The organism is Gracilibacillus boraciitolerans JCM 21714, from assembly GCF_000521485.1.
Taxonomy (GTDB): Bacteria; Bacillota; Bacilli; order Bacillales; family Amphibacillaceae; genus Gracilibacillus; species Gracilibacillus boraciitolerans.
Genome location: NZ_BAVS01000002.1, coordinates 57,672 through 115,342, shown reverse-complemented (window position 1 = coordinate 115,342; position 57,671 = coordinate 57,672). Strand labels below are relative to the sequence as shown.

Annotated in this window: 46 protein-coding genes and 12 pseudogenes (2 of these 58 cut by a window edge); 13 read left to right on the top strand and 45 right to left on the bottom strand. The window is 35.4% G+C overall.

Features of this window, described 5'->3' with window-relative positions; genetic code table 11:
- From JCM21714_RS19040 to JCM21714_RS03665, 12 genes and pseudogenes are all read right to left on the bottom strand, one after another.
- A protein-coding gene (locus tag JCM21714_RS19040; protein ID WP_052000362.1) for a Nif3-like dinuclear metal center hexameric protein crosses the window boundary here: on the bottom strand, window positions 1-408 show its 5' portion. The gene continues 51 nt to the left of window position 1, outside the view; the window shows 408 of its 459 coding nt (coding positions 1-408); the start codon lies at window positions 406-408; its stop codon lies beyond the left edge, outside the window.
- Window positions 396-626: a Nif3-like dinuclear metal center hexameric protein gene (locus tag JCM21714_RS22710; RefSeq protein ID WP_052000361.1), complete on the bottom strand. Its 231-nt coding sequence runs from the start codon at window positions 624-626 to the stop codon at window positions 396-398. The genes JCM21714_RS19040 and JCM21714_RS22710 overlap by 13 nt, the downstream gene beginning before the upstream one ends.
- Before the next feature lie 338 nt (window positions 627-964).
- The gene (locus JCM21714_RS03700) at window positions 965-1,612 is read right to left on the bottom strand and encodes a type 2 periplasmic-binding domain-containing protein (protein ID WP_052000360.1); all 648 of its coding nucleotides are present in this window, start codon (window positions 1,610-1,612) and stop codon (window positions 965-967) included.
- Window positions 1,605-1,709, bottom strand: coding sequence for an endo-1,4-beta-xylanase (locus JCM21714_RS19035; RefSeq protein ID WP_084040566.1), 105 nt, complete (start codon window positions 1,707-1,709; stop codon window positions 1,605-1,607). Before JCM21714_RS19035 ends, JCM21714_RS03700 begins: the two co-directional genes overlap by 8 nt.
- 150 nt (window positions 1,710-1,859) lie before the next feature.
- Window positions 1,860-2,777 (bottom strand): annotated as a pseudogene (locus JCM21714_RS03695) (carbohydrate ABC transporter permease).
- 12 nt (window positions 2,778-2,789) lie between these two features.
- Window positions 2,790-3,764, bottom strand: coding sequence for an ABC transporter permease (locus JCM21714_RS03690; protein ID WP_035721944.1), 975 nt, complete (start codon window positions 3,762-3,764; stop codon window positions 2,790-2,792).
- 139 nt (window positions 3,765-3,903) lie between these two features.
- A complete protein-coding gene (locus JCM21714_RS03685; protein ID WP_235182584.1) occupies window positions 3,904-5,205 on the bottom strand; it encodes an extracellular solute-binding protein in 1,302 nt (433 codons plus the stop codon).
- Window positions 5,206-5,237: 32 nt separating this feature from the next.
- Complete coding sequence (locus JCM21714_RS20840; RefSeq protein ID WP_235182583.1) at window positions 5,238-5,630, bottom strand: hypothetical protein; 393 nt, start codon at window positions 5,628-5,630, stop codon at window positions 5,238-5,240.
- A 187-nt stretch (window positions 5,631-5,817) separates the two neighbouring features.
- Window positions 5,818-7,572: a sensor histidine kinase gene (locus JCM21714_RS03680; RefSeq protein ID WP_035721942.1), complete on the bottom strand. Its 1,755-nt coding sequence runs from the start codon at window positions 7,570-7,572 to the stop codon at window positions 5,818-5,820.
- Between the two features lie 10 nt (window positions 7,573-7,582).
- A complete protein-coding gene (locus JCM21714_RS03675) occupies window positions 7,583-8,599 on the bottom strand; it encodes a helix-turn-helix transcriptional regulator (protein ID WP_052000359.1) in 1,017 nt (338 codons plus the stop codon).
- Window positions 8,600-8,637: 38 nt separating this feature from the next.
- Window positions 8,638-9,096: a response regulator gene (locus JCM21714_RS03670; RefSeq protein WP_235182582.1), complete on the bottom strand. Its 459-nt coding sequence runs from the start codon at window positions 9,094-9,096 to the stop codon at window positions 8,638-8,640.
- Window positions 9,097-9,111: 15 nt separating this feature from the next.
- Window positions 9,112-9,792 carry a YesL family protein gene (locus JCM21714_RS03665; RefSeq protein ID WP_052000358.1) on the bottom strand — a complete coding sequence of 227 codons (681 nt, stop codon included), beginning with the start codon at window positions 9,790-9,792 and terminating at the stop codon, window positions 9,112-9,114.
- 213 nt (window positions 9,793-10,005) lie between these two features.
- On the opposite strand from JCM21714_RS03665, the gene JCM21714_RS03660 reads away from it, so the two are divergent.
- Window positions 10,006-11,151 (top strand): family 8 glycosyl hydrolase, encoded by a 1,146-nt coding sequence (locus JCM21714_RS03660; protein ID WP_035721938.1) that lies wholly within the window; start codon window positions 10,006-10,008, stop codon window positions 11,149-11,151.
- A gap of 273 nt (window positions 11,152-11,424) precedes the next feature.
- Here JCM21714_RS03660 and JCM21714_RS03655 read toward each other — a convergent pair.
- From JCM21714_RS03655 to xylA, 3 genes and pseudogenes are all read right to left on the bottom strand, one after another.
- Window positions 11,425-12,574 (bottom strand): annotated as a pseudogene (locus JCM21714_RS03655) (Gfo/Idh/MocA family protein).
- Between the two features lie 126 nt (window positions 12,575-12,700).
- Window positions 12,701-14,200: pseudogene (gene xylB / locus JCM21714_RS03650) on the bottom strand (xylulokinase).
- 74 nt (window positions 14,201-14,274) lie between these two features.
- On the bottom strand, window positions 14,275-15,603 hold the full coding sequence (gene xylA, locus JCM21714_RS03645; protein WP_035721937.1) for a xylose isomerase: 1,329 nt from the start codon (window positions 15,601-15,603) through the stop codon (window positions 14,275-14,277).
- A gap of 168 nt (window positions 15,604-15,771) precedes the next feature.
- Here xylA and JCM21714_RS03640 point away from each other — a divergent pair, with 168 nt between their 5' ends.
- Window positions 15,772-16,956, top strand: coding sequence for an ROK family protein (locus JCM21714_RS03640; protein ID WP_035721935.1), 1,185 nt, complete (start codon window positions 15,772-15,774; stop codon window positions 16,954-16,956).
- 106 nt (window positions 16,957-17,062) lie between these two features.
- On the top strand, window positions 17,063-17,935 hold the full coding sequence (locus JCM21714_RS03635; RefSeq protein ID WP_035721933.1) for a superoxide dismutase: 873 nt from the start codon (window positions 17,063-17,065) through the stop codon (window positions 17,933-17,935).
- Between the two features lie 190 nt (window positions 17,936-18,125).
- Here JCM21714_RS03635 and JCM21714_RS03630 read toward each other — a convergent pair whose 3' ends face one another.
- The 10 genes and pseudogenes from JCM21714_RS03630 to JCM21714_RS03590 form a co-directional block, all read right to left on the bottom strand.
- Entirely contained in the window at window positions 18,126-18,461 is a 336-nt protein-coding gene (locus JCM21714_RS03630; protein WP_052000357.1) for a YrhK family protein, read from the bottom strand.
- A gap of 584 nt (window positions 18,462-19,045) precedes the next feature.
- Window positions 19,046-19,174, bottom strand: coding sequence for a hypothetical protein (locus tag JCM21714_RS22705; RefSeq protein WP_268748278.1), 129 nt, complete (start codon window positions 19,172-19,174; stop codon window positions 19,046-19,048).
- Window positions 19,164-19,889: a hypothetical protein gene (locus JCM21714_RS03625; RefSeq protein ID WP_035721932.1), complete on the bottom strand. Its 726-nt coding sequence runs from the start codon at window positions 19,887-19,889 to the stop codon at window positions 19,164-19,166. The genes JCM21714_RS22705 and JCM21714_RS03625 overlap by 11 nt, the downstream gene beginning before the upstream one ends.
- Window positions 19,890-20,465: 576 nt before the next feature.
- Complete coding sequence (locus tag JCM21714_RS03620) at window positions 20,466-21,980, bottom strand: GH39 family glycosyl hydrolase (protein WP_035721930.1); 1,515 nt, start codon at window positions 21,978-21,980, stop codon at window positions 20,466-20,468.
- A gap of 82 nt (window positions 21,981-22,062) precedes the next feature.
- Complete coding sequence (locus JCM21714_RS03615; RefSeq protein ID WP_035721993.1) at window positions 22,063-22,911, bottom strand: SDR family oxidoreductase; 849 nt, start codon at window positions 22,909-22,911, stop codon at window positions 22,063-22,065.
- Window positions 22,880-23,987 (bottom strand): annotated as a pseudogene (uxuA, locus tag JCM21714_RS03610) (mannonate dehydratase). Before uxuA ends, JCM21714_RS03615 begins: the two are co-directional and overlap by 32 nt.
- Before the next feature lie 18 nt (window positions 23,988-24,005).
- The gene (locus JCM21714_RS03605; RefSeq protein ID WP_235182581.1) at window positions 24,006-26,057 is read right to left on the bottom strand and encodes an alpha-glucuronidase family glycosyl hydrolase; all 2,052 of its coding nucleotides are present in this window, start codon (window positions 26,055-26,057) and stop codon (window positions 24,006-24,008) included.
- Window positions 26,058-26,074: 17 nt separating this feature from the next.
- Window positions 26,075-26,683: a GntR family transcriptional regulator gene (locus JCM21714_RS03600; RefSeq protein ID WP_084040565.1), complete on the bottom strand. Its 609-nt coding sequence runs from the start codon at window positions 26,681-26,683 to the stop codon at window positions 26,075-26,077.
- Between the two features lie 147 nt (window positions 26,684-26,830).
- Entirely contained in the window at window positions 26,831-27,175 is a 345-nt protein-coding gene (locus tag JCM21714_RS03595; RefSeq protein ID WP_235182580.1) for a hypothetical protein, read from the bottom strand.
- A gap of 786 nt (window positions 27,176-27,961) precedes the next feature.
- Window positions 27,962-28,477, bottom strand: a complete 516-nt coding sequence (locus JCM21714_RS03590; protein ID WP_035721926.1) for a DoxX family protein — start codon at window positions 28,475-28,477, stop codon at window positions 27,962-27,964.
- Window positions 28,478-28,729: 252 nt separating this feature from the next.
- Between JCM21714_RS03590 and JCM21714_RS03585 the strand changes: the two genes are divergently transcribed.
- Window positions 28,730-29,650: an aldo/keto reductase gene (locus JCM21714_RS03585; RefSeq protein ID WP_035721924.1), complete on the top strand. Its 921-nt coding sequence runs from the start codon at window positions 28,730-28,732 to the stop codon at window positions 29,648-29,650.
- A 277-nt stretch (window positions 29,651-29,927) separates the two neighbouring features.
- Here JCM21714_RS03585 and JCM21714_RS20835 read toward each other — a convergent pair whose 3' ends face one another.
- The 5 genes and pseudogenes from JCM21714_RS20835 to JCM21714_RS03560 form a co-directional block, all read right to left on the bottom strand.
- Window positions 29,928-30,113: a hypothetical protein gene (locus tag JCM21714_RS20835; protein ID WP_035721923.1), complete on the bottom strand. Its 186-nt coding sequence runs from the start codon at window positions 30,111-30,113 to the stop codon at window positions 29,928-29,930.
- A 458-nt stretch (window positions 30,114-30,571) separates the two neighbouring features.
- Window positions 30,572-31,393, bottom strand: coding sequence for a sugar phosphate isomerase/epimerase family protein (locus JCM21714_RS03575; protein ID WP_035721921.1), 822 nt, complete (start codon window positions 31,391-31,393; stop codon window positions 30,572-30,574).
- Window positions 31,393-32,570 (bottom strand): annotated as a pseudogene (locus JCM21714_RS03570) (dihydrodipicolinate synthase family protein). The gene JCM21714_RS03575 and the pseudogene JCM21714_RS03570 overlap by 1 nt, the downstream one beginning before the upstream one ends.
- Before the next feature lie 12 nt (window positions 32,571-32,582).
- The gene (locus JCM21714_RS03565; RefSeq protein ID WP_035721919.1) at window positions 32,583-33,737 is read right to left on the bottom strand and encodes a Gfo/Idh/MocA family protein; all 1,155 of its coding nucleotides are present in this window, start codon (window positions 33,735-33,737) and stop codon (window positions 32,583-32,585) included.
- A 120-nt stretch (window positions 33,738-33,857) separates the two neighbouring features.
- Window positions 33,858-34,676, bottom strand: a complete 819-nt coding sequence (locus tag JCM21714_RS03560) for an AraC family transcriptional regulator (protein WP_035721917.1) — start codon at window positions 34,674-34,676, stop codon at window positions 33,858-33,860.
- Between the two features lie 143 nt (window positions 34,677-34,819).
- On the opposite strand from JCM21714_RS03560, the gene JCM21714_RS03555 reads away from it, so the two are divergent.
- Together JCM21714_RS03555 and JCM21714_RS20830 are read left to right on the top strand one after the other, a co-directional pair.
- Window positions 34,820-35,626: a Gfo/Idh/MocA family protein gene (locus tag JCM21714_RS03555; RefSeq protein ID WP_235182579.1), complete on the top strand. Its 807-nt coding sequence runs from the start codon at window positions 34,820-34,822 to the stop codon at window positions 35,624-35,626.
- Window positions 35,593-35,889 carry a hypothetical protein gene (locus tag JCM21714_RS20830; protein WP_235182578.1) on the top strand — a complete coding sequence of 99 codons (297 nt, stop codon included), beginning with the start codon at window positions 35,593-35,595 and terminating at the stop codon, window positions 35,887-35,889. Before JCM21714_RS03555 ends, JCM21714_RS20830 begins: the two co-directional genes overlap by 34 nt.
- Before the next feature lie 300 nt (window positions 35,890-36,189).
- Here JCM21714_RS20830 and dhaM read toward each other — a convergent pair whose 3' ends face one another.
- The 7 genes and pseudogenes from dhaM to JCM21714_RS03520 form a co-directional block, all read right to left on the bottom strand.
- Window positions 36,190-36,579 carry a dihydroxyacetone kinase phosphoryl donor subunit DhaM gene (dhaM, locus tag JCM21714_RS03550; protein WP_035721915.1) on the bottom strand — a complete coding sequence of 130 codons (390 nt, stop codon included), beginning with the start codon at window positions 36,577-36,579 and terminating at the stop codon, window positions 36,190-36,192.
- 2 nt (window positions 36,580-36,581) lie between these two features.
- Window positions 36,582-37,202: a dihydroxyacetone kinase subunit DhaL gene (gene dhaL, locus JCM21714_RS03545; RefSeq protein ID WP_084040564.1), complete on the bottom strand. Its 621-nt coding sequence runs from the start codon at window positions 37,200-37,202 to the stop codon at window positions 36,582-36,584.
- Between the two features lie 32 nt (window positions 37,203-37,234).
- Window positions 37,235-38,223: pseudogene (gene dhaK, locus JCM21714_RS03540) on the bottom strand (dihydroxyacetone kinase subunit DhaK).
- A gap of 218 nt (window positions 38,224-38,441) precedes the next feature.
- Complete coding sequence (locus tag JCM21714_RS03535; protein WP_035721912.1) at window positions 38,442-40,094, bottom strand: glycerol-3-phosphate dehydrogenase/oxidase; 1,653 nt, start codon at window positions 40,092-40,094, stop codon at window positions 38,442-38,444.
- A 71-nt stretch (window positions 40,095-40,165) separates the two neighbouring features.
- Window positions 40,166-41,657, bottom strand: a pseudogene (gene glpK / locus JCM21714_RS03530) (glycerol kinase GlpK).
- Between the two features lie 18 nt (window positions 41,658-41,675).
- Window positions 41,676-42,524 carry an MIP/aquaporin family protein gene (locus JCM21714_RS03525; RefSeq protein WP_035721911.1) on the bottom strand — a complete coding sequence of 283 codons (849 nt, stop codon included), beginning with the start codon at window positions 42,522-42,524 and terminating at the stop codon, window positions 41,676-41,678.
- Window positions 42,525-42,749: 225 nt separating this feature from the next.
- Window positions 42,750-43,295: a glycerol-3-phosphate responsive antiterminator gene (locus JCM21714_RS03520; RefSeq protein ID WP_035721910.1), complete on the bottom strand. Its 546-nt coding sequence runs from the start codon at window positions 43,293-43,295 to the stop codon at window positions 42,750-42,752.
- Window positions 43,296-43,672: 377 nt separating this feature from the next.
- Here JCM21714_RS03520 and ppc point away from each other — a divergent pair.
- The 7 genes and pseudogenes from ppc (at window position 43,673) to JCM21714_RS03485 (ending at window position 52,115) form a co-directional block, all read left to right on the top strand.
- Window positions 43,673-46,434: pseudogene (ppc, locus tag JCM21714_RS03515) on the top strand (phosphoenolpyruvate carboxylase).
- Between the two features lie 169 nt (window positions 46,435-46,603).
- Window positions 46,604-46,846 carry a spore morphogenesis/germination protein YwcE gene (locus JCM21714_RS03510; RefSeq protein ID WP_235182577.1) on the top strand — a complete coding sequence of 81 codons (243 nt, stop codon included), beginning with the start codon at window positions 46,604-46,606 and terminating at the stop codon, window positions 46,844-46,846.
- A 179-nt stretch (window positions 46,847-47,025) separates the two neighbouring features.
- Complete coding sequence (locus JCM21714_RS03505) at window positions 47,026-48,156, top strand: glycerate kinase (protein ID WP_035721909.1); 1,131 nt, start codon at window positions 47,026-47,028, stop codon at window positions 48,154-48,156.
- 64 nt (window positions 48,157-48,220) lie between these two features.
- Complete coding sequence (locus JCM21714_RS03500; RefSeq protein ID WP_035721908.1) at window positions 48,221-49,171, top strand: ribose-phosphate diphosphokinase; 951 nt, start codon at window positions 48,221-48,223, stop codon at window positions 49,169-49,171.
- Between the two features lie 287 nt (window positions 49,172-49,458).
- Window positions 49,459-50,224, top strand: a pseudogene (locus JCM21714_RS03495) (ABC transporter permease).
- Between the two features lie 21 nt (window positions 50,225-50,245).
- Window positions 50,246-51,031: an ABC transporter ATP-binding protein gene (locus JCM21714_RS03490; RefSeq protein WP_084040563.1), complete on the top strand. Its 786-nt coding sequence runs from the start codon at window positions 50,246-50,248 to the stop codon at window positions 51,029-51,031.
- 13 nt (window positions 51,032-51,044) lie between these two features.
- Window positions 51,045-52,115, top strand: a pseudogene (locus JCM21714_RS03485) (ABC transporter substrate-binding protein).
- Between the two features lie 301 nt (window positions 52,116-52,416).
- Here JCM21714_RS03485 and JCM21714_RS03480 read toward each other — a convergent pair.
- From JCM21714_RS03480 to JCM21714_RS20810, 8 genes and pseudogenes are all read right to left on the bottom strand, one after another.
- Window positions 52,417-53,762: pseudogene (locus tag JCM21714_RS03480) on the bottom strand (GH1 family beta-glucosidase).
- A 437-nt stretch (window positions 53,763-54,199) separates the two neighbouring features.
- Window positions 54,200-54,766 (bottom strand): SGNH/GDSL hydrolase family protein, encoded by a 567-nt coding sequence (locus JCM21714_RS03475; RefSeq protein ID WP_369403431.1) that lies wholly within the window; start codon window positions 54,764-54,766, stop codon window positions 54,200-54,202.
- Between the two features lie 145 nt (window positions 54,767-54,911).
- Window positions 54,912-55,256: a PTS sugar transporter subunit IIA gene (locus JCM21714_RS03470; RefSeq protein WP_268748277.1), complete on the bottom strand. Its 345-nt coding sequence runs from the start codon at window positions 55,254-55,256 to the stop codon at window positions 54,912-54,914.
- Complete coding sequence (locus JCM21714_RS22700; RefSeq protein ID WP_268748276.1) at window positions 55,240-55,410, bottom strand: PTS glucose transporter subunit IIA; 171 nt, start codon at window positions 55,408-55,410, stop codon at window positions 55,240-55,242. Before JCM21714_RS22700 ends, JCM21714_RS03470 begins: the two co-directional genes overlap by 17 nt.
- Window positions 55,411-55,538: 128 nt before the next feature.
- Window positions 55,539-56,735: a glycoside hydrolase family 2 protein gene (locus tag JCM21714_RS20825; protein ID WP_235182576.1), complete on the bottom strand. Its 1,197-nt coding sequence runs from the start codon at window positions 56,733-56,735 to the stop codon at window positions 55,539-55,541.
- Window positions 56,656-56,967, bottom strand: coding sequence for a hypothetical protein (locus JCM21714_RS20820; RefSeq protein ID WP_235182575.1), 312 nt, complete (start codon window positions 56,965-56,967; stop codon window positions 56,656-56,658). The genes JCM21714_RS20825 and JCM21714_RS20820 overlap by 80 nt, the downstream gene beginning before the upstream one ends.
- On the bottom strand, window positions 56,942-57,418 hold the full coding sequence (locus JCM21714_RS20815; RefSeq protein WP_439644444.1) for a glycoside hydrolase family 2 protein: 477 nt from the start codon (window positions 57,416-57,418) through the stop codon (window positions 56,942-56,944). Before JCM21714_RS20815 ends, JCM21714_RS20820 begins: the two co-directional genes overlap by 26 nt.
- A 135-nt stretch (window positions 57,419-57,553) precedes the next feature.
- Window positions 57,554-57,671, bottom strand: a pseudogene (locus tag JCM21714_RS20810) (glycosyl hydrolase 2 galactose-binding domain-containing protein) (its annotated part continues 390 nt past the right edge of the window); the annotation flags it as partial.

Here is a 57,671-nt window from a genome sequence, read left to right as displayed (position 1 = left end):
AGGATATATCTTTGAAATATAATCAGATAGATATGCCATCCCTGGTTCTTCACTTTCTAAATGTCCAAGTATAATGGCTGCTTTGTTTCGTTTCATTGCCATAGCATCTCTGATAAATTCAGGTGTTTCCCATTCTGGTCCTTCTCCATAAATAACGAGATCTGCATCTTCTTCCGTGAATATTGGTATAGTTATGGTTCCACTACCTCTATAACCTACACAAATTCCAACTTTAGAAATATTTGTAGATAAATTTCCAACATAACGTATACTTTTTAGATGTAATTGTCGTTTTATACTCTGAACAACTTGTAGTAAAGTTTGCTCAGGTATTTCGAAAATGGAGTAAGATGAAAAATTTTCTTTTACAAAAGATGACCAACCTAATGCACTTATCATTCCTTGCATAATGCCATCAGGCTGATAACGGTGAATATAATCATGTATCTACAGATAACGATACCCGAATCTTTAATAAGCTTTTCTTTTTCCTTAAATATTGCAGATGATTTGATTTCACTATCATGATGACTATAGAAGGCACCTTCATGACAAATTAGCAGATTAGCTCCTATGTCTATCGCTTTTTTTACGACATGATAGGTTGGCATAAAAGTGACAGCCACTTTTTCAACTTCCTGAGAAGGGTCGCCAAATTTTTGCTGTATCTACAGTTTCTTCCAAAGGTGAAATACCTTCTTTTAATCTCTCCATTAATTGCTGTACTGTGACCATTACAATTTCCACCTTTGTCTTCCATATAATAATTTCTGACTACTTTAAAGATAGTAGTACTTTCTTGTCTATAGATTTTCTGAGATTTCGTTCCTATGCACACAAAACAATTGTCAATTAATAACTCATCATGACTTTAAAACCATGATTATTAATGTTTAATTTTTTTCACTTGTAAGAAATATAACACGGAGAAAGTTATTTCCCCGTGTTATATTTACTTCCTATATCATTTAGTATTTTGATAAACTTCATTAGCAAGATCTAAGTAGCCTTGGACGTTCTGCGCTTCTAATTCTTGAACATATGTGTCCCATTCATTCATACTCCTATCGCCAATAATGAATTTTAATGTGTTTGATTCAACTGTATCTTTAATAGGTGTACTCAATAATGTAGACTGCTCTAACTGTGTAGCATCATAGCGAATTGGTGGATCAGGAAGAATTAATTCTTTTGTTTCGTGCATTGCATTTTGAAATTCAATTTCTTCTTCACTGAACATAGAATATAATAAATCTGTAGTTCCACCATAAGACCAGTTACCACCAGAGAAACCATGATCTATTTGAAGATCTTCTTCACCATCTGGGTTCATACCACGGAAGGTAATATTTTCTGCGAGTTGACGGTTACCATCTTCTTTAGTAAATGTTTCGCCTTCAACACCCCATTTAGCAAATTCAGTTCCTTCATCACTGTACAATAACCAATCTACAAATTGTAACATTGCTTCAAAATTTGGATCCTCCGCTGCAGCCTTCGTAAACATCATACCATTTTCCAATTTACTTCCTTCCATTAATTGACCGGCAGGACCACCTGGTACGACAATCTTTTTAATAGAATAATTATCTTTGCCTAAAGTGTCATCCATGCATAGCTTTATCATGCTTCTCAGCAAAGTCTACCATTTCATCACTAATTTTAAACATGTATTTCTCCTCAGCAGGGTGGAGGTTCTCAAATTTCATTTCATTCTCAGCTGTTAGACTATTAAAATGTTTATGTATAGCTTTTCAGCTGAATACATTGTTTTATAATTGATAGCTGCACCTATTTTAAAGTCTTTTTCGTACTTTTTATATAGACTAGTATTGTCTATCATATTGTATTTCCCTTTTCTATTTCACCGCTCCAAGTGTCATCCCTTTTACAAAATAGCGTTGTAAGAATGGATAAACCATAATAATTGGTAAACTAGCTACAATTGTCATGGTAGCTTGAATCGATTTCGGTGTGACCATATTGCTCCCGCTATCTGCAGAGTTGGCAAAAGCTGAAGCCATATCACCACTTGAAGTAGTGCTTGAATTTTGCAAAATTTTCATCAATTCATATTGTAGTGTCGTTAAATGCTCTTGACTTGAATTGTATAAAAACACATCAAACCATTGGTTCCATTGAAATACTGCTACAAACAAAGCTACTGTAGCTAATACTGGCAATGATAAAGGTAAAACGATTTTGAAAAATATTCTAAAATCACCTGCTCCGTCGATTCGAGCAGATTCAAAGATACTAGTTGGTAATCCCTCGATAAATGACCTCATAATAATTAAATTAAAAGCACTAATTAATGTTGGCAAAATATATACCCAAAAAGAACCGATTAGCTGCAGGTCTCTCATTAATAAAAAAGTAGGAATTAATCCACCATTAAAATACATGGTCATAATGAAGATAATCGTTATCGATCGTTTGAACATAAAATTGGGTTGCGCAATTGCATATGCAACCATTGCTGTACAAAAAAGTCCTACACCCGCACCAATTATTGTCCGTAACACAGAAATGAAAATAGCCTGATAAATCGCCGCTTTATCAAATACATGCTCATAGTTACCCCCAAGTAAACTCTCTGGGCCATAAATAAATGGATCCTTTCACCGAATCTGTCGCTTCATTTAACGATATTGCTAACTGATTTAAAAAAGGATACAGCATAAATATACATAATATAATCATAAAAAAATATTACATGTATCAAAAACAATATCTTCCTTTGTTCTTAAGAATCCTGCACTTTTACGTTTAAACATTTTACATACCCCCTAGTAAAGTCCGCCTTGGCCCATTTTCTTAGATAATGAATTCGCCGCAATTAAGAATATGAAGCTTATTACGGTTTTAAACATTCCTGCTGCTGTTGCTAATGAGAAATTAAACATTGAAATACCATATTTAATTACAAAAACGTCAATATTTTCTGAGTATTCAACGTTTTGCCCATTCCCAAGTAAATACTGTGGTTCAAAACCAGCTTCTAATATATAGCCAATATTCATAATTAATAAAACAATTATTACTGACTTCATTCCTGGTATAGTGATATGTAAAATCCGTTGTATCCTTGAAGCACCATCGATTTTAGCTGCTTCGTACTGTTCTTGATCAATCATTGAAATAGCTGCTAAATAAATAATGGCGTTCCATCCAACATTTTTCCACGTTTCAGCAACACCTAATATACCCCCCCAAAAATATTCCCCCCCAACACCTAACCATAATATTTCTTTATCAATTAAGCCTAAACTAGTTAATGTATCATTTACTATACCTTCTATTGAAAGCACAGATGATACTAAGGCAGCAGCAACAACCCATGATAGAAAATGAGGTAAGTAACTGATGGTTTGTACTACTCTTTTAAATTTCATATTAGATAGTTCATTAATCAAAACTGCTAGAGTTATCGCTGTCACAAAACCCAACACTAAGTTTATTAAACTTTGTGCCAAAGTGTTACGAAGTACTCCTAAAAATCGATCATCTGTAAATAAAAATATAAAGTGCTTAAATCCCACCCATTCCTGCTCTGTAAAACTTAGGGCTGGTTTATATTGCTGAAAGGCCATTGACCAACCCCAAACCGGCAAATATTTAAAAATAAATACCCAGATAACAAATGGGACTGTCATCCACAATAAAGCTTGTTGCTGCTTACATCTTTTCAAAAAACCTTTTATTCCTTTTGGTTCAGCATCTGTTAAGGAAGTTGATTTTAATGCATTAGTTTGGCCTGCCATAGATATTCCCCCCTTATCTGTATTATCTTTATTGTCTCGGACCATTAGGCAAAATGAAGCTTACCTAATGGTCCGAAAACAACAAATCTGTAATTTGTTTAAAAAGCGGAAGGCTTTGGAATCAGCCTTCCTCTATTTATTATTCAGCAGCCTCAGCGGACTTTTCTGCAATTTCTACTTTACGTTCTACTGATTCCTGAATAACTTGTTCGTATTCTTCATATGGAAGACCTTCAAATTCACCTAAATAAGCTTCCCATAGCGTGTCGAACTCACCAGGATCAGCAAAAATAATCTCTGGATATTTACGTTTCATTAAATCATCAAGTTGCTGTTCATATAATTGTGCAGGTGTACCCGTTTCAATAGGTGTGTCCCATGCAGGGAACCATGGTCTTTCATCCGGCTCTGAGAATAATTCTGTAAAGGTTTCTATTCCATATGCTTCTAAGAATTCCTTATCTCCTTCGTCATACATCATTGTTGCTACTTCAGGTTGCTTTGGCGGTTCAACTGCATTTCCATCTGCATATAAACCATTCATTCTTGGCCATCCCCACTCAAAGTAACTAAATCCAAATTCATCTCTGAATTCAGTATTTCTAGTTTCGACTATTTGTTCTTCTGTACGATAATAACGACCATCATCCTCTACCTCATACGTTTCACCTTCAATACCCCCCCAAGTAATAAGTTTTTGCGTTTCTTCTTTAGCAATATGGTCTAAATATTTAATAATTCGTACTTGATCTTCTTCTGAAGTACCTGCAGTTATACCCATACCTGGAGAAGCTGCGAAACCAACCGGATCTAAATATTGATCTTTGATACCTTCTTCAAACACAACCGGAAATGCCATGTAGTCATTATAAAAATTTTCATCTTGATAAAGTGTGTCCAGTGCTTGACCTACCTGCCAACGATAATCAAAGAAACCTACGACACGACCAGAAGTAATCTTCGCTAAATATTCATCATAATTTTGTGTAAATGCTTCTTGGTCAAATAATCCAGCAGCATTTACTTCATTTAATTTCTTTAACCAACGCTCTGTTTCAGGTTTGTTTCCATACACATTTACATCCAAGGTTTCCAGATCCACCATAACACCACCATCATTTGGATAACCTGCTAAGTGGTTGGGTTGATTAGATAGTGCAAAGAATCTCCAATCATGCGTTAACGCAGTAAACCCGATTGTATTTGCCCCCCCATCAATTTGAGGATTAGCTACTGTATATTCTTCAATGATATCGAAATAATCATCTAAAGTTTTTGGTTGTGGATAATCTAATTCGCGTAAAACATCTCGCTTAATCCACCATCCACCTTGCTCAAGATTTGCTGGTTTAACAAAACCATGTGATGCACCTGAAGGTATAATATAAATATTTCCATCATCCCGTTTCATTAATTCTAAATAAGGACCATACATTTCCATAATATTTGGTGCATGTTCTTCTAACAGATCGTTTAAAGCGATAAACCTCCCGCGTCTATTACTGCATCGGTTGATTGTTCTGCATTTAATAATTCCGGATACTCTCCACTTGCAATCATTGTTCCAATTTTTTGATTTACATCACCTACGATATGTTCGATGTCAAAATTAACGTTTGTTTCTTCTTCAAACATCTTACCTAAAGTTGTTTCAGAAGTATTAATGTCTTCTCCAGGTCCTGACCCATCAAAAAAATCAAATGTATAAATTTCCCCATCATCTTCTCCCGCTGATTCTTCATTCGAATCATTGTTGCCACTTTCGGAATCATTACTTCCTGTCTCGCTATCATTGCTGCATGCTGTCAGCAAAAGTAGAAATAAAACAAATAAACTAATGAACCATAATTTCTTTTTCCCTAACATAACCCTAATTCCCCCCCTTCCATTTTTAAATTTCTTCAAGATGCCTTGTTTTGTAAGCACTTTCATTTTAACTTCAATTTGTTCTAATTGTTACCCTCTAAAGTTTAGATGATACTTTGAAAAATAAAGTGCGACTTTCATCGGTATATATTATAGTCGCACAAAAGAAATGTAGTCCAAACGCAGACTACATTTCAGTTTCAATATTTAATGGGATCCTTAAATATACTGTAATTCCTTTCTTTTTATTTGTTTGAATTTCTAATACAAAATTTTCATCATAATACATTTTTAGTCGCTGATAGACATTACTTATTCCTATACTTTCTCCAACTATCTCATCTTCGCCTAATGATCGCATAATCTCCTGATATTTCTTGTCTGATATTCCTACACCATTATCTTCAATAATACATTCCAATTGTTCGTCATTCCGATCAATATACACATTAATTTTACCATTTGCCTTTAGTGGCTCAATTCCATGAATACTAGCATTTTCAATAAATGGAATAATTATCATATTTGGTATTAAGCTATCTTCTGCTAGTTTTGATAAATATATCTCATATTGTATTTTTTCATCAAAGCGGTATTTTTGAATTTCAAGGAAAGCTTTAATTAATTGTACTTCTTCTTTTACAGTAACAAAATCTTTATTCCACGTTATGGAATTCCTTAGCAACTTCGCCATATTTTGGATAATATCAGCAGTCTCAATCTCTTCTTTTAAAAGACTTCTCATTCTTAAAGTTTCCAATACATTAAATAAGAAATGTGGGTTTATTTGACTTTGTAATGCTTTTAATTGCGTCTCTTTCTTTTGAATTTCTAAATCCTTTTTTTGAATCTTTACGACATATACATCATTAATAAGATCTTTAATTTTTTTTGACATACGATTAAATTCAGTTGTTAATACTCCAATTTCATCTTTATATAGCTTTCCTTCAATAAGTTCAAAGTTTTGATTTTTCACTTTTCTCATTTTTTTGACAATAGTATTCAATCGAAAGTGAATATTACCTGCAAGATAAATGATAAATAAGGTCGGTATTACGAAATTCCACAATGCTAAGTATAAAATTGATGGAATAGACTTTCTTACTTCAGTCAATAATTTATCTTCAGGAATTACCCCCCCAACTAATTTCCAGTTGGACATATATTGCATTTGATATGATTCTTCTAATATTATGGCATTGTCTGGTATATCAATTGCATTAAAAGAAAGATATTTCGCAGACCATGGCACTGATTCATCAGTGGAAAATTCGATTGTATTATTTTCATTAAGTAAAAATATTTCACCTTCAAATGTTTCATTTGAGAATATTTGATGAATAAAACGCTCATTAAGATTAATCATAATCACTTTCTCATTTGTCACTGATTCACTTGAATCAAGCGCTCTTACGACTACAAATTGATCTAATAAAACATCGTCTTCTATTCGCCTAGTAACTACCGGATATTTTTTTCTTGTTTCAATTGTAGATTGATACCAATGTGAGTTGATAACGTCCTCATTAATATCATATATACCACCTGCTTTAATAACAGTTGGATTATCTGTAAATAAATTTATAGAACGAATAGAGGAATAAATTGGTGTAAATTTATTAATATCTCGAAATTGACTATTATAAGCTAGAATGAAATCCAATGGAGATTCATAGTTTTTATCTAGAAATTGATATACAAATGCATCCGAGTATAGCACTGAGGCGATCCCTACAGCATCTTCTACACCTTGTTTAAAGCTATTTGTCACTTGGCGTAATGCAAGCTCATTATCATGAATTTTTTGATTACGTACATTTTCGGATGTAACATAGTAAAAAATCACATTTGTTAAAACAATAGGTAAAAAAACAGAGAACATATAAATTAATAGTAATTTGTTTTTTATCTTTATATTATTAAGATGAAATTTATCCATATAGAACCTACTAACTTATCTGTTCCATCAATTTTTTCCGGTATTGGGAAGGCGTGGTACCTACATTTTTTTCAAACTGTGTAACAAAATAGTCTGGATTCGTGAATCCTACCTTTTCTGCTATTTCATAAACTTTCAGATCTGTTTTTCTTAACAATTTTTTTGCCTCTTCTATTCTCACGTTAAGTATATAATCCTTAAAATAAATACCATAAGTTTTTTTAAACAGTTGTCCCATATAGACGGGATTCATATAAAATGTATTAGCAATTGATTTCAAAGTAATTGGCTTGTCAAAATGGGAATGGATGTACTTTTTTATTCGATATATAGTACCCTTCATATTGTTTTGATTTAAACGTGTTAATAAGAGAGTGGCCTCTTTTATAAATTGCAACCACAACCCTTTTAATTGATTTAGTGTCAATGAGTATTCTTCCCACTCCAGCATTTCTTTAATAGTAGAAATCTCTTGCTCATTCCCTTCCACTTCTTTTATTGATTTTAATATTTTATGGTTTAATCGGTTAACAACCGTGCGTAAAGCATCCTTAGCAAAGTTCATTTCTGTAGATGTCTCTATCATTTTAGCTAAGTGTTCTTCAATTTTCTTTTGATTATTTTCCTCCATAAAATCAAGCATATCATCGTAATAGGACTGATCAAGTTCAATAAAATATACATCCTTATCCTTAATCATTTCATAAGTAATAATCTGCTTATTTAATAGGTATTTAAATTGCACACATTTTTTAGCTGCTTTATATGATGTGGATAATTCATGTATCCTTTTCACTGTAATACCACTATAGATGTTAATATCAAAATCTAACTTTGCACTCAAAATTTTATATTGTTCAGTTAGAAATTGTTCAAATGTCACATTGTTAGCTCTTAAGAAAAGATCATTTATTACTAGTCCAAAGCAATTTACATTATCTTCAAACCACACATAATGTTCTTGCCCTTCTAAAGTCAATAAAGCACTCTCAATAATTGCAAAACAACTTTGACAATCGTTCTGCATACTATTAATTTCGATTTTTAAAAACGTATACGTCTCACCTAAAAAAATGGATGCAGAAGATCTTTGTTACTTTTGCACGATTCATCAAATAATATCTTCTTTACTTCCGTCATTACTTCCATTTTATCTTGAAGATGTCTGGATTCATAGTCCCTTCTGATAGTAGTTGCTACTCTATCTAAAGTTTGATGAATTTCTTCTTGATCGACAGGTTTTAGAATAAAATCTTTTACACCATATCTTAAAGCGCGCTGTGCATACTTAAAGTCGGTATAACCACTAATCACAATAAAATAAGGTGAATCCGTCAATGACTCTTTTGTATATTTAATGAGATCTAAGCCATCGAGAACAGGCATTCTAATATCGGTTAATACAAGTTCAGGTTTTAGCTGTTGGATATCTGCCAAGGCATCTTCACCATTATCTGCTTCACCACAAATAGAAAATCCATAAGTTTCCCAATCTATTAATGTCTTAATCCCCCTTTCTAACAAAAACATCGTCATCCACTAGATAAACCTTATACATGTCCTTGTTCCCCCTTTCATAATAGGATTGTTTTCTTTTTCTAACAGTTTTTTTTGCTTCACTTCAAATCGTTCAAACGCTATAATTGAGAATCTTGTTATAATATAAAAAGTTAAACTAACACCTATTACCGGTAAAAGTCCTGGAATAAACCTCCATAAGTATTGAAGCAGAATTAATATTGTGCCCATAATAAAGGTTACTAGCGGGCTAAAAACACCAATAATAATGGCATGCTTGATAGCATGACTAATTTTTAAATTAAAATGTGCCATGATCGGAAATGTGTATAATAACGTAATTATATAAATGAAGGCTAAAACAATAAATACAGTTAAAAATAGAAATTGGAAGGTACTGGTATTCTGTATTATCCATTGTAAATCAACAAAAAGTATATATCCCACTACTAAAAATAGAAATCCCATTAAATTGGATTTAATAAAATATTGCTTATAGGCTTTCGCATAGGATTTATGGAAAGATATCTCTTCGTTTACATGCCATTCTCTTATGGTTGAGATTAGTGCCATTGTCGCTGGAAAAATACCGAAAACAATTAATCCGAGTAAAGAAGAAATAATCCAGAGTAAATTAAGATACATAATCCACATTAACCATTCTAAAAATCTATAAAAACCATTTGTATTTAATGATTTCATCAAAATGTACACTCCTTTTTTGTAAACGCTTTATTTTTTAAAGAAAAAAATATACTTTGTTTATTCATTGAACATACTTTATATATTATATTATATTTTGAAAAGAAAGAAAGATATTTTCGTATTAATTCTTATTCTTTTGAGTTTGAGGTAAATTGATAGTATTTATTATATCATCACAGATCTAATTTGAGAACCTAAAGGAGGATATTCATGAAAAAATTGTCAGTAATTCACAGTAACAATTATCGGAATTTATTTTTAGAATACGGTTATGATCGCGAAGAACTCGATACTAAGTTAAAAGAATCCTGGGAGATGTTATTTCAATCTGATTATCCCGAGACACAGATCTATTATTCTGTTAGTAATAATTTAGGATATATGCTAGACACAGGAAACAATGATGTGCGAACCGAAGGAATGTCTTACGGAATGATGATGGCAGTCCAGATGGATGAGAAAGAGATTTTCGATAGTATATGGAATTGGTCGATAACATATATGTATATGGATGAAGGAGAAAATGCCGGTTATTTTGCTTGGTCGTGCGCAACAGATGGTAGTAAGAATGCATATGGACCTGCACCGGATGGGGAAGAATATTTTGCTCTCGCCTTATTCTTTGCATCGCATCGTTGGGGGGATGGAGAAGGAATCTATCAATATAGTAAACAGGCAAAAGATTTACTGCGTACATGTATTCACAAAGGAGAAAAACATGACGGCTATCCAATGTGGAATCCCGACAATAAATTGATAAAGTTTGTTCCAAGTGTGGAATTTTCTGATCCATCTTATCATCTTCCACATTTCTATGAACTTTTTGCTTTGTGGAGTTATGAAGAGGACCGCACTTTTTGGCAAGAAGCAGCAGAAGCTAGCAGACATTATATCGCAAAAGCTGCTCATCCTATAACAGGTTTATCGCCTGAATATGCATTTTATGATGGCACTCCGAATCACATACGGGGCTTTGGCCATTTTTTCAGTGATTCTTATCGGGTTGCTTGTAATATTGCATTAGATTACGAATGGTTTCATGATAATGCCTGTCCAGTAGTAGTTAATGAAAAATTACAAGCATTCTTTGCTGATAAAGATCCTCTTGATTATCGTCGATATAAAATTGATGGTGAGCCATTTGAAGAAAAGGCCCTCCATCCTGTTGGACTCATTGCAACAAATGCCATGGCGTCGTTGTCTACCAGTGGGGAAAACGCCAAGAAATGTGTTGATTTATTTTGGAATACCCCCCCTGTTAGAACAGGAAAAAGAAGATACTATGATAATTGCCTGTACTTTTTTAGTTTATTAGCACTGAGCGGTAATTTTAAAATATGGATGCCACAACAATAAACCTATCTAATACTTTTCATCCATACACATAAGAAAGATTATGCGACATAATGCCTGTGGCAATTTTGAAAGATTTTTACTAATAAACAGCCGCTCCGGCTGCCCGCTTCCCTTTCCGTGGGGGTTTTCTTCTCAGCTAACTTTTCCAAGCAAAGATCGCTTGAAAAAGTGGATCTTCAAAGAAAACATTCCCACAGGAGTGAAAGCGGACGCCTTCGCTCTTGATTTGCTCTACAACGATTATGACAAGTATCTTTTTGTCTCAGTTTACTTTTAATAGTTGCCACCTGTAGTGATATTATTGCTGGAGAAATTCTCTACTGATTTACCTTTTCATGAAATGATTGACGGATGATAAGATTCCTTTTCTCGTGTAAAAAGGACTTTTCTCTGTCAAAGGTAGTGAAACCGTTTGTTTCAAGTTAGCAGATTGATAGATTGCTGTAATTAGTTCCAATGTTTGGCGACCTTGTATTCCATCCACTAACAATGGCTCTTTATTATTTATCGCATTTATCATATTATTAATTTGACCTGGATGTCCCTCATACACAAGTGCAGATTGATTTTCATACACATCTGTCAATTTTTGCTCAAGTTCGCTATTCTCCTCGGGAAATCCATTTTCTTTAGAAACTGATGCTTTAACCTTCCAGGGAACAGACACACGAGCCTTCTCACCTTGAAATATAAGTTGCTGTTCTTCCCCATGATGAATAACAGAACTGGTTATTTGTGCTAAACTGCCATCTGCATATCGAGCAATTGCAATTGAAATATCTTCAACTTCTGCGTTATCATGGGCAGTATTACTTATCACCGCAGTTACCTCAGTTGGAATACCTCTCATCCATTGGAAAATATCGATATGGTGTACAGCATGGTTCAGCGTACAGCCTCCCCCTTCTTTTTCCCATGTTCCTCGCCACCATAAATCATAGTAGCTATGTCCCCGCCACCAATAGGAATCAACCTGGGTATGCAAAATATTCCCGATTAATTCTGTATCTAACACATTTTTCAAGTTCATCATCGGCGTGGTAAATCGATTTTGAGCAATTACCGATAATAATTTCTGATTTTTTTTTGCCGCTTCATTCATTGAATCGCACTCTTCTAGTGAGGATGCCATAGGTTTTTCCACTAAAACATGCTTTCCGGCATTCAATGATCCAATCGCAATTTCTGAATGTGTGTATGGTGGTGTACAGATCGAAATTAAATCTACATCTTCGTTCTTTAAGAGGTCTTGATAGTTATCGTAAATACTAACATCTAAAAGAAACTCTTCCTTTAATCGCTCAGCTTTATCTGGATATATATCACATAAAGCGACTATTCTGCACTTACCTGGAAAAGTTAAATAACCCTTTATATGTGAAGGACAGATAGCACCAGTACCGACGATAGCAACATTTAACATTCTATTCAGTCCTTTCTTTTCGAATTAAATGAAAACCCTTTCATTTAATCTTTCACTTTTATCCATTATAAAACATGCGGAGGGTATCTAAAATGATTTAGAAAACCCTCCACCATATTGATCAAATTATTTACGAAACTTCATAAGATCATGATTCAATTCTCTTGTATGTTTATAAACATTTTTATATAAATGAAACAACTCTTGATACTTTATGACATTGGAAGAAATCGGCTGATATGTTTCTGCATCTTCCAGAAATGCATCTGCACATTCTTTCAAAGAGCTAAACCATCCTGATCCGTATGCAGCTAGCATCGCAGCTCCCATCCCGGTCCTTGCTCACTTTTTAATCTGACAATTTTCGCGTCAAAAATATCTGCCTGCATTTGCAGCCAATCTGGATTTTTGGCTCCACCACCTATGGAATAGATCGTGTCAATTTGTTTCCCATTTTCTCTGAAAATAGCAATCGATTCATTCAGAGAAAAAGTAATTCCTTCTAATACGGCACGAGCAAATTCCTTAAGCGTATGCGAATTATCCATTCCTATAAAGCTGCCACGAATTTGTGCATCTGCATGTGGAGTTCGTTCTCCTACGATATAAGGTGTAAAAAGAAGACCATTTGCGCCTACCGGTACTTCCCCCCACTCCATCTAAAAGTTCTTCAAAGCTTTTGTCAGCTGCAAAAGTAGTTTTGAACCAATTTAAACTATGGCCTGCCGCAAGGGTTACTCCCATCGCATAGTAGGCATCTTTTTCCCCATGATTAAAGTAATGTACTTTGCCTTCATAATCCTTATCACCTGTTGGTTCATACGATAAAACAACTCCTGAAGTTCCGATACTTGCAAATGTCTTTCCTTCAGATAGTATCCCTGAACCAATCGCGCCACATGCATTATCAGCACCACCTGCAAATACGGCTGTAGATGTCGCTAATCCTGTTTCAGTAGCAATCTTTGAGGTAATAGTTCCTACATTTTGATGCGAATCAACTAATGGAGGACAAATAGATATATCAATATCTAATAGATTACAAATTTCTTCACTCCATACTTTTTTCGAAACATCTAATAAACTGGTACCAGCTGCGTCTGAATAATCCATATGCAATGCTTCTGTTAAACGGTAGCGTACATAGTCTTTCGGTAATACAAAGGCAGTTGCTTTAGCAAAGATTTCTGGCTCATGTTCTTTTACCCATAAAATTTTTGGCAAAGTAAAACCTTCCAGTGCCAAATTTTTTGTAATACCAATAAATTTATCTTTACCGACTTTATCATAAATCTCCTGACACTGGGCTGTTGTACGTGTATCATTCCATAGGATTGCATTGCGAAGTGGTTGATTATTATTATCTAATAAAACCAGTCCATGCATTTGCCCAGCAAAACTTAAACCTTCTATTTCTGTTACATCTCCATCAAATTGTTGCACTAATTCTTTTAGCCCAGCAACGGTCTGCTTTACCCAATCCTCTGGTTTCTGTTCTGAATAACCAGTCTTTTCCTGAATTAATGGGTAATCTTTCGATACTTCCTTTACAACTTCTCCAGACTTATCCACAAGCAGTAGTTTTACCGCACTGGTACCAAGGTCTACTCCAATTACGTAACTCACCTGCTACACCTCTCTCTATTTTTATTCATATGGAAGACTTAGCCAAATAACAGCTAAGTCTCCGATGTCATCAATTATTTACTTGCAAATGTATTTAATAAATACTGATTGATTGTAGCTTTAATTACTTCTAAGCGACCTGATTTGTTCTTGATTTCCTTCAAATTCAATGCATGTGCTTCAAGTGATTTGAAGTCTGCTTTTCCTTCTACGATATCTTTACCGATACCTTCTTTAAAGCTTGCATATCGATCATCAATAATGTTTTCAAATACACGATCCTGTACTAATTGATTTGCCACTTTATATCCGATTGCAAAATGATCCATTCCAGCGATGTGAGCGTGAAATAAGTCTTCTTGATCAAATGATCCCCCCCGGCGAACTTTCGCGTCGAAGTTTAGACCACCTGATCCAAGTCCACCATTTTTGATAATTTCATACATTGCTAGTGTTGTAGAATAGATATCTGCTGGAAATTCATCTGTATCCCAACCTAACAATGGATCGCCCTGGTTTGCATCTACAGAGCCAAGAATACCATTTACACGTGCATAACGAAGTTCATGCTCGAACGTATGACCAGCAAGTGTTGCATGGTTTGCTTCAATATTTAATTTGAATTTATCTTGTAACCCATACTTCATTAAGAAGGCATGTGTTGATTGAGAATCAAAATCATATTGATGTGTGGTTGGTTCCTTTGGTTTAGGTTCAATTAAGAATTGAGCATCAAAACCAATTTCTTCAGCGTAGTCTGCTGCCATCTGGAAGAAACGGCCAAGGTTATCCAGCTCTAAACCTAAATCTGTATTAAGTAATGTTTCGTAGCCTTCGCGACCACCCCAGAATACATAGTTTTCTCCACCAAGCTCTTTACCAATTTCAAGTTGTTTCTTTACTTTCGCAGCAGCATAGGCATACACGTCAGCATTGTTAGAAGATGCTGCTCCATGTACAAAACGAGGATTTGTAAAATTGTTTGCTGTGTTCCATAATAGTTTAACATTACTGTCTTTCATGTGATCTTTAATCAACGCAACGATCGTGTCTAAATTTTGATTGGATTCTCTTAGCGAATCGCCTTCTGGAGCAATATCAGCGTCATGAAAACAGAAATATTCAACGCCTAATTTATCAAAAAATTCAAAAGCTGCTTCCACTCTTGCTTTCGCTTGATCCATTTCATCGTATTTATCCCAGTTTCTAATTGCTGTCCCTACACCAAACGGATCACTTAGTGGTGCTGTAAATGTATGCCAATATGCCACACCATAGCGTAAAAATTCTTTCATCGATTTGCCATTAATAATTTCCTCTGGATTATAAAATTTAAATGCTAACGGATTTTGTGATTTTGAACCCTCATACTTAATTTTGTCAACGTTTTCAAACCATGTCATTTATTCATACCTCCACATTTCCTAAGTTAGGTTTATTGTTTTCGTGATCATTATAGCAATTCTACGAAAGTTTGTCTAGTGAATAAACAAAGGGAATAGAATCTTTAAGCGAATTATGGTAAAATAATTCTATTACATTGACTACGGTTGCAGAAATGAGTGAACATAATGAGCCAAACATGGAATCAGCATGTTGTAAAAAAAGAGAATAAAGCACTGGTCTTAGAAACGATAAAAGAAAAAGCTCCTATCTCCCGCGCTAGTATTGCACAGGTAACAGGATTAAATAAAGGAACGGTTTCTTCACTTGTCAGTGAATTAATAGATGAAAAATTAACAAATGAATCCGGAACAGGCGAATCAAGTGGTGGCAGAAGACCTGTTATGCTATTACTAAATGAAACCGCCGGATACACTATTTCTATTGATCTTGGTGTCAAAAGCATTTTAGGTGTATTAACAGACTTACGTGGTAATATATTACATGAAAAAAGAACCCTTTTTAATAATAATAATGTAGAAGAGGTTTTACATCTTTTATATAAACTGATTGATGAATTAGGAGTTGCTGCTCCAGATTCTGAATATGGAATTGTAGGTATTGGTGTTGGCGTACCAGGGGGGGTAGTTACAACGGAAGGAGAGATTTTATTAGCTCCAAATCTTGGGTGGAAAAAGGTTCCGCTTAGTCAACTTTTATCTGAGAAATATCAGGTTCCGATTACAGTTGAAAACGAGGCAAACGCTGGTGCATATGGTGAGAAGGTTTACGGTGTTGGCCAGCTTTCAAGTGAATTAGTGTATGCCAGTGTAGGTATCGGTATCGGTGTCGGCTTAATCTTGGATGGTAAGCTATATAGAGGTTTACGCGGATTTTCAGGTGAGTTAGGTCATATGACGATCGAAAAGGATGGAGCAGTATGCAGATGTGGCAACAAGGGATGCTGGGAACTATATGCTTCAGAACAGGCGTTATTAAAACAAGCCGAAAAGAATGGATACGTTAATGCAACGGTTGAAGAAATCGTTATAGCAGCTAACAACGGAGAAGCAAATGCGATTAATATGTTAGCACAATTAGGTGATTATTTAGGGGGGGTAGGCATTACCAATATTATTCATATTTTCAATCCAGAACAAGTAGTGATGGGCAACACCTTGCAATCAGCAGAAAAATTTATTATGCCTGCTATTGAAAAAAGAATAGAGAACAACGCAATTGGCTTTAACAAAAACGATGTTCAATTAAATATGTCAAAATTAAAAAAACATTCTACCGTAATGGGAATGGCTGCTTTTACTATCGAGAGTTTCTATATTACAAGAGGCAATGAACGTGTCACTATTTCCTAACTATGACTTATTATAAGGCATAAGCTTCATATAACTATAATACTTTTCCACATAGTTATTCACCACCTATCCGCCCACCACATATGCTACATGGGGGGGTGATGACATGGATAAAGAATACCAAAACTATTTGGAGAGTTTAATTGAATGGGGGGGAGAAAAGGTAAAAAACAAAATACAGGAATCTTCCCTACCAGAAGAAGAAAAACAACATGCGATTCAACAGGTGGTAATATGGCAAAATAATATTTATGAGATTTTAAAACAAGAAGAAAGTGATATTGATATAGACAGATTAGAAGATTTAAGATTAGCAGGCGAAAATATTTTTCAGGAAATGCGTCAGCCTCAAACTAAAGATAGTGTGCCTTATGGCAAACATCAATTACCTGCTCTTCCATATCAATACAATGCTTTAGAGCCTTACATTAGTGAACAGATTATGCGATTACACCATACTAAACATCATCAATCATATGTCAACGGATTGAATAAAGCAGAAAAAGCACTATATATCGATAAGAAGGACCCCCCCATAAAGCATTGGTTACGAGAACAAGCTTTTCATGGTTCTGGACATTATTTGCATACCATTTTCTGGTTTAATATGACGCCAAACAGTAAAAAGCAACCTTCTGGAGAGATCCTTCAACAAATCAATAAAGACTTTGGTTCATGGAATTCTTTTAAAAAGCTGTTTACTGACATAGCAAAATCTGTAGAAGGTAATGGTTGGGCAGTACTTGTATGGTCACCAAGAAGTGGTAAGCTTGCCATTCAATCGTATGAAAAACATCAATTTTTCCAATTGCCGGATACCATTCCATTGTTAGTTCTAGACGTATGGGAACATGCCTATTATTTACAACATCAAACAGATAAAGTTGCTTATATTAATAATTGGTGGAATGTCGTCAACTGGGACAACGTTAATGACCGATTTGAAGAGGCAAAAAAATTAAAATGGACACTTTTTTAGAAATAATTTATGGAACACGTTAATAAAAATGCGACTAACTAAGATATAAAAATTATGCAACAGGATGTAATTTTCTTCTAATATCTCTTTTATTCCTGTTGCTATCATATTGTTATTTCTTATTTACAATCCAGTTCTATCTTTCTTAAATTAACATATACGTAACGTAAGATCTCCCATAAATATATCATCAAGCTCTTTTTGAATTAGCTTTTTTATGATCATATTCGTTCCCGTAGTGCTTTCTTGCTTGCACTTCGTGAACTAAACGAATAGTAGGCTTTATTAGAAATTGGAAACTGGCAATAACGAATAATGTCACGCCCCAATTTTTTAATGATTCAAAATAAAAAAGAATACTTCCAATTAAAAACCAGATTGCAATGGTAAAATCATTAATGGTATACAACACATTGTATATATTCTTATAAAAACGATTATGTTTTTCCATTTTATGATTAACATAATCCTCACGTTCTTTATTACCTGAGTTTCTATTCACCTTTTCTTCATATTCATAAGACATACTAACCCTCCAATTACATAGTATTCATATATCTATAACCGTCATTTTGTATAATAAAACCTGTTTATTTTAAATCAATTATATTAAGGATGTCGATCACCTCATGTAAAGTAAAAAATTATATTGGATTTGATTTAATAGAACTTGCTAAACCTCACAATTATTTAGCTTTTTGTTCTTCCCCCCCCTCTGTTAGGATAGTTGTCACATGAATGAAACCCTTCTATTCTTATAGAAGGGTTTCATTTTACATATATATAATGGCCTTCACTTAAGTTAATACAAATCATTCTCTAAACGTAAATAACTGTTTTTTTAAGAAATTCATTTTAATTAAAGAATATACGAATGAGGCGATAATCAGCTTTCATAAGGAATATTACGTTTAAATCAATTAGGAGTTATTATGCATTAAAAATAAGAACAATATATGATCTGCTTGGAGCAACTAGTATAATTAGATTATTAATTAACAGCTTGGGATAAGTAGAAACAGTATGTTATGAAAGGGTAGCCTTAATGGAAAAATTCTACCCTTTTCTAGGTGATCCTTTCATTTGTGAGCAAGGTAAGCTCGGTTTATTTTAGAAAGAATTGAAAGTAAAAAGCCCTAAAAAGCCTAAAATTATGACTACAGCAATAAAAGGTAAAACAAAGAAGTAAACTACCTTTTGCCATGCTGTTAAAGTTTTTCTTTGTTTATCAATGTGCATTAAACCATCCTCCTGCTTTATTTTTATGATTTCCCCAAACACCAAGTTCTCCGCCGCCATAAGTTATTCCTATAGCTTTGTGTACGAAGTTCCATTGCATGTTAACTTTTGACTGAGCACGAGTTGATGAGTAAGTTTGTCTTTTACCACTCCAAGAAATGTTGAGAGTTGGGTTTAAGTTTCTTGATACGTAGTGATCACCAGCACCTACGCCAGTTACTCGAGTACCGTTATGACTGTAGTCAACTACTGATGTTGTTTGAAATACCTTAATTTTTAAGAAGGTTACATATCTATTATATGTTGCTGTTCTGTTTGCCATGATACTAATCTTATCTGTAGTTACAGGTGGCGTAACGACTTCTGTTGTTACCTCTATGCCTTTATAGTCGTCTATTTTTTGGGTTGTTTGACCGCTAGTTACTTCAGGTTCCGTTGCTAAAGCGTCCATTAGGACTTCCTGTAATTTTGGATTATATAGGTAATCAATGTAAATCAATTTTTCTTCTTCGCTTAATTCGTTGTATTGATTATAACTTTCAATTACATCTTCTCTAGCTGTCTTAGAAGATACTACTTTCTTGAACCATTCTTCATATTCTACTTTTAGCTCTTGTAAATTTAAATCGTGATCCTTAATTGTTTCTGCATTTACTGCTCCGCCACCTGCAACTAAGATCATAATACTTAACAACGAGACTAAGAACCTTTTCAAACTAACCACTCTCCTCTTTTTATTACCTGTAAAACCCCCCCAGGTTAAAATTTATATTCGCTATTAGTAACGTAAAATCCTTCTAAAAATTCAATAATATAAAAAAATCAAATTGTAAAAATTAGTATCTTCTAAATGTCTTATGGGGTAGGGGATAGAAATGCATCCTGTATAAGATGCAAAAAAGGGTGTTTGTTTGTAATCATCTATAAAAATAAATATAAAACGTATTTATTTTTATCTTAGAATATGTACAATCAAAGGAATGTAACGAAAGATCCTGTAAATATAGTTGTCAAGGTGATACATACTTATATTTATGAAGAATATGAAGAACGGAATGACGTTTCTTAAGGTGTTATTTTTTTTTGGCTCACAATAGCTTTTTTCAATTAAGAAGAAGATCTTTTGAAACAAGTCAGTTTAATTTCACTATTGGCTTAATTCTAGTTTAATACAGTTTTTTCGAATTATATAATTTCCTAAACAAACAAAAAGTCGACGTAATTTAACTTATCACATCGACAATATTCTTCATATTAAGTAACACTTATAGCATAAATCGTACTATCTGTTTCAGTCTTTACTTAGGCTTTCAATTAAACTATCATCAAGTAAGGGATACGTTCCCGTTTCGTCTTTCACACGTTCAATTTCAAGCAGCCTGACTTCATTTTTCTTTAAAGTAAGCTTCAAGATTAATCGATTTGATATTACCTCATGTTGTTCCGTTTGAAATTGTGGAATCGCACTATCTTTAAGTATTTCAAGCTGTGTTTTAGTTGGAAAACGTGGCCGGCCCATTTGTTGCCAAACACGCCATGGGTTAGCATATTCCTCATTAATTGATTTGGAAATAACAAAATATTTATTATTATCCAAAGGGAATTCTAATGTAACATCACGTTCATCAACTTTATTCTTATCCATCACTAAATTCCATACAATCACTGCTAAATTACCATTTTGCTTTTCAGTAACAATCAGCTGATCATCTCGATATAACATTTTGCTTCCTAAGCGATTAAAGAATGCGAATAAATGGTAGGTTGGTTTTTTTATACCGCCTAATCCCATTAAACCAAATCCACCATGAAACTGTGACCTTGGCACATCTGATTCTTCGAAGACATCACTAAATGTCCAATAAGAATAAGAATCAACATGATCTCCGCCTTCACTTAAAATTTTTGCCAAATAGGCAGCATTAAGCGTGGTATCATGGACTGGATTAAGTGGACTATAGGATGTATTATATTCGGTAATATGAAATGGAAGATTAGCATATCCAGCTTCATCGATTAACTGACGTACAGTTGCAAACTCATTTAACATTTTTTCCGGTTTCGCTAATTCCTGATAATAATATTCGAAATTTTTCTGGTGTGGGGGTCGTGATGTATAAGCATGACGAGAAACAAAATCTACCGGAACTTTTTCTTTCTCACAGAATGTTAAGAAGTCTGTGATCCATTCATCCGAGCCTCCACATATTGCAGGACCACCAACCTGAATATCTGCATGCACAGCTTTTACTGCATTAGCTGTAACTTTGTATAGTTTAAAATACTCTTGTTTATCAGCATCTTTCCAAAAGTTAACTAAGTTTGGTTCATTCCAGATCTCAAAAGGCCATGTTAGAACTTCTTCGATACCATAGCGCTCAATAAAGTGTTGGGTAACCGCTTTGATTAAATCTTCCCATAACTGATAATCCTTAGGAGGAGTGACGTTCCCTTCCCAGGCAAAAATCGTTTGATCGCCTGATGCAAGCTGTTTAGGCATAAATCCAATCTCGACAAAAGGCTTAAGTCCAACCTCTAAAAAGGAATCAAAGATGCGATCAATATATGTAAAGTTATAGAATGGTTTCATTTCACCATCTATTTCAACTTCACGATAAATAGCAATATCATCATGTAATAAGCCGTGACCTCTGATATAGGAAAATCCGATATCTTCTTGTACTGCTTTTAAGTGATCTAAGTACTCTTTTTGGAGCGCTAAACCTAATCGTCCTGTACCGATACACTTTTTCCAATGATCAGGAAAATATTGATCATTATCACGATTAATCTGAATCAATGTCATCGTCTTTACCACCCATTCTTCATTGTTTGGTCAAAATGTTTCATTTCCTGATATGTATTCCTTGATGTAACATCTGCCATTTTCACACTCCACTATACGCCATAAATCCACCATCGACCGGAATACAAGTACCTGTCACAAAGCCGCTTGCTTCCTCGTCCACTAACCATAGCAATGTTCCTAATAAATCCTCTGGAGAGCCTAAGCGTCTCATTGGTGTATGATCGACTATTTTTTGCATTCTTGGTGTTGGAGAACCATCTTGATTCGTTAATAGGGATCGATTTTGATCTGTTAAGAAAAATCCAGGTGCAATCGCATTGACACGAACATTGGCTTCTGCCATATGTACTGCTAACCATTGAGTGAAATTATTAACTGCCGCTTTTGCTGCACTATAGGCAGGCACTTTGGTCATTGGACTCGGTGCACTCATCGATGAAATATTAATAACTGTTGTTTTTCGTTCTACCATTCGCCTGGCAAAAATTTGTGTTGGAATTAATGTGCCAATAAAATTTAAGTTAAATACGGAAGAAAATCCTTCTGTAGTCATATCAAAGAAAGTACGGATTGAAGGATCATCAACTTCCTCTTTATTAAATTTCTCCCCGGCTGTGGAGCCATCTGGATGATTACCACCAGCACCATTGATTAAAATATCGCAAGCACCATAGGTTTGAAATACTTTTTCCTCCGCTGCAATGACTGCGTCACGATCTAATACATCACAAGCGATGGCGAGTGCTTCACCGCCTTGCTCTTTAATCGCATTAGCTACTTTTTCCGCTTTTTCATAGGTGCGATTCAGAATAGCTACTTTCATACCATGTCGTGCTAATTCTATCGACATCGCACCACATAACACCCCCCCTCCACCACCAGTTACAACGGCTACTTTATTTTTTAAATTCGAGTTGATTGGTAACATATTGAACATCCTTTCCATTATAATTGTTATAAGCATCCCATAAGCCCCCCCACAGGTACATAATACCTAACGCACGATCATATAAGCCATATCCTGGACGACACTGTTCTTCCCATATATGCCGACCATGATCAGGTCGTACATACCCGTCAAATCCGATATCATGATACGCTTTTACAATTTGATCAATTGGTACCGATCCATCCTGTGTTCGATGGGACGTTTCGATAAAATCACCATTATCAAATAATTTCACGTTACGTATATGGGCAAAATGAATTCGATTTTTAAAATCGTGAATCATCGCGACAATATCATTATCTTTTCGGGCTCCCAATGCACCTGAACATAGTGTAATTCCATTATACTCACTTGGTACTAACTTAATAATTTCCCTTAATTGATCCTGCGTCGTAACGATTCTAGCAAACCAAAAATTTCCCATGGTGGATCATCTGGATGAATGGCTAATTTAATATCATACTCCTCACATATTGGAATTACTTTTTCTAAAAAATATTGTAAATTATTCATTAAATCATCAGTTGTTACATCCTGATACGCTGCAAATAAGTCTTTTAACGTTTCAAGCGTTCAGGCTCCCACCCTGGCATCGTATAATCTGGATTAGCAGCAATTTTCCTAACCAGCTCTAAAGGATCCATAGCAGTCACTTTTTCCTTTTCATAAAAAAGTGCTGTTGACTGATCTGGTAAACTACGAAATAAGTCTGTTCGCACCCAATCAAATACAGGCATAAAATTATAACAGATTACTTTTACTCCGACACTAGCGAGATGTTTAATCGTTTCCAGATAATTCATTATATAGACATCACGATCTGCACTTCCTAATTTAATCGATTCATGAATGTTAACACTTTCAACTACATCAAGATGAAAACCGTATAAATCTGTTTGCTTTTTTACTTCCTGAATCCGATCTAATGGCCATATTTCCCCAGCAGGTATATCATGTAAAGCCCAGACAATGCCTTCTACGCCTGGGATTTGTTTAATTTTGGTAAGAGAGACACTGTCGTTCCCTTCTCCAAACCAGCGAAATACCATTCTCACGTTGCATCACCTCCTATTCTAATAAATCGCACGGTTTTGCTTATCAGCTACGCCAGATTTACGATAGAAATAAGTATTAATCTGATCTCGCCATTCGCGGGCATTATTCTTTTGCTGTTTCAATCGGTTTTGAACATTTTTGAAACGTTCCTCATCAATAAGATCTGCCAAACTGTCCCATTTTTTAATTAAGTCTTCCACCTGTTCAAATCCTTTGAAGTGTGTATCATAGATATGTTGAATAATGGTTTTGCTATTTTTTAAGGTATACTTGTATGGTACATGATGAAAAAATAAAAGCAATTCGTCAGGGCATTTGCTTACATCATTATATAGGTTTTGATTTGGCTCCGCGTACTGCGTAGTAAATCCTGTGCCAGTTTCTTTGGTACGATCGACACCGACGCCATCTCGATCAGCAAAATGATAGGTACCCCCCCATTTTGAATACTCATAACCATCAATATTCGGACCGTAATGTACTCCAGGTGTCACCATCCAGCCTACTCCTAGCGGCGCTGTATAATTTTCATAGATTTCCCAGGAGTTTAATAACATTTCTCCAAGCGTATTGGAAACTTCTTTTTTATTACCAAAGGTTTGGACGATCCACTCCTGTGCAATCTCTTCGGCTGATAAGTCTGGATTCCAGATAAGCCGTCCATATCCATACAGATTAGCTTGTGCTAATGTGTTGCCTGTCCAATTCTCATCATCCCCCCCAATATTTGAAACTGCAGCAATTCCACTATATTTGTAAGTGTGAATAGTACCCGCAACAATCTCTGCTATCGTAGTACCTGCTCCTTTTATGTACGTATCAAACTGTAATATTTGTTTCCATTGTGGAAGAAGGTAACATAAGTCAATTTGTTGCCCTGTGTACTCTTGTGCCACTTGGAACTCAATCATTTGATTTGTATTTGGCATAGCTCCAATTAGTGGTGATACCCCTTCGCGAACTTGGAAATCCATTGGTCCATTTTTAATTTGCAAAATAACATTTTCATGGAATTTTCCATCTAACGGCTTAAAATGATCATAAGCTGCGCGTGCCCGATCTGTTGTGCGATCACGCCAGTCCTGCAAATGATTATAAACAAAACAACGCCAAATCACTTTACCACCATATGGTTCAAATGCTTTTGCCAGCATATTTGCTCCATCTGCATGATCTCGATTATATGTAAAAGGTCCAGGTCGATTCTCCGAATCCGCTTTCACTATAAATCCACCAAAGTCTGGTATATAATGATAAATTTCTGCAATTTTATCTTTCCACCAGTTTTGTACTGATTGATTCAGTGGGTCAGCAGTAGACATGCCATCAATCGTCATTGGACTTGCAAAGTTAATGCTTAAGTAAAGTGTAATACCGTATGCACGGAAGATATCCGCAATTTCGCGTATTTCTGGTAAATATTTTTTTGTAATAAAATAGCTTTCTTCTTCCCATACGTTGACATTGTTTATGGAAATAGCATTGATTCCAACAGAAGAGAGGTATCTTGCATAATCCTTTATTCTTGTCTTATCTTTTACGATTTTACCATTTTGATAAAATATTGATTTACCAGAATAACCTCTTTCAACACTTCCGTTAAGGTTATCCCATTGATTTAACATTCGAAATTGATTTTTGGGTTGTTCAAATACCGCAAGTGATATAAGATCTTGTTCCAGTTGCATGTTTCTTAACAAGTGATGCACTCCATATAAAACAGCTGCATCTGAATTTCCTGAGATAATGATTTTTCCTTGATTTTCTATCACAAGATATCCTTCTTCGTTCATCTCTGCTAATCTAGCAATATGGTCATTACTTAAGAGACTTGAGATTTCTTCGATGTTACCGATTACTATTGTTGCATGATCCATATCACTTTTAGAAGTGATCCTCTGCCCTAACATAGTGAAAATAGCATCTGTCAATTCTTGTTCAGCTGATTGAATCGTTGGCGCATTTCCATTAACATATAGTGTTGTTAGCATTTTTTGATAGTGTTTTTTGCAGGTAGTATTCAAGATTGGTTGATACTGTAACCACATGTTATATTTTTTACTGGACAATTTTTATTCCCCCCCTTTTACACAAAATATTCTGCATTCTCTTGTTTTAATTGATTTTTTTCAATTTCGACTAATTGCAAATGTTCGATCACTGCCTGTTCTGCTGCTATTAAATCCTTTGCAGAAATCGCATTAAAAATCTTACGGTGTTGGTCGACAATGATATTCCAATCATGATTCACCGATAAACGCAATAAACGCAAACGATCAAATTGTATATTCATTCGCTTAATCATTTCCCATGTTCGATGCTTTCCACAACCTTTATATAATAAGTAATGGAATTCGTCATCAAGTTCAAATAATCGTTGATATGAACCTTTTTCTAAAGAAAATTCCTGTAACGTTAGATTTGTTTCGACTTGCAATAAATCTTCTTGACTGATTTTTTCAGTTGCTTCTCTTACAATGGCCTTTTCAATATTTTCACGTATAAATCGGCCTTCTTCCACTAATTTTAGATCAATTTTTGTGACAATTGTTCCAACCTGTGGAAACACTCCTAATAATTCTTCTTCGTTTAATTTAAGAAAGGCTTCCCTAACAGGGGGGGTCCGACTCACTTCTAATTTTTCAGATATTTCTTTCTCTGATAGTTTTGTTCCTGGTGCTATCTCTGCATTCATAATTTGGGATTTGATCGTGTCATATACATAATCTCGCGATGACCCCCCCTTGCTCTTTGAGTTTGGTTTATCATAACTGCACCTTCTTTATACTAGTATGGTAGTTTTATTATACTTTGTTTGTTAGCGTATTTCAACATCTATAACTTAATATTGCCAAATTATTTTCCATTCTTCATCTTCCTCTAATACAATGACAGGTTGATGAATTTCTAAATAGCCGTATTTACTCTCATAAAAATAGGTTACATTCAGCAAATAGGCAACTTGTGGAATAGCACGTTCTTCATCCACCTGATAGTTTTTTATTTTTTCTGGTTCACTAACTGAAAATTTAAATGTCTCAACGCCAAAATGTTCTAAAAACACGTGGGATCGATCTTGCACATAACTATTTTTATTGAACTTATCTTTCATTAGTGAATGAAATAATTCCCATGAGTTTGAAAAATCCCCCCCTTGCTGCTCATACTGATAAAAGGTGTCAACCAAATTTATTACTTTATTTTCAGTAGAAAATAGTTGAGATATGAAATAAATCATCATTAGAATAAAAATTATACCTGCTATGAGAAAAAGAAGCGTTTTTGAATTTCTTTTTTTATAGTAAAAACGACGTTTTTTCAATTTCATCACCTAATTACGATTATTTTTTAATAGAAAAAGTCTTTAATAAAGCATATTCAAAGATCCAATTATTATTATTGGAATTTATTAGATAAAAAATAGTTCTTAAAACCTATTGAAATCGTTTTCTAAATTTATTATAATGAAAACGGTTACAACAATAGTTGTTGTGTACATATACTGTTCCATCTTTTTGATGGGAATAATTGTACAGTATTTTGATTCAAAATAGATTGTCCCCCCTTTGCACCCTATTAATAATAGGGTGCCTTTTTTAGGCTTCATCTCATCAACTAAATAAGCGACGTAGTAACATTTGAATTATTTTCACTAAAAAGTGGTAATTTTAAAAGAAATTCTATGCGTAACAACCACTTCGCTTTCCTAGGGGGGGCGTGGGCAGCCGAAGCGATTTCCTTGCACACGATTACTCTCATAATAAATAATATAACCGGTCAACTACATCTTAATTTATTTCACATTTAAAACGGAAATTGGATACCAAAATGCTGTAATACCAACGGTTATGCTTTCTTACCTTTATAAAAAATCCAAACGATAATTCGCATCATCGTTCGGACTTTTTAAAGATTATTGTGATCTCAGTCTCGCTAGTAACTTTGTTCAACACTTCACATTAATACTTAACATTTAATGCGTTTCTGTAATTAATTCATTTGTTCTATTTCTTTTTTTATCTACATATTGACGAATAAACGGTATAACAAATCGATCTAAGCCTAAGCGTCCAGCATTATAGCCTGCAACTAAAAGAAAAACAGTTAATAAAATCATTTGGCCATTGGTGCTTACGGTACCACTAAATACAAAAGCAAAATTCATGATGATTCCCATTAGAGCTGCAAAGTTTGTAAACAATCCAAGAATAAGTGCGATACCAACTAATAATTCTCCCCACATTACTAGAAATGTAAAAATATTCGCTCCAGGTAACGCTACATTTTCCAAAAATGCAGCCCACCAGCCTTGCACTGCAGGATGTTCGCCACCTGCCTTTTCAATAGCTCCTTGTAAATAACCAGATGCATCAAAACCTCCTGTGATTTTTTCCCAACCTGCTGTCATCCACTGATAGCCTAAATAAATACGAATAATTGCTAGAATACCTGCCACATAATTATTTTTTCTTAAAAATTCAACAAACATTTTAATCACTCCTTTTTATTTGTTCAACACTTCACATTAATTGATATGAAATGTTGTTTATCTTTATTACACTTACATCATATCATGATCAGAGACATATTCAACTAGAATGTTCAATTATTCACATTTCATTCAAATATTAATGTCTGAATTGTGACAATTGTTATTTTTTAGTTTACACTATGTATACATACTATAGTAATATAGTGAAAAAATAGGAGCTACATACAAATCATAGTGAGGTGTAAGACAATGAAATATCGCAGACTTGGCATAACTAATTTAGACGTTTCTGTAGTTGGTATTGGAACATGGCAGTATGGAGGCGAATGGGGAAAGGATTTTACTCAAAAAGAAGTAGATCAAATCCTGGACCAAGCTAAAATGGAAGGAATCAATTTAATTGATACTGCTGAATGTTATGGAGATCATTTATCAGAACAGTTTATCGGTGACTTTTTAAGTCGAAATCAACGTCAAGATTGGATTGTTGCTTCAAAATTCGGTCATCATTTTCATGCTAATTTTGAAAGGACTCGTCATTGGTCAGCTGAAGAGGTATTAAAACAGTTAGATGCATCGCTCGCTTCATTAAAAACAGAGTATATTGATCTATACCAGGCCCATTCCTGTTCAGATGAGGAATTTAACAATGATGAATTATGGACAATGCTTGATAAACAAAAACAAGCAGGAAAGATCAGACATTTAGGTGTATCATTAGCAGGGAATCAAGATAGCTATCAAACAGATAAAGCCACAGAGGTTGGTGCAGAAGCAATACAGGTTGTTTATAATCGACTAGAACGAAATCCAGAAGAGGGAATCTTTCCTTCTTCTATTAAGCAGGATTTAGGAGTACTGGCAAGGGTACCTTTAGCGAGTGGCTATCTAAGTGGTAAGTATAAGCCTGGATCTACTTTTGAAAATAATGATGTTCGATCAAGACATGATCGTGAGGAAACAGATCGTAAGTTAAAAATGGTAGAAGAAATTGCTCGACATGAGGTTCCAGAGGGGATTGATATGGCAAGCTGGGCCTTAGCATGGTGTTTAAAACATGATGCGGTAACAACAGTCATACCAGGATGTAAAAATCCAGAGCAAGTTATCTCCAATGCACGTGCAGCAGATTTAGATATAGTATCAGAAGATCATCCACAGGCAAAATAACTACTTTCTAGCAACAATGTAGAAAAGGGCAACTGTCATTAAAGACATGTTGCCTTTTATTCTTCTTCCTCTTTCTTATTACCTTCTGTTTTATTAGTTTGAGTTGATTGATCATCGTTTATTGTTTCTTCTTCCGGAGATGGTTGCTTCACTTCTTCTTTTATTTCCTCATCTTTCTCTTTCTCTTCCTCTTTATCTTTCTCTTGTACTGATTCTAAATCTTCAGTTTTCTTGGAGTCGTCTTCTTGTTCTTTTTCTGGTATAGGATCCTTTCCTGCTATTGATTTTTCTTCGTATTCATTTTCAATATCTTTTGAAAAATCTTTATTTTCACTGTTGTTATTTTGCTTATCATCTTAATAGCAGTTTCTTCAGTAGATGATATATAGTTATTTTGTGCTGAACGTGATGTCGTCTGGTTTTTTTTTCTTGTTTCAATATTAGTATCAACCTTATTCTCCATTTGCTCGTTAAAGTCGATATCTTCTTCTGCTGAGTCGTCTTCTAACTCTTCTTATTCCTTTAAATAAAAAATAGTATTGGAAGGTATAATCACTTTATTATCTTCTATGTACATAACTTCTTGATGTAAACTATAAGGATATTGCTTTATTGAGTTATTATTAAAGACAGTATTACCGTCTAGGTAGCTTTTCAAAAACCACCTATGCCTATCATTATGGTAATGCCTAATGCAATAGTAATATAAACTGGCATTGAATCTTGACTATTTTTCAGCTTACTCCCCCCCTCCAAACATTCTTAATTCATATTACTAAATTACCATTGTAAGATAAAAATGCAAATAATTCTAGATAAAACAGTATTTTTACTTATTTCATAAAGTTTTAATTCACTTATAATCTAATATTTAAAAAGACTGAGAAATAAGTATTTATTCCCAGTCTCATCTTAAATTATTTATACATGTTTAGCAAAACTTTGCCTGACCTTTTGTAACACATCATCTCCATTACGATCCCACAAAGCCTGATTAATAATTTCCACTTCAATTGGACCATGGTAACCCGCTTCTTCTACAGCTTTGCGCATTCGGTTTATTTCGATAACACCCTCTCCCATCATCGCACGTCCTTTAAACATATCAGCCATTGGCACCTTCCAATCAGAAACATGGAAGCCTAGAATTCTACCTTTCGCTCTTTCAATCTCCTGATATAGATTTGGATCCCACCACACATGATAGACATCGACAACAATACCAACTTCACTTGGGTGATACTTTTCTGCAATCGTCGTCGCCTGCTCCATTGTATTAATAACAGATCGATCCGCAGCAAACATTGGATGTAATGGCTCTATCGCAAGCTTTACACCATAATCTTTGGCAAAAGGGACGAGTTGATCAATGCCTTCTGCAACTTGTAATCTAGCAGTATTCAAATCTTTATCAGAACTCGGTCCACAAACAAGTACAAGCGTATCTGTTCCTAGTTCAGCTGCTTCTTCTATCGCTCGCTTATTATCATCAATTCTTGCTGCACGTTCTTTAACTGTTGCAGCAGGGAACATTCCACCTCGACAAACACTGGAAACGTTAAGTCCGGCATCTTGAATCAAACGTTTTGATTGCTTCAAACCGATTTCTTCTATTTTATGTCGCCAAACTGAAATCCATGGTATCTGATGGCGTACACATCCCTCTACAGCTTCTTGTATATTCCATTGCTCTGTTGTAATTTGATTTAGACTAAGACGACTCATCAGTTGTGCATCTGTCATCAAAGACCCTCCTGCCTGATACCCGCTAGTTCAAGTGCTAGTGTCATTCTTGCTGTTGCTAATGCGGGATCTCTTAATAATCCTGCTTGGTCCGCCATCACAAACAAATCTGATAAATGAACAATCGAACGTGCACTCTCTTTTCCACCAATCATTCGAAAATGATCCTGATGACCATTTAAATAGGCCATGAAGACGACGCCCGTTTTATAAGAAAAGGTAGGAGTCTGGAAAATATGGCGAGATAACGGTACTGTTTTTTCTAGTAATTGATCATATTTTTGTAAATTACCGGCATCTAATGCATGCATTGCCGCTGCTGCAGCTGGAGCAATTGCATCAAATATGCCTAGTAATGCGTGACTATGACCATCACTATCACCTTTTATTAATTCAGAATAATTAAAGTCATCTCCGCTATACATCTTCACGCTCTCTGGTAATAAACGACGCATTTGAATTTCTTTTTCTTTGTCTAAAAGGGAAATCTTGATTCCATCAACCTTTGATTCATTGTCACGGATTATTTTTAAACAGACATTCATTGCTTCATCGATATCCTCGTGACCCCCCCAGTAACCTTTTAGAGCAGGATCGAACATATCACCTAACCAATGCAAAATGACAGGTTGAGAAACATTTTGTAAAATCTTATTATAGACACGATGAAAATCATCTGGCCCTTCGCACATGCTGCAAGCGCACGACTAGCCATCAGAATTATCTTTCCGCCTTCTCCTTCAACAAATGACACCTGTTCTTCATACGCCTCTTCCACATCTTCTAGTGTTACCGAAGGTGCAGGTGCTAGATGGTCGGTACCAACACCACTGGCAATATTACCACCAACTGTTTTTGCTTCTTTGATAGAACGGGAAATTAATTCTTTGGCTCCTTCCCAGCTTAAACCCATGCCGCGTTGGGCTGTATCCATTGCTTCTGCAACAGAAAGTCCAAGCGACCATAAATAATGACGATATTCCATTGTTTTATCCCAATCTATTTGAGAATTCAAGGTTGGATCAGCATCAGCTAATGGGTCTGCTACCACATGAGCAGCAGAATAAGCAATTCTTTTCTCAAATGATTTATCAGTTGGAATGTCAAACGGTGTGTAATTACTAGCTTCATAACTATATAGTTTGCGCTCTTTATTTGGCAAGAATAATTTTGTCATAAAAGTGCCTCCCTACAATTTAATATCTGGTACATCTATCCAGCGTCTCTCTTGCCAGGATTTTAATCCAAGGTCAGATAATTGCGTTCCTTTCGCCCCCCCTTCGAGTAAATCCCATGGGAATGCTTCGTCCGCAACTACGTGTTTCAAGAATAACTCCCATTGAACCTTGAATCCATTATCAAATACATCATTTGTAGGCACCTCTTGCCATTGCGTCTGAAAATCAAAAGGATTCTCAATATCTGGATTCCAGGTTGGTTTCGGTGTATTAACACGGTGCTGCACTTTACAATCACGAAGTCCGGCAACAGCACTTCCTTCTGTTCCATCAACTTGAATGGTTAGCAGGTCATCTCGGTTAACACGAACAGCCCAAGAGGAATTCGCCTGCACGATGATGCCATTTTCCAATTCAAATGTTCCATATGCGGCATCATCTGCTGTCGCCTTATATCGTTCTCCATTTTCATCGACTCGTTCAGGAATATGGGTAGCGCCTAGACACGAAACAGATTTCACATTTCCAAATAAATTATCAATTACATAACGCCAATGTGCGAACATATCTACAATAATGCCACCACCGTCTTCCTTACGATAGTTCCATGATGGGCGCTGTCCCTTTTGCCAGTCGCCTTCAAATACCCAGTAACCGAACTCCATTCTTACCGATAATATTTCTCCAAAGAAACCTGCATCAATTAGACGTTTTAATTTTAACAAACCTGGCAGAAATAATTTATCCTGGACGACACCATTTTTTACTCCTGCTTCTCTAGCTAATCGAGCCAGCTCTACGGAACCTTCCAGATTAGTTGCCGTTGGTTTTTCACAGTAGATATGCTTTCCGGCTGCAATAGCTTTCTTTATACTCTCTGCTCGTCTAACGGTGGTTTGCGAATCAAAATAGATCTCATTATAATCATCCGCTAAAGCTGCTTCAAGATCCGTTGAATAACGTTCAATCCCATGCGCATCTGCCAGCGCTTTCAATTTCTTTTCGTTTCTTCCGACTAAAATAGGATCAGGTATTAATGTATCCTCATTTTTTAATAAGACGCCACCCTGTTCTCTAATTGCCTTAATAGAACGTATAAGATGCTGATTTGTACCCATTCTTCCAGTAACACCATTCATAATGATACCGATTTTATGCTCTGTCATTTTATTTTCCCCCCCTTCCCTTGCTATGATAAATCTATAGTAACGCAATAAAAAAATCCGTCTTATTAATCTAAGAACGAATTTCTTAAAATCGGAAGTGAATTACATTGTCACACTTTATTAATAATGTTCGATTTGTTTTTGTTTGGTCCGATACTGATTTGGTGACATTTCTGTTGTATTTTTAAAAGTGCGGTAAAAAGTGGAGATTGACTCGAAACCAACCTCAAAGCAGATCGAAGCAATATCCTTCTCCGTTTCCGCTAACATCTGCTTCGCTAAACCAATTCTTACCTCTGTTAAGTATTGAATCGGTGTCATTTGATAGGTTTCTTTAAAAATAGTATTCATATGTCTGCTACTCATTCCTAGCCTTGATGCTAAATCCTCTGCATGAATCCAATCAAAATAATGAGAATCTATGTAGTCTCGCAACCGTTCAGCTCTTAACCCATTTGCATCTGCTTTCTCTGTTCTCTTATCTTCACGTGCTAAAAGTAATAATAGATGAGACAAATAAATATGGAGCGCCATCTCCTGATAACTATTCTGGTGTGCTTGCTCATAAAGCATCGTTCTTAATAATTGACGGAGCTCACTACTGTTAAATGGATTAAGCCCAATCAATTTCGCTTCAAGTAACGAATCAGAAAACAATGATTGATAAGAGGCGTCCACCATTTGCTGATCAAAAGCAAGCACAAGTACTGTTAATTTTTTATCAGATACGATCGCATGGTCGGTTAGTGGTGGGATGAAGGTTACATGGTCCTGTTTTAAATAATATTCGTTGCCATTCAGGATTATTTGGCCTGTACCTTCAAGCACATAAATTAACTGGTAGATTTGATGATGATGCTCTTCAATCCGATCACCCGCTAAATGCTTACTTTCATATAATTGAATGCCATTCGGCTCTAATAAGAGGTCTTTTAGCATATAACTTCCTCCAGGATTCAGATTTTATTTTCAGAGTTTTTTCCAAACTTTTTTAAACTTTTACTGCGAAAAATTTGGAAGTTGTGTTATATTGCTATTATATGATATCGTTTTCCAAAAAAGCAAAAGTGAGGAGATTCTAAATGAGTAAGCAAATTTCTGTTGTTCTAGTTGGTATAGGCGGATACGGGCACACCTATCTTAAAAACCTTTTTAACGAAGGTAATGAGAGCGCATTCGTTATAGGAGTGGTCGACGTTGCGCCCGAAAGATCAGATTACTATGAGGAAATCAAAGATAGAAATATACCAATCTATCATTCTTTAGAAGACTTTTATCAGGATCATCAGGCAGACCTTGTGATTATTTGCACACCTATTCATCTACATAAGAGTCAATCTTGTCTGGCAATGGAAAATGGAAGCAATGTTCTATGCGAAAAACCAGCGACAGCAAATCCTAAAGATTTACAGGAAATGATTGCTACTCGCGACCGTACTGGAAAAAAATTAGCAATTGGCTTTAACTTATCCTTCACGGATCCAGTGCAGGAGTTAAAATCAGACATATTAGCAGGAAAGTTTGGCAAGGCTAAAAGAATGAAGACGCTTGTATTATGGCCTCGTAATGCAGATTATTTTAATCGATCAGGTTGGGCAGGGAAAAAGTACAGTCCAGAAGGCGAGATGATCTTTGATAGTGTAGCAAACAATGCTACAGCACACTTTTTACATCATCTTCTTTATTTATCTGGTGACAGCATTGAAACAAGTGCTGAGATTGATCAGCTTAGTGCGGAATTATATCGGGCTAATCCGATTGAAACGTTTGATACCTGTGCCGTCCATTTAAGAACTAAAAACGAGGTAGAAATAATTTACCTGGCAACACACGCCGTAGAGGAAGAACATCAGCAATGTATACATTGGAATTTGAAGATGCAACAATAACCTATCATCCTGAGGAAAACCAAAATAAAATTATCGCTAAATGGCATGATGGCAGAGAAAAAATTTACATTGAACCTGAAGATTATCATGTCGCAAAACTAGAAGTAATGTATAAAGCCCTCCAGGATCCAACCAAAAGTATCTTATGTGGACCTGAAGCAGCAAAAGCACATGTAAACGCAATTTATGGCATGCATCAATCTGTCAAGAAATTCCTGAATTTCCAGAACATTTGGTCGCCTATAACCAAAAGAAAAAATTAACTACAGTACAGGGACTTGACGAAACACTAAAGCAATGCTATCAACAATTCTGTTTACCTAATGATTTAGGTGTGGAATGGAGTGAAAAAGGACAATTAATAAGCTTCTAGGGTTTTAAAAACCGCATATATACTAAATTTGCAACGTCATTAAAGAGTTCGAGATGTTTATTATAAAAAAAGAAAATCCAAGCGATGATTTCAGCCGCTATTAATAGCAGTCGACATCGCTTGGATTTTTCTTTTGTAAAGGAACAAGCAGTAGTGATTGCTTATTCCAATTTTACATTAAATTAGTTACCTACATGCCGGGTAGCTGTAGTTTTTCAAGAGCTGTAATAACTTCATCTAATGATTTACCCATGTTTGCCTCTACTGCTGCAATATATGAACCTTCTACCAGTGGTACATGATCAGCAATCTTTACATCTGATTTCCCTAAGAATTCTATAGCCATTTCAGCATTCATTTTTGAACTGCCCAAGTCATAAAACAGTACTACGCCATTACCATGATCTACTTTTTTAATAGCGTTCATAATTTTTTCCACACTTGTACCTATCTCTTCATCATCCGTTCCTGCAGCTACTTCGATCGGCACATCTGTTATTACTTGTCCGATAAGATCTGTTACACCATTAGCAATTTTCACGCTGTGAGAAATAATAACCATACCAACTTTATCAGACATTTTTATTCCTCCACTTCTAACACTGCAACCAGTGCTTCAAATATATAAAAGGATGACATCGAGCCTGGATCAATATGTCCAATAGAGCGCTCATTTAAATAAGATGCTCTGCCTTTTGTAGCAACCATTTCTCGGGTGTCTTCTAGGGTTGCCTGACAGACTTCCATCATCTCCTGCCAATCTTCTACTTTTTCTGACTTTAGAAACGCAGTGACCTGATACCATACGTCATACATCGTTTTCTCACCAAATTCTGCTTTTCCCCGCATTTTAATACCTTCCAAAGCAGCCTCCATTGCCGCTTGGAAATTTTGCTGATTTACATCTTTATTTTGGAGCGCCATGGACATCTTTAAGAAAGCAGTACCATATAACGGACCAGACGCACCTCCAACTTTTGCTGTTAAGGTCATCGCTGCCGATTTTAATACATCCGCAACAGTATCATACTCGGTATCAGCAATCTTGTTAATGACCTCTGAAAAACCTCTAGCCATATTGATACCATGATCACCGTCGCCAATGGCTTGATCTAATTCTGTTAATTGTTCTTTATGTTCCTTCATTCTTTTATTAATTTCTTCCATCCACTGTTTGGTTTGTGCTACCGTTAAAATAGTCATGTTACCCACCTTCATTTCTACTATTTAAAATTTTAAAACGTGTTGATTTCTGTTTTTTCCTGTAATGCAGCTTTTATTTTGTCATCAAGTTTTAATAATGAGATTGAAAATCCTGCCATTTCCAACGAAGTCATATATTCTCCTACCCATTTTTCCCTAATTTGAATCCCTTTATCAAAAAGAAGTTTGTGAAGGTGTCGATAAACAATATATAACTCCATTTTTGGTGTCGCACCGAGTCCATTCACGATTACAGCCACTTCACTATTTTTATAATCTAAATCGGAGAGTATTTTGTTTACTAATATCTCTGTTATTTCGTTAGCAGTTCGCAGAGAAGTGCGTTCAATTCCTGGTTCACCATGTATACCGATTCCAATCTCCATCTCGTCTTCTGCTAATGTAAAGCTTGGTTTACCAGCTGCTGGAACCGTACCGGCTGATAATGCAACACCCATCGAACGAACATTGTTTACCACATGTTCCGCCGCATCTTTTACTTCCTGCAGACTTGCTCCACTTTCAGCTGTTGCACCAGCTACCTTATGAACAAACATTGTCCCAGCGATTCCACGACGACCGGTTGTAAACGTACTATCCTCAACTGCTACATCATCATTGACAATTACTTTATCTACTTTGATTCCTTCTGCCTCAGCTAACTCAGCAGCCATCTCAAAATTCATCACATCGCCTGTATAGTTTTTTATGATAAGCAGCACACCAGCACCACTATCAACAGCTTTAATAGCTTCTAAAACCTGGTCAGGTGTAGGAGAAGTGAATACATCCCCCCACATACAGCCGCATCTATCATCCCTTTGCCCACATAACCTGCATGTGTAGGCTCATGACCGCTTCCACCACCACTGACTAATCCGACTTTACCTTTGACAGGTGCATCCTTTCTTACAATAACATTTGTTCCTTCCAGTCTTTTTACAAGATCGTCATGAGCCTGTACAAAACCTTCCAGCATTTCATCTACTACCTGATCTGGATTATTGATTACTTTTTTCATAACAGTTCACCTCATTATTTATGATAATTTCATTTTATACAAAACAGAATTATATTTCCAAATATATCATGTGTTTAATTGTTTTCTAAGAACATTATCCATTGAAATTCAAATAATATAATTTAGACTGTTCATTTAAGTTTGTTGATTACGAATATTTTAAACATGGCTATCATTAAATTTTCTTACACAAAAAATACAAGTCGTGAGGTGCTTTCTCACGACTTAACTGGATGAACAGCTTCATATAGTAATTCGTCTAATTCTTCTGTATATCTTTCCGTTTGCTCATTTGACCAATTTAAGATTTTTTTCATTTCTGCAATCACAGCTTCTTTTTCACGTTTTACCCAATCAATATCAAAAAATAATGCGCTGGTTCTGCGAACGAAGAAGTCTACTGGCTTACATGTTGCCTCGTGATCAATACTGTAGTAAAGCGTTGCAGCTGTTACTGGACGAAGATCAGTTTTATCTTTCTTCTGTTGATAATATTCAAATACCACAGGCACATTGGAACCATATCGCTGCACTAACAAAGCTGATTCAACTTCTGATAATCCTAAACTCATACCTTTTGCGACCTGTTCTTTCTTAAATTCTTTAAAACCTTTTGAACCTCCAACATCGCCACCAGAAATCGGCACGTGTTTCGTATCACTAGGGTAAAACACTTTTCTTTCCGCTTTTACCATCTTATCCTGAATGACATTAACGACATCCTCTGCCATTTTGCGATATCCAGTCAGCTTACCGCCAGCAATCGATATCAAGCCAGATTCCGATTCAAAAATTTCATCCTTCCGGGAAATTTCCGAAGGATCCTTTCCATCTTCGTGAATTAATGGCCGCAAGCCTGCCCAGCTTGACTCTACATCTTTTTTTGTAATATTGAGCCGTGGAAACATAAAGTCAATTGCTTTAAGCACATATTCTTCATCTAATTCAGTCATAGTTGGGTGAGCGATATTTCCTTTATAAACCGTATCGGTAGTACCTACATAAGTCTTACCGTTTCTAGGAATGGCAAACACCATTCTGCCATCAGGTGTGTCAAAATATATCGCTTGTTTTAAAGGAAAAGTAGAGCCATCAAACACTAAATGAATGCCTTTTGTAAGTTGTAGTGTTTTTCCTTTTTTTGAATTATCTTTTTCCCGAATGGTGTCTACCCATGGACCTGTTGCATTCACAACATACTTGGCTTTGATATCGTATATTTCTTGCGTAAGCTGATCCTCTACTTGGACACCAGTAAGACTTCCTTCCTCATATAACAATTCATTTACTTTGGCATAATTTAAAGCTAATGCACCCTTTTCCACAGCTTTTTTCATCACTTCCAGTGTTAATCTTGCATCATCTGTACGATATTCTACGTAATAACCAGCACCTTTTAAATCCTGATCTTTTAGTAATGGTTCTCGTTTTAACGCTTCATCTTTACTAAGCATCTTACGTCGTTCAGATTTTTTAACACCCGCTAAAAAATCATAGACACGTAAACCAACATTGGTGGATAAAGGTCCAAATGATCCTTCTTTATAAAACGGTAGCATCATCCACTCTGGTACGGTTACATGTGGGCCGTTTTCATAGACAATTTCTCTTTCTTTCCCCCCCACTTCTGCGACCATTTTTACTTCAAATTGCTTTAAATATCTTAATCCGCCATGTACAAGTTTGGTAGATCTGCTTGAAGTCCCTGCAGCAAAATCCTGCATTTCAATCACCGCTACCTTTAGCCCTCTTAATACCGCATCCAATGCAATTCCTGCACCAGTAATCCCGCCTCCGATAACAATCATATCTAAAGGTTCCTGCTTGATTTGTTCATAGATTTCTATGCGCTTTTCACTTGAGAAAGTCATAGATTACGCCCCTTTATAATTTCTGTAGTTTTAATGTAAATGATTGGTTACAAACAATTAATTTTTATCTATTATTTAAATACTCTTGTTGCTTCTACTGCTTTTTGCCATCCTTGATATAATTCATTACGGTTACTATCATTCATCTCACTTGTGAATTTTTGATCAATTTTCCATTGTGCACTGATATTATCTCTACTTCCCAATAACCTACTGCCAAACCTGCTAAATATGCTGCGCCTAATGCAGTAGTTTCAATCACCTGTGGTCTTTCTACTGGAACATCTAATAAGTCGCTTTGAAATTGCATTAGGAAGTTATTCGCAACTGCTCCACCATCAACTCTTAATGATTTTACTTCAATGCCTGAGTCTTCAACCATTGCATCCAAGACATCTTTTGTTTGATACGCAATAGATTCTAAAGTAGCACGAATAAAGTGTTCTTTCTTTGTACCACGTGTTAAACCAAACATTGCTCCTCTTGCATCACTATCCCAGTATGGTGTACCCAATCCAACAAATGCAGGAACAAGATAAACACCGTCTGCTGATTCAACTCTATTTGCATAGCTTTCTGTTTCTTTAGCTTCCTTAAACATTCTTAATCCATCACGCAACCATTGAATAGCTGATCCAGCAACGAAAATACTACCTTCAAGAGCATATTCAACCTTCCCATCAATTCCACAAGCTAATGTTGTTAGCAGACCATGATCAGATCGTACAGGCTTATCTCCCGTATGCATTAACATGAAGCATCCTGTACCATATGTGTTTTTAACCATTCCTTTTTCAAAACATGCCTGGCCAAATAATGCTGCTTGTTGATCACCTGCAGCACCAGCAATAGGAACGTTTTGACCAAAGAAATGATAGTCAACAGTTTCACCATATATTTCAGAAGAAGATTTAACTTCTGGCAACATACTAGCTGGTACCTCTAATATGTCTAACAATTCCTGATCCCATTTCAAATCATAAATGTTATACATGAGTGTTCTGGATGCATTCGAGTAATCTGTAACATGCTCTTTGCCACCTGTAAGTTTATAGATTAACCAAGTATCGATGGTACCAAATAGTAGTTTTCCTTGATTTGCTTTCTCACGGGCACCTTCTACATTATCAAGAATCCATTTCACTTTTGTTCCTGAAAAGTATGCATCTACTAAAAGACCTGTTTTATTGCGAAAAGTATCCTGATGTCCAGCTTCTCTTAGCTCACGGCATATCCCTTCTGTCTGACGTGATTGCCATACAATCGCTTTATAGATTGGCTTTCCAGTTTCTTTATCCCATACTACAGCAGTTTCACGCTGATTCGTTATACCAATACCAGCAATTTGAGATGCATCAATATCTGATTTCCTTAAAGCTTCAGCTATACAGCTAAGACAGATGTCCAAATTTCGTTGGCATCATGCTCCACCCAACCAGATTTAGGAAAAAATTGTTCAAATTCTCGTTGTCCTACTTCGACTATCTCCCCCCCTTTTTGATTAAAAATAATCGCTCTTGAACTTGTTGTTCCTTGATCAATTGATAAAATATACTTTTCCATTATTCTTCCTCCCATGCATTATATTATCTGTTTTTTGCTAGAATCATTTTTATTACTTATTGCGTCATTATGTTTCTTAAGTTCCGTTATTAAAGCAATTATTAGTATACCCAATACCACGAATGACATAATCCAAAACAATACGGTAATTTCTCCAACAAAAAGTGAATTATAAAAAACTGCTCCATATATACCGCCTATTATAGGTCCAAAAATAGGAACCAAAGCATATCCCCAGTTTGAATCTCCTTTACCAATAATCGGCAATATAGCATGTGCAATTCTTGGACCTAAATCTCTGGCAGGATTTATCGCATAACCAGTTGTTCCACCAAGCGACATCCCAATCGCTACAATTAGTAATCCCACAATTGCCGGATTCAATCCTTCCGTAAAATCATTTGCACCGATAAAAAGTAATCCCATAATTAAAACGAAAGTACCTATCATTTCACTCACTAAATTAGATGGTATGCTTTTAATCGCTGGATCGGTAGAAAAAACTGCTAATTTAGCCCCTTTATCTTCTGTTTCTTTCCAATGTGGAAGATATTGAAAGAATACTACTATTCCACCAATAAATGCCCCAATTAGTTGAGCAGTAATATACATTGGTACTTTACTCCAGGGGGGGAATTCACCTATAGATGCAAACGCAAGTGTAACAGCTGGATTAAGATGTGCACCAGATATGCTCCCTACAGCATAGACACCCATCGTAACTCCTAATCCCCATCCCAAGGTGATAACAACCCAATCAGCACCTTCAGCCTTAGACTTTTTCAAAACCACTCCTGCTACGACACCACCCCCCCCAAAAATAATGAGAATCATCGTACCTATTAATTCAGCTAAAAATTCAGACATTTACTTTCACCCCTTAACTATATTTCACCCTGACCTTTTCAATAACAAGTAAAAACATGCACGTGCAGTGTTAAATTAAAAGAGTCCACACAGACAAAAATGTACCCTTTCCTAGGAAAGTACATTAATTGCTGTGTAGACTCCATTTCTCCAACACATTCATTAACTTGTTAAATCAATACTACATCATAATTAAAACGCTGTCAAATGGTTTGTATGAATTTATTACCATAATTCTATACAAGAGGTAGTGATGGCTACAGCACCACTGTTTAATGCTTGATTTACATCTTCGTTTGTTTGAATTAATCCTCCAGCTATAACTGGAATTCTAGTCATATAAGCTATTTGATGTATGATAGTGGGAATAATTCCCGGTAACACTTCGATATAATCTGGTTTTGTCTGTTTAGTTAGTTCAATATTTTTATCAACTGCTGAACTATCAATCGCAAATAATCGTTGAATTGCGAGAATATTACTTTTTTTTGCCATCGATATCACATTTGCACGGGTGGAAATAACACCATCAACTTTTATGTGTCTAATCAAATATTCCATGCCGTATTGATCCACTTTTAAACCATGAATCAAATCAGCATGTACTAATACCTTTTTATCAAATTTTTTAGCATGTTGAACAATTTGAGGAAGTTGAGCAATTCTGGTGTCTAAAATAATTAACAACTCATGCTCACTTTTTAACAAATGTTCAAAATGTTTCATTGTTCTAATTGCCGGAAGTACACCTTCTAATTTCACTTCACTCATCCTTGTTTTTAAAAATTTGCGAATATTACAAATTTAGCATAAACTTATAAGTGTTACAGACACTTATATACATAATAATACATGTTTTTCAGACTATTGAGACAATAAAGTAAAATCATTATTCATTTTTATTGAATCATGTTATCATATTATGTGTGTCTAATTTGTGTTATGTTTTCATTTATTTTCTGCGAGACTGCGATTCTAAAGCATCTTTGAATCGTTTGTCCAATGTCAGCCCTCTAATCTGATTACAACCAATTTTCTATGTGAGTTATAAGACGCTCTAGCCTAACATTCAAAGAACGACGCTACCAGAGATATTAAATCCATTCAAATATCTTATAAATCAAAACTTTGAAAGGAAGTGGGACAATATGGAAACAACGTCAGAAGAAATATCAAATGTATCTTTATTAAAAGATGTTGAATACTTAACAACCATTTTAGATGAAGTATTGTTACATGAAGGTGGGGGGGAGACCCTGCTAAATGTTGTGAAGGAAATTCGTGTTCTTTCAAAAGAGGTTAGAGAAACTCATGACGAGAATACTCAAGAAAAAATAAAACTAAAAATTAGCGAGCTAGAGCCTGGAATTCGACAAAAGGTGATTCGTGCCTTTTCCATGCACCTGCACATATTAAATATTGCAGAACAGAATTATCGAACAAGAAGACGTCGTGAATACCAATCCCAGGATGCCAATATTATTCAGCCTGGTTCACTTGAAGCTGGTGTTAAACAACTTATGGATAATAATGTGTCTCCAGATCAGATAACAGATCTGCTAAGTAAATTATCATTGGAGCTAATCATGACAGCTCATCCAACCGAAGCAACGAGAAGAACAATTCTGCAGATTCACAAGAGAATTGCTCAATTGTTAACTTCTTTGGACTACTCTTATACAAGATATGAGAAGAAATTAATCAAAGAGCGTATCTCAAATGAAATCACTATTATGTGGCAAACAGAAGAAATCAGACAAAATAAACCTTCCGTAATGAAAGAAGTATCAAACGGGCTGTATTACTTTGATCGTATTTTATTTGATGTGCTACCTAAAATACATGATGATCTTGAGGATCTATTATTTGAAAATTATAACCAAAGATGGACTATTCCTTCATTTTTACGTTTTGGCTCCTGGATCGGTGGGGATCGAGATGGCAACCCAAATGTAAAGGCAACAACCACATTTGATACATTAAAGCACCATCGTGAACTAGTACTTAGAAAATATAAAGAAGCTATTAGTACTTTAAAAGATCGCTTAAGTCACTCAGATTCTAAAGTGGATTTTAGTGAAGAAATAAGAGCATCTATCGAAAAAGATAGACAGGAATTAAACGAAATCGGCTGGTACAAAGAGGATGAAGTTTACCGCGTGAAGCTTTCGCTAATGCTTAAAAAACTTGATTATACGGAACAAGATGATCCACGTGGCTATGAAAAATCAGAAGAACTTTTAGCTGATTTACAGTTAATCCGTGAAAGTATGATGATTCATCATCCAAATCACAATCCTGTCAAATTATTACGAAAAGTAATTAGGCAAGTAGACTTATTTGGTTTTCACTTAGCGTCATTAGATGTACGTAATCATAGTGGTGAACATGAATCAGCGTTAACAGAGATTTTTCACAAAGTAGGAATTGCTGACGAATATAAATCACTTGATGAGAAAGAAAAAGTATCAACACTTATAAGCGTACTTGAAAATCCTCGTCCATTGATCTCTATTTACGATGAATTTTCACCTGAGACATCAGAAGTGATCGATACCATCAGAGTCATCAAGCGTGCTCAAGATACGTTTGGACTTCGTGCCATTGAAGTATATTTAATTAGCATGACAGACAACGTAAGTGATATTCTGGAAGTATTAGTACTGGCAAAAGAAGCCGGGTTATATCGCGTCTATCCAAATGGAAAAGTGGTAAGCCGACTTCATGTGGCACCTTTATTAGAGACCATTGATGATCTTAAAAATGGACCAGAAATGATTAAACAATTATTTGAAATTCCATTATACCGTAAGCATTTAGAAGCTCGTGGCGACTTACAGGAAATTATGCTTGGCTATTCAGACAGTAGTAAAGATGGCGGTAATATTACTGCTAACTGGGAACTATACAAAGCACAACAAGATATTCACGCTATGGCATCTGATTATGGGGGGGTTAAATTAAAATATTTCCATGGTCGTGGTGGTTCTCTTGGCCGTGGTGGCGGACCACTATATACTAGTTTATTATCGCAACCTGCTATAACTTTAGGGGGATGGGGTAAAAATTACCGAACAAGGTGAAGTATTATCGTCACGTTACTTACTGGAAGATATAGCCTATCGTTCTTTGGAACAGGCAACTTCTACTCTGTTAACTGGTATTATGGGGGCTAAATGACGATAATACCAAGATGCAACCTTCACAAGAAGAAGTGGATACGATGAGTATGATTTCAGAATATGCATTAAAAAAATATCAATCACTGGTATTTGAAGATCCTGGATTTATCCAATACTTTAATCAGGCGACACCATTACATGAGTTAGGCGATTTAAACATTGGTTCTCGTCCTATGAAACGTAAAGGTAGTAACCACTTTGAAGATTTACGAGCAATTCCATGGGTATTTGCCTGGACACAAAGCAGACAGCTTTTACCAGCTTGGTTCGCAGCAGGTACAGGATTCAAAAAATACCTAGAGAAAACAGACAATCTTGAACAATTACAAAAAATGTATAGCAAATGGCCATTCTTCCAGGCAATTATAAATAATCTGCAAATGGCATTAACCAAAGCAGATCTTCAAACAGCAAAAGAATATGCTAACATGATGGAAGATAAAGAAATTAGCGACAGAATTTTTGGTCAACTTGCAGAAGAATACGAGGAAACAAAAGCTATTGTTCTTAAAATTACAGGACAGGAAGAATTATTAGATAATCGACTAAACATTAAAGAATCTGTTCGATTACGGAACCCATTAGTAGATCCGTTAAACCTTTTACAAGTTCAACTTATTTCTCAGCTTCGCAATGAAGGAGAAGAAAGCGAAAAATATGATGAGCTTTTAACAGAAGCACTGCTTACAATAAACGGTGTCGCAGCAGGTTTACGTAACACAGGTTGATTTGATCAAAAAGCTTAAAGCATTATTCTCATGCTTTAAGGCTTTTTGATGCAATGATTTTTTAATTTGTGTCTAAATCATGAACTAATTGTTACAAAAATATGAACTTTATGATATACTACTATAGAAACCACTTACAAATATAAGAATTTTATATGAGGTGACACATATGGATATATTATTAATTTTTCTACTAATATTTAGTTTTACTCCCGTTTTATTGTGGGGGGGAGATAATTGGAAAAAAACCGCAATTGGACAAATTCCTTTTGTAATTGGTGCATGGATTGTATTCTATCAGTATATTACAGTTGGTATTGGCTCAGGTCAAATGTATTTATGGGGGAATTTTTATTGCAAATCTGATATATGGTCATATCGCTTTTACCATCATTTTATTAGAAATGCGTAAGTCTATGAAATCTCACAGCCCGTTGGTACAACAAAATAATTAATACACTCATTTGATTAAAAGGAAAATGCGAAATAGTTTGCATTTTCCTTTTTCTATGTTTCATCTCTATTGTGTGTAAGCGATAACTACCGTATAATTTAAAAGAATATCGTGAACAATTGGGGGGGGAAAACTATATGAAAATTGTAATAGCACCAGATTCTTATAAAGGAAGTCTTACCGCTACTGAAGTCGCCATCACCATTTCTGATGCCATATTGGAAACAGGAGACCACCAAGTGATATGTAAACCGATGGCAGATGGTGGTGAAGGTACTATTGACGCAATTTTATCCGCTAGCAATGGAGAAAATATAAAACTTTCCACCAGTGGTCCTTTAGGAAATACGATTAATACAAATTATGCTATGATAAATAATTCCACTGCTGTTATCGAAACTGCCCTTCATGCCGGCCTATATCAAGTACCGACAGACCAACGTAATCCTGACCACACGACAACTTATGGCATCGGAGAAGCCATTTTAGATGCAATGGATAAAGGGTGTAAACAAATCGTTGTAGGACTAGGTGGAAGTGCCACAAACGATGGAGGTTTAGGTTTATTACAAGCATTAGGTTTAAAAGTATACAACAAACTGGGAAATCAACTGGACAAATATGGTCAAGACCTTCTGAAAATTGATTCTGTTGATGTAAGCAATCTTGATCCACGATTAAAAACTATCGACTTTAGAATTGCATGTGACGTAGAAAATCCCTTATATGGTGAAATGGGAGCAAGTGCTGTTTATGGCCCGCAAAAAGGTGCCACACCCAATCAAGTATTAGAATATGATCAAGCCTTAAAAAAATATGCACGTTTAATCGAAGCAATACTTGGTCATGAATGGCATGACACACCAGGTGCAGGTGCAGCTGGTGGGCTGGGATTTGCCTTTTTAGCAATTGGCGGAAAATTAGAATCTGGGGGGGCAAAATTAATTGCAGAATCGATTAATTTAGAGGAAACTATAAAAAGTGCAGATCTGGTTATTACAGGTGAAGGTCAAAGTGATGAGCAAACGTTGTACGGTAAGGCACCTGGCTATGTTGCAGATGTAGCTCATTTATATAACGTTCCAACCATTTTAATTTCAGGCAGTCTTGGAGAAAACAATCAAGCATTAAGAGATAAATTTGCTGGATGCTTTTCGATAGTTAACCGTCCACTTAGTTTAGAAGATTGTATGAAAAATACCAGAACGCTTTTAGCTGAGCAAACAAAACAAATAATGACATTAATTCACAAAACACGAGCAAGATAACTTGTCTCCACTATCTCTTTTTGCGATAATATAATAATGAATACACACTTAGGAGGTCGTATACTTGAGCAGTACATACAATAATTCCAAGTTGAAGGTTTTTTCCTTAAATTCTAACTTGGCACTTGCAGAAGAAATTGTTCATCATATCGGTATAGATTTAGGTAAATCATCTGTCAAAACCTTTAGTGATGGAGAAATTCAAATTAATATTGAAGAAAGCATTCGAGGTTGTGATGTATTTGTTATTCAATCTACGTACGATCCGGTAGAAGATCATATTATGGAATTGTTAATTATGACAGATGCCTTAAAAAGAGCTTCAGCTCGTTCTATTAATGTCGTTATCCCCTATTATGGATATGCTCGTCAGGATCGTAAATCACGTGCTCGCGAACCGATTACCGCTAAATTAATTGCGGATTTAATTCAAAAGGCAGGAGCAACTCGAATGATTTCCATTGATTTACATGCTCCTCAGGCACAAGGGTTTTTCGATATACCCGTTGATCCGATTACTGCTGTTCCAATCATCGGTAAATACTTAGAAGCAAAGCAATTAGAGAATGTTGTCGTTGTTGCACCAGATCATAGTAGTGTCTCTCGTGCAAGACAGTTAGCAGATCAGTTAAAGGCACCGATAGCGATTGTAGATCGCCGTGGTCCGAGAGACAGTACTTCTAGTATTAATATTGTAGGAGATGTTGCTGATAAAACAGCGATTATTGTCGATGACATTATTGATACAGGAAGAAGAATTACGACGAGTGCTATAGCATTGAAAAATCACGGTACAAAAGAGATTTATGCCTGCAGTACACATCCAGTACTTTCAGGTATTGCCGTAAATAAAATTGCTGAATCTAATTTGAAAGAGTTAATTGTTACCAATACCATACCAATTCCAGAAGAAAAGCAATTAGATAAGATTACACAATTAACCATTGCGCCCGTTATCGCAGAAGCAATTATTCGATTGTATGAACAGCAGTCCGTTAGTTCTCTATATCATTAGACTAAAAAACCATGTTTCACATTTTTGTGGAGCATGGTTTTTATATGAGATAATCGTTTTTTGAAGAGCTACTTATAATACTCCTACCACCATGAAAATTCTAATCCTTTCCTACTTCTTTTTTAAATTAACCTTCGTAATTTTATGCACACCTTCTGGGCGAACACATATGATATCCATATAAAGTGAGACATACCAAAGTCATAGTCAAATTAACTTCTTAGACTTAATCTTCCGTTGAATTGGGGGGTTTTAACGAAAAGCGTAGCCAAAAGGAGAGAGATATTTTGATTAAAAATCTTACGAAAATATCATTGCCACAAGTGATTACCATCTCCTCCCCATTAATCTTATTACTAATCTGGGAATTCTGTTCACAATTTTCGATTCTAGATCCACGCTTCTTTCCAGCACCAACTTTAATTTTAACTAAACTTATACAAATGGGAGAATCCGGAGACCTTTTTACACATATTTATGTTAGTTTAACAAGAATTATTATTGGTTTTGCGTTAGGCGTAATTCCTGCTATATGTATTGGTTTGCTAATGGGAATGTATAAATATTTCAGACACTTTTTTTCACCAATTATTATGATTTTTATGCCGATTCCTACATTAGCGATGTTGCCGATTATATTAATCTTATTTGGTATCGGCGAATTTTCTAAAATGATTACCATAGCGATTAGTGTCTTTTTCCCGGTAGCGATTAATACTGCTGCAGGTGTTGCAAATATTGATCGAATCTATTTAGATGTTGCCAAAAATTATCACGCTAACGTGAAGGATTTCTTCTTTAAAATTGCTTTTCCCGGGGCCTTGCCAGTAATGTTAGAAGGAATCCAAATGGGGGCAAGCGATCGCATTACTAACCATCGTTGCTGCAGAAATGATCGGCGCCACTTCTGGGATTGGATATTTAATCTGGATGAATTACAAAGCTTTTCTATTGCCGGAAATGTACGTTGGGCTCATCCTCATTTCATTTTTTGGATATTTTTTCTCATTATTACTTAGAGGTTTGGAACGTATACTATTGCCCTGGAAATAATTAAGAAATGAGGGGATATCGTTGACAAAAATTGAAATTACGGATTTATCCAAACATTTTATTAAAAAAAATAAGTATATTGAAGCGTTACAGAATATAAGTCTAACCATTAAACAGGGAGAATTCGTTTGTCTGCTGGGGGGGCCAAGTGGATGTGGTAAAACAACCTTACTACGGATACTAGCCAACCTAGATAAGCCAAGTAGTGGAGATATAGTTATTCATCAGACCGAAAAGAAAAATCCTTTACAATCAATGGTATTCCAGGAGAATGGAGTTATCCCTTGGCTTACTGTCGAGGAAAATGTCGCGTTTGGCTTAAAGATGAGGCATATGCCGCAATCTTTTATAAAAGAACGAACAGAATATTATTTACAAAAAGTTGGGTTAACCAACTTTAAGCACTTGTATCCAAAGGAATTATCAGGAGGAATGAAACAACGCGTAAGTATTGGCCGCGCATTTGCTAATGATCCTGAAATTTTATTAATGGATGAACCCTTCGCTGCATTAGATGAGCAAAATAAATTTATTTTACAAGAAGAGCTATTGTCGATCTGGCAGGAAACAAAGAAAACCGTTTTATTCATTACTCACAGTATTGACGAAGCATTACTTTTAAGTGATCGAATATTACTAATGAGTGCCCAACCAGGTCAAATCATCAAAGACATATCCATTGAAATAGAGCGACCGCGTTCTATCGAAAAGGTCCGATCAGATCCAAAAATGACGAAGATATTCCTTGATATTTGGAACCACCTTCAAAGTGAAGTGAAAAAATCAAGATTATTAAATGAATCTTAATGGAGGAATACAAATGAAAAAGATACTATTTCTGCTGATTGCTGGAGCTTTCTTTCTATTAATTTCGGCTTGTAACTCGTCAGACTCAGAAAATACTAGTAAGCCGGAAAGTACAGACCATTAGCACCATTGGAAGAAACAGCAAAGGTCGTTATTGCAGAAGATGGCTCAGCATCTGGTGCCGGATTCTATATTGCTAAAGATAAAGGTTATTTTGAACAGTACAATATTGAAGTAGAATTTGCTACCTTTGGAAATAGTGACGAAATGCTTCCAGCAGTTGCTGCCGGTGAAGTAGATGTAGCTGGGGGGTGTCTCTTCCGCATCCTTCTTTAATTCCATTGCTCAGGGTATTGATGTCCGATTTATTGCAGATAAAGGTCATAATAATGAAGGAAGTTCCTATTTCACTTTTGTTGTACGAGAAGATCTTAAAGATGAATTAACAGAATATGAAGACGTTAAAGGTAAAAAAATCGCAGTATCCACAAAAAATGCTGTTGATCATTATATTTACAGCGAAATGTTAAAGCACGCCAACGTCGCTACAGACGAAGTAGAATTTGTATTAATGAGTGATTTCAGTAATATGATGGCAGCAATGGGTAATAAACAGGTTGATCTAGCTTTACAGATTGAACCTTTAATTACACAAGGAGAAAATCAAGCCATACACCAACGTTTTCATGATGCAACAGACTATGCACCAGAAGCACAAATTGCCATGGTGCTTGGTTCACCTAAGTTTTTAACGGAACGCAGAGATGTAGCTATTCGTTTTATGGCAGCCTATCTGCAGGGTGTAAGAGATTATAACGATGTCTTTATAAAAAATATCGACGATGATGGTGAAGTAATATCTATCATGGCCAACCACACGGCATTGAAGGATGAAGCATTATGGGAAGAAGTTGGTGTTACCGGTTTAAATCCAAATGGTTATATCTTTGAAGAAGATGTCGAGAAACAATATCAATTTTATCAGGAAAATGGTGCCATTCAAGGCGACTTAAATTTTGACAAAATTATTGATATGTCATTGGTAGAAGAAGCGTTAAAGATTATCGGAACTTACGAAGAATGAAAGTTGCTTAGATCAGACGCAAAATAACTTAATATCAAGTCTCCTTCTGGGAACAATTTATATCATTGTCATAAATTAAAAAGAAAAACTTAATTGCACGAAAAGATACCACTCCATTAATTTCTATAGCTAAAGTTAAAGAGTACATCTCTTTATGAGATGTACTCTTTACTATACTATAATCACTAATGAATTTTCAATAAAGTGAGACTTCAATCAGTGGGGGTTTTACGGACGGTTAGCGCCGTGATAAACTGATTAAGTCACATACAAATCTGCATCTGATCAGCATTTTTTAATGTTAATTCTCAAACCAATTATTATCAATCATTTGCTTATACCAATAGTAGCTGTCTTTTTTCGTGCGTTCCAATGTTCTGTAATTAACATGGACAATTCCAAATCGCATGGTATATCCTTCTGCCCATTCATAGTTATCCATTAATGACCAGGTAATATAACCTTTGATATTTACGCCTGAACTAATAGCGCGACTTAATGCTGTTAAATGCTGCTGCAAATAATTGATACGCCCTACGTCTTTTACTCGACCATTTTCCGGTTCGTCATTATAACAAGAACCATTTTCAGTAATAAAAATTGGAATATCCCCCATAACTATTCTTAACTCGCATTAATACATTATAAAAACCTTCTGGAAAGATCGGCCAGCCAATATCGGTCCGTTCATCATTCATTTCTATCTTTTCCCAATCTAGTAATCCTTCATTTTCTTTATAACGACCAATATGTCCTGTATAATAATTAATACCAAGGAAGTCAACAGGCTGATTTATCGTTTCCATATCACCGTCTTGTATATCTAATTCAACACCTTTTTTCTTGAACCAATCCAGCATAAAATCAGGATATGTTCCTTTGAAGACTGGATCCATAAACCACTCAATATACCAGCCAATCTCACGGTTACATGCATCGATATCTTCCTGACGATTACTAAATGGCTCGATCCATGTAGTATTTGGAGCAAAACCAATTTGTCCGTCAATCCCTAGTTCACGAAATTTCTTCACTGTTTTCCCATGTGCCACTAATAAGTGATGCGAAATTTGTGTGGCAAGCTGAAGATCATGATTCCCCGGTGCGTGAACGCCAATATAATTAGACAAGAAGGAAATACACCATGGTTCATTCAATGTTAACCATTGTTTAATTTTACCTGAAAACTCATTAAACATAACTTCTGCATAGTTTACAAATGCATCAATCGTTTCGCGGTTATTCCAGCCACCTTTATCTTGTAATGCTTGTGGAAGATCCCAATGGTATAGAGTACACATAGGCTCAATACCCGCTTCCAACAGTTTATCAACCAATCGATGATAATAGTCCAAACCTTCCTGATTCACTTCACCAGTTCCATTTGGGAAAATCCGTGGCCATGCTACCGAAAAGCGATACACATCAATACCAAGCTCTTTCATAATATCCACATCTTCTTCAAAGCGATGATAGCTGTCACAAGCGACATCACCATTATCACCATTCACCACATTCCCAGGTGTCTTAGAAAAAGTATCCCAGATAGATACCCCACGTCCACCTTCTTTTGTTGCTCCTTCAATCTGATATGAAGCTGTTGCTGTTCCCCCATTTCATATCTTTCGGAAATTGTATAATTGCCATTTAAAATCCCTCCAAAAATATATAGTTTGTTAATAATTACTGAAAATATAACCTTTATACACACATCAACTTACAGGAAACCGATTTCCTTTTGATTTGAAAAAACACAAATTATAATGCAGTTTATCTTTTTAAATAATGAATACTCCTAGTTTTATCACTTTTACAATTAAAAAAATTACCGTTTTGCTATGTAGTCTTCAAAATTTGCTAGTTCTAGAGGATACCGGTTTCATTATACCACAAAAAAAGCTGTCAGTTAATAAAAATAATTTATAAATGTTTATTTTTTATTTTATAACTGGGTGAAGATGCAATTGTTTTACATATTCTTTATTCAAGTATTGATCATGGTCATATGCAAGAAATTAAATCAATGTTATGGACAGATTTTAACTTTCTACTCCATTTCTGTCCGTAAAAAACAGTCGCTGATTTCACGACTGTTTTTCGACTGCCTTTATCCATGTTTTAGCCATCAATAGATTACCAGCACTATTCATATGGACACCGTCTGTTGTTAATGCATAACCACTATCTTCTTTTATATAATCAAGAAACACCTGGTGTGTTGGCACTAAAACGGTTTGAAATTCTAATGATAACTTTCTGACTATTTCTACATATTCCCTTAATCTCCTGTTACCTTCAGAATTAAGATCTTCTTCAATTACGGTCGGCTCCATTAAAATAATTTGTTTATCTCTTATTTCATATAATAATTTCCGAAGTTTATCCTCAAAAACATCAGGTGTGACCTGGTCCATATCTGGCCGATCCAACTGGCGCCAGACATCATTAATTCCAATCGAGACAGAGACGACTTCAGGATGTAGATCAATTACATCTTCTTGCCATCGTTCTTCTAGATTAGTAACACGATCGCCACCAATACCACGATTAAAAATTTCATAGTTTTTATTTGGATTTGTTACTCTTAAATAATCATGAAGAAAACGAACATAACCGCTCCCTATACCTTCTTGATCTTCAAATCTACCCATTCTGTTATACTGTCGCCTATGAATACAATTCTGTTTCCTAATTCCATAACCATTCTCCTCAGCCTATTTCAGTGAATTTCCTTTCCTTATTGTACCATGACTTTACAATACGCTCTCACTTTTACCATAGATATTAAAATCCAAGTCATTTTTTACTTCTTTTCAATATGAAACAAGATACCCTCCCTGCTCTTACATCTTGTTCTTCCGTAATATTACTCATTGCAAAATCATCACCATTTAATAATATAATTGGCGTTACTGTCTTATAACCTTCTGTTGCAATAGTATCGATCTCAAATCTAGCAAGCAGATCTCCCTTTTTTACCTTTTGCCCATTTTTAACTTGAATATCAAAACCTTTACCATCTAATTCAACCGTCTCTAATCCCATATGGACCAAAATTTCAGCACCACCATCTGTTTTCATACTTATTGCATGTTTCGTTTTAAACACATCCACAATTTCACCATCAATTGGGGGATACAACTTGTTTATCCGTTGGTTCGATCGCCAACCCATCACCCATCATTTTTTGGGAAAACACTTGATCTGGCACTTGTTCTAAAGGGATAATCTTACCTGTCAAAGGTGCTACCACATCTGTATTAACTTCTTTTTTTGAAAATAGATTTTTCAGCATTACTTGTACCTCCATTTCTATTCAATCTCTATTTATATCTACCCTTAATTCCTCTGAAATAATCAGATTAACGATTCCCTAATTTTTTCATATAACATAATCATACATACTTGTTATTTTAATAATAGCTATATCTCCAGAAATAAATGGTGGGGGGAATTTACATTAGATGATCTTTCAAAAAAATGAATCTTTTTCTTTTCGCCCGGTATAAGATTAAATTTATTTTCGCTAAAATAACCTTCCTTATCTGTTTCCAACCATACATCCTTGGCTAATTTTTCAGATTTCAAATAAGCACAAGTTACGCCATCTTCTTCAATTAATTCATACGTAATATTGGGTTTTTCTAACGTTAGATCTTTTATTGGCTCAAAGAAAATGTCTACAGCATCTATTAACTTCTTATTTGCTTCTATAATTCCACGTAATACAATTGGCTGTTCCTGCTTTTTATACTGGATAATCTTATCAACCTTTTCACTTTTCACTAGAGTTGAAGTATTTGCGCCTGCCAATACCAACTCTTTATTCTCATATAATAGATTTCCATTCCTATCGAATAGTTTTATAGTGAGCTCTGCAGAAACATTGTCTAATATATCCGAGACAATATAGAAATTACATTCACTACCTTGCTTATCTATAATTAACGCAATATCCTTATAACGATCTTTCACAGTATATTGTAACGCTTTCCATCTCCCATAATAATCCATACTTGCCCATGAAGCTACCGGCCAACAATCATTTAGCTGCCAATATAAAGTACCCATACAAAAAGGCTTATTTAGTCTATGGGCTTCAATTGCTGACTTAATCGCATCAGCTTGTAACGTTTGACTTAAATATAAAAAGGATGAAAAGTCTTTTGGATCCTTATAATACATTTGCATATAATTTTTAATCAGTCGATTACCATCTCCATTTTTTTGATGATGCAGCATTACTTCTGATTCTAATTCAAGATCATTTTCTTCTGCATAACTAAGCACGGTTTTCTTCTCAGGAAACGATTGAAATCCGTATTCACTCATAAAGCGTCCAACATACTTTTTGTATTCTTCTAAAGGCTTTAATCCGTGCCATACATCCCAATAGTGAATATCTCCTTGTTGTAGTGAATCAAAAGTAGCGTGTTGTGCTTTCGATTGAGATAGATCCTGCATAGGAGAACTTGGCCAATAATCAGTAGTTGGATCGAGTTCTTCCACTACATCTGGCAATATATGATGAAATATATCATCATACGCTTTCCAAATAACCTCTCTTTGTTCCCCGGGTGTAGAGTTCTTTCCAACCCCCCCAGCCGCCATCTTCATCATATTCAGACCAAGCTGCATCCATTTCGTTATTCCCACACCACAATGCAATACACGCGTAATTGCGTAATCGTTTGACATTGTCGATCGCTTCCTGTCTTACATTTTCTAAAAATGATTGATCTCCGGGATACATGCTACAGGCAAACATAAAGTCTTGCCAAACTAATATGCCGTATTCATCACACAGTTGATAGAACAGATCGTACTCATAAATGCCTCCACCCCCAAACACGAAGCATATTCATATTCGATGCAGCTGCTGTTGCAATTTCATGACGGTATCTTTCCTCCGTTACATCTGTTTGAAAACTATCATTCGGTATATGATTAGCACCTTTTGCAAAGATTGGAATACCATTTAATTCAAATTGAAACGTAGTACCATACTTATCTTTGTTTCGTATAAGTTGAATTTGTCTTAGACCTGTTTGCACTGACACTTCAGCTAATATATCATCTTCATCTAAAATATTGGCATAAAAGGTATAGAGATTTTGTTCACCTAGTTCTCTTGTCCACCATAATTTTGGATGAGCAATCGTAATCGGTACAGAAATAGAATTTGTTCCTTTCTCAAGTTTATAAGTTTCATAGGCTCTTTCTGAATCTGTATCCTTTATTTCAATTGTTATTTCTTTACTAACCGTAGATTTTATTTCCAGGACTGCAGTTAATTGAGCCACTTCTGTTGAGATAGAGGATTGTTGAATATGAAAATCAGTTATATTTACCACGGACCATCCTTGTAAATACACATCTTTCCATATACCACTTGTTACAAAACGCGGTCCCCCCCAATCCCAGCCATAATGATAGGGTGCTTTTCTTGCAAAAACACTTAGCTTATTCTCACCAACCTCACCATCTTCTGAATGATCATTTACTGCAGGCAAGTTGTATCCTAATTCGTTCGGTTTTTTCATGTCCCGATTTATT

Bases quoted from the DNA above. Each gene is read 5' to 3' on its own strand.
- JCM21714_RS03555 (WP_235182579.1), top strand. From the start codon at position 34,820: ATGAGTAAGCAAATTTCTGTTGTTCTAGTTGGTATAGGCGGATACGGG.
- JCM21714_RS19035 (WP_084040566.1), bottom strand. From the start codon at position 1,709: ATGAAATTTGAGAACCTCCACCCTGCTGAGGAGAAATACATGTTTAAA.
- JCM21714_RS03635 (WP_035721933.1), top strand. From the start codon at position 17,063: ATGGATAAAGAATACCAAAACTATTTGGAGAGTTTAATTGAATGGGGG.
- JCM21714_RS03685 (WP_235182584.1), bottom strand. From the start codon at position 5,205: ATGGAAATGTATGGTCCTTATTTAGAATTAATGAAACGGGATGATGGA.
- JCM21714_RS03510 (WP_235182577.1), top strand. From the start codon at position 46,604: ATGGATATATTATTAATTTTTCTACTAATATTTAGTTTTACTCCCGTT.
- JCM21714_RS03665 (WP_052000358.1), bottom strand. From the start codon at position 9,792: ATGAAATCATTAAATACAAATGGTTTTTATAGATTTTTAGAATGGTTA.
- JCM21714_RS03525 (WP_035721911.1), bottom strand. From the start codon at position 42,524: ATGTCTGAATTTTTAGCTGAATTAATAGGTACGATGATTCTCATTATT.
- dhaL (WP_084040564.1), bottom strand. From the start codon at position 37,202: ATGACTATTTTAACGGTAGCACAAACCAAACAGTGGATGGAAGAAATT.
- JCM21714_RS03535 (WP_035721912.1), bottom strand. From the start codon at position 40,094: ATGACTTTCTCAAGTGAAAAGCGCATAGAAATCTATGAACAAATCAAG.
- JCM21714_RS20825 (WP_235182576.1), bottom strand. From the start codon at position 56,735: ATGATGAAGATGGCGGCTGGGGGGGTTGGAAAGAACTCTACACCCGGG.
- JCM21714_RS03630 (WP_052000357.1), bottom strand. From the start codon at position 18,461: ATGTCTTATGAATATGAAGAAAAGGTGAATAGAAACTCAGGTAATAAA.
- JCM21714_RS03615 (WP_035721993.1), bottom strand. From the start codon at position 22,911: ATGTTACCAATCAACTCGAATTTAAAAAATAAAGTAGCCGTTGTAACT.
- dhaM (WP_035721915.1), bottom strand. From the start codon at position 36,579: ATGTCTGATAAAGTTGGTATGGTTATTATTTCTCACAGCGTGAAAATT.
- JCM21714_RS03565 (WP_035721919.1), bottom strand. From the start codon at position 33,737: ATGACAGAGCATAAAATCGGTATCATTATGAATGGTGTTACTGGAAGA.
- xylA (WP_035721937.1), bottom strand. From the start codon at position 15,603: ATGACATGGTTTGAAAACGTTGACAAAATTAAGTATGAGGGTTCAAAA.
- JCM21714_RS03475 (WP_369403431.1), bottom strand. From the start codon at position 54,766: ATGGGTAGATTTGAAGATCAAGAAGGTATAGGGAGCGGTTATGTTCGT.
- JCM21714_RS03590 (WP_035721926.1), bottom strand. From the start codon at position 28,477: ATGTTTGTTGAATTTTTAAGAAAAAATAATTATGTGGCAGGTATTCTA.
- JCM21714_RS03520 (WP_035721910.1), bottom strand. From the start codon at position 43,295: ATGAGTGAAGTGAAATTAGAAGGTGTACTTCCGGCAATTAGAACAATG.
- JCM21714_RS22700 (WP_268748276.1), bottom strand. From the start codon at position 55,410: ATGCTGAAAAATCTATTTTCAAAAAAAGAAGTTAATACAGATGTGGTA.
- JCM21714_RS03575 (WP_035721921.1), bottom strand. From the start codon at position 31,393: ATGACAGATGCACAACTGATGAGTCGTCTTAGTCTAAATCAAATTACA.
- JCM21714_RS22705 (WP_268748278.1), bottom strand. From the start codon at position 19,174: ATGCACATTGATAAACAAAGAAAAACTTTAACAGCATGGCAAAAGGTA.
- JCM21714_RS03585 (WP_035721924.1), top strand. From the start codon at position 28,730: ATGAAATATCGCAGACTTGGCATAACTAATTTAGACGTTTCTGTAGTT.
- JCM21714_RS03660 (WP_035721938.1), top strand. From the start codon at position 10,006: ATGAAAAAATTGTCAGTAATTCACAGTAACAATTATCGGAATTTATTT.
- JCM21714_RS03675 (WP_052000359.1), bottom strand. From the start codon at position 8,599: ATGCAGAACGATTGTCAAAGTTGTTTTGCAATTATTGAGAGTGCTTTA.
- JCM21714_RS03600 (WP_084040565.1), bottom strand. From the start codon at position 26,683: ATGAATGCAGAGATAGCACCAGGAACAAAACTATCAGAGAAAGAAATA.
- JCM21714_RS03620 (WP_035721930.1), bottom strand. From the start codon at position 21,980: ATGACATTGATTCAGATTAATCGTGATAATGATCAATATTTTCCTGAT.
- JCM21714_RS03640 (WP_035721935.1), top strand. From the start codon at position 15,772: ATGAGCCAAACATGGAATCAGCATGTTGTAAAAAAAGAGAATAAAGCA.
- JCM21714_RS03560 (WP_035721917.1), bottom strand. From the start codon at position 34,676: ATGCTAAAAGACCTCTTATTAGAGCCGAATGGCATTCAATTATATGAA.
- JCM21714_RS20835 (WP_035721923.1), bottom strand. From the start codon at position 30,113: ATGGAGAATAAGGTTGATACTAATATTGAAACAAGAAAAAAAAACCAG.
- JCM21714_RS03505 (WP_035721909.1), top strand. From the start codon at position 47,026: ATGAAAATTGTAATAGCACCAGATTCTTATAAAGGAAGTCTTACCGCT.
- JCM21714_RS03700 (WP_052000360.1), bottom strand. From the start codon at position 1,612: ATGGATGACACTTTAGGCAAAGATAATTATTCTATTAAAAAGATTGTC.
- JCM21714_RS20840 (WP_235182583.1), bottom strand. From the start codon at position 5,630: ATGTTAGGGAAAAAGAAATTATGGTTCATTAGTTTATTTGTTTTATTT.
- JCM21714_RS03680 (WP_035721942.1), bottom strand. From the start codon at position 7,572: ATGGATAAATTTCATCTTAATAATATAAAGATAAAAAACAAATTACTA.
- JCM21714_RS20830 (WP_235182578.1), top strand. From the start codon at position 35,593: ATGTATACATTGGAATTTGAAGATGCAACAATAACCTATCATCCTGAG.
- JCM21714_RS03690 (WP_035721944.1), bottom strand. From the start codon at position 3,764: ATGGCAGGCCAAACTAATGCATTAAAATCAACTTCCTTAACAGATGCT.